Genomic DNA, 57,671 nt, shown 5'->3' on the forward strand with positions numbered 1-57,671 from the left:
TAATTCGGCCTCCTTGCCCGGTTTGGCACGGACCTCGGCAACAACCGAATAGGCCCCACTTGCAATTTTGGCATAGCCCTGGCCCGGGCCTTCCTGTGCGAGCGCGTCCGTTTGGAGAACGGGTCCCGCGAGCAGGCCCCCGAGCAGAATAGCCGAAGCTTGCAGCCGCAGCGTTGTGATCATGTCGTTTCTCCTTATCTTGCCAAGCGCGGGAAGATGGCCCGCTGGCCAAATCCGGGTGCCGGCTTGCAAAGTGATGCTGATGCCTTTTGCGCTTACTTCGCGCTCGCAAGTTGCAGGTGCGCCGCCAATGCATCGGCAAACCGCTTTTTCACGGGTCCAAGCGCCTTCACGAACTCCAGTTGTTCCCCCTCCGGGCCCTTGCAATAGATCAGTTCCCAGCCGTCTGATGGCGCAACGGTCACTTTGTTGGTGTTGGCGCTCTGGGGGGCCGCCTTTCGTTCGTCTTCTGTCGAAACACGTATGATGCGATTTGCCCGCACCTGCGTCATGCCACGCCGCGCGGACTCCGCCTCGAGATCGGCGATAAACTGATTGAAGTCGACTTCATCCCGGACATAGAAGCAGATGTGCATCATTCGCGGAAAAGCCGGGCTCATGTGCTCCACAGGTTCCGCGAACGCCTTGGGACCACCCATCGGTTGGTCCGCATCGCGATATTGCAGGAGCTCAATGACGACGTTGTCGAACTGGATGAACCGCACATCGAGGCGTTGGGCGCCGTCCCTGAGGTCAGGCACGCCGATCGTCCGCGGATTGACGCCGAGCTGATTGGCCAGGATTTCCTGGTCGGCGAGCAGTGTGTTCTGGACCGCGTCGCCTTGAAAGTCGCCGTGGCGGAAGACTTCCGTCCCACCGAGTACGGCCGTGTAGAACTCGAACGCGCGTTCCATGTCCTGCACGGTCAAGCCGAAATGCTGTACGCCCTGGAGCCGGCCACCGAGCGAATTTGAATCGCGGGTTGCGACGGGCGTTTCTTGCGCGGACACAGTTGCGTTGACCGAAAGGGCGCCGGTAATTCCGCCGATTGCAACGCCTCCGGCGGCGCGAAGGATGGCACGGCGCTTCGGGTCGTCTGGTTGGGTATCTGGCCTTTGCTCGCGAGACATCGTTGCCTCCTGTTGTTCGCGGGGTGACTGCCCGAATATTAGCGCTCCAGCACTTGCGAGGGGCGTTAAGATCTGGGAAATTTGGTGAACCGAGCAGTGATCCGGTCAGTACGATACCTGCAACCTGGTATCTTCCTGCGAAGCGGACCGCGGCCCCGGACCGGCGCCAACAAAGGCTCATAAGGGATATGGACATAACGGCGGGGCGGACCAGACGGATTGCAATCGTGCTGGGTGCAGGCGCGGGAATGTATTTCAGCATCGGGATCGTGCTGATCTATGGCTTCAGCGTTTTCATCGTGCCAATCACCGAGGATACTGGATGGGATCGGACCGTGGTGGCCGCCGTCGTCGCACCGATAGCCATCGTAAACGGTCTTATGTCGCCTGTAGTAGGGGCGTTGACGGATCGGTTCGGCCCGCGCCGGGTGCTTGGCATATCGTCCGTGTCGATGGCGATCGGCCTGATCGGGGTCGGCATTGCGTCGCAGAATTTGACCACATTCATCGTGGCCGTCGCCGTGGCAAGCCTTATGGGTGCCGCGCAGACCGGCGTGCCCTACACCTATGTGGTGGTCGGATGGTTCTCCGCGCGACGCGGTCTCGCACTGGGTGTCATGCTTTCCTTCGTGGGGCTTGGGATCGCAACGGTTCCTCCGTTCCTTGCATTCCTGATTTCCGAGTGGGGCTGGCGCTTTGCCTTCATGGCAGCCGGTCTGATATCGATGGCGGTCACGCTTCCCGTCGCGCTTTTCGTTATTCGTGATCCACCCGTGCTTCAGCGACCCGACCGCGCAGGGGGCGAGGGCCACACTGTTCGCCAGGCGGTGGAGACGGCAAGCTTCTGGTTGATGCTGGGCGCATTCTTTCTCAACTACTTCGCCGCTGCAGCCGGGTCTATTTCGCTCCCTGTCGTGCTGGCGGATCGCGGAGCGGATCCGGCAATGGCGGCCTTGGTCATGAGCCTTGTGGGGTTGTCCTTCATTGTCATGCGTCTCGGCTTCGGGGCACTGCTCGATCGATTTCCCCCGGTCCCGTTGACCAGCCTGGCTTTTCTGTCGCCCGTTGTCGGTCATTTCATTCTGCTGAATTCCGAAGGTCTGATCCCGGTCTATGTCAGCGCCGTCTTCTTCGGCCTCGCCACCGGAGCAGAGGGCGACGCGATCGGTTACCTGCTGTCGAAACGCTTCGGAATGCGAAGCTTCGGCAAGCTCTTCGGCATCAACTACATGGCTTTGACCATGGGCGCTGGACTTGGCCCGGCATCGCTGCACATCATGGCCGCCGAAGGTACGCGCTACGTCGAGGCCTTCTCAATCTTCGCGGGCATTGCCGCGATCGCTCCGATCCTTCTCATGTTGGATCGCCGTACGCGAGCGCTAACGCGCTAGGAATTCGGATGTGTATGCCCGTCGCGACGAGCCTGACGAGCAGCGCTTTTGCTCCCCTTGCCAGCATGCCCCAGGGTATCGAGGAGTCCGCGCGCCCTCACCAGATCGCGGGTGGTGAGCCCTTCGCCGAAGCGTCGATAAATCGGTGCCAGAAGTTCGCCAACCCTTTCGCTTTGTCCCGACTGAGCCCAATGCTCGGCGAGAGCCGTTGCGGCGCGCAACTCCCATGACAGTGCACCTTGGCGGTGCGCGAGGTCGAGCGACTGAAAATAAAGGGCTTCTGCGGCTTTTACCGTCCGGTTGGCGCTTTCCTTGCCCAACAAAACCGCCTTTATGCGCAGCAGTTCTGGCATGCACCAAATTTCGCCGGTCGATGCCGAAAGCGCGACTGCCTCGCCGATCGCGGTCTGCCCTGCATCAACGTCCCCATGATCCCCCAGACCCGCAGCGTAAACGCCGATATAGAAAGGGCAGCGCATGCGGAAACCTACCACAAGAAGCTCATCGAGCGCGCCTCTCAACATCGCCAGTCCAGACGGATCACCGCTTTGCAGCAGCCACTCTGCGCGCAGGCAGCGGCTCATGGCACTCCAAATCGACATCGCGTGCTCCGCGACATGGGCTTCGATGCCAACAAGCAGGCGCTCCGCGGCAGCAAGGTCTCCCGTCAACAGCGCAATGGGGCAGGTCGTGTGGACGATGGCATTGCAGAGCGCGAGGGCGTGCTGCGCGGCCCGTGCCTCTTCTAATTGACGCTGCGCCATGGCAACCGCCTTGTCGGGATGCCCCTGCAGCCAGGTGACGTTCGCAAGGGTGCCCCTTGCCGCAGATCGTGGGTCCAACTGGAAACGCGCAATGTCGGAGCGGGTCACGGGAGGGACATATCGGGAGATCATGCGTTCGAGGTGACGCCGTGCCTCGGCAAGCTCTCCCAAGTAGCGCAGAGCGGTTCCAGTCTGCCTATGGACATTGTTGCGTGCATCCAGATCGCCGCGGTCGGTTGCCAGCTTTCTTATCCGATCCGCCATCCCCAGGGCCGATTGGTGATCGCCCGTCCAGGTGAAATAGTCGCACAATCCCCACAGGCACCTGAGCATGTATTCGGTGTCGTTGAGCACTTTGGCGGAGCCGAGGGCTGTGGTCCAGGCGGTCTTGACTTCGGGTAGCGGGCCGCGGGTGTGAAGCAGCGCCGTGCCATAGGCAAGCTGCAGCTTCATGTCGTCGCTCGCACTACGGAAATCGGCAAAACAACGACTGAGAGCGAGTTCTACGCCGGTGCGGCACTCCTCCAAGAGCGATAGATGTTCCCAAAACGGGAGAGCCGCTACCGTGAGCGCTACGCCGACGGCAATGTTGCGGTTCCCGGAGAAAGCCCAGCCCAAAGCACTGCGGATATCGTCCATCTTTCGGCCGTACTCGGCGAGCCAGTGGGCCGTCGGCCGGATTTTCCATTCGGCCTCGGCGCGTTTGGCCAGTTCGAGGAGATGTTCGGCGTGGCGCTGGCGCAGGCTGTTGCTTTCGCCGCTTTCGGCAAGTTTCTGCAGCGCATATTTGCGGGTTGTGTCGAGCAATCTGTAGTGCGTCCCGAGCTCTCCTCTCTCCGTCGATATAAGCGACTTCGCAACGAGGTTCGCGACACCGTAAATGCATTCGGAGCGGGCACGACCCTTGTCGACTGCAACGGCGCAGGCCGATTCGAGACTGAAGGCGCCTGCAAAGACCGAGAGGCGTCGCAGCAGGACGCGCTCAGGCTCGGCGAGCAGGCCATAGCTCCAGTCCAGCGTTGCAGCCAAGGTGTGGTGGCGAGGATCGCCACACCGCCTATCGCTCAACACATGAGATTGATCGGCGAGAAGGTCGAGGAGTTCGCGTGTACTGAACGCATCCAGTCGCGGCGCGGCGAGTTCGATCGCGAGTGCCAGCCCATCGAGCCTGCGGCAGATCTCAGCAACGACTGGCGCGTTCCCGTCGCTGAGCTCGAACTCGCCGCGGCTTCCGGCCGCGCGCTCGACGAAGAGCTCGACCGCTGGGAACGCCAAAGCCTGGGCTGCGGAAAGTTCGGACACGTCGGGTGGTGTTTCGAGAGGCGGCAGGCGATAGACCTGTTCTCCGAGAACCCGCATGGGTTCACGGCTCGTGGCGAGAATCCGTACCCTTGCGGCGGCGGCTAGAAGCGTTTCTGCGCAGGAGGCCACCGCTTCGATGACGTGCTCACAATTGTCGAGCACAAGCATGAATTGCCGGTCGGTTGCGAAAGCGGCGACCGCAGCCTTGATATTCGCCGAGTGGACCCTCAACCCCATCGCCGTGGCGATCGACGTTGGTACGAGAGTTGCTTCGTTGAGGGTCGCCAGATCAACGAACCAGATGCCATGGTCATAGGCTGCACTCAGTTGATCAGCGATTGCGAGAGCGAGCCTCGTCTTGCCGACGCCGCCCGGGCCAACAATCGTCAACAGACGCGATACCTCAAGTGCGCACCGGATTGCATCAACAGCATCGCTTCTTCCCACCAAACGGGTCGTTGAAACAGGCAGATTATGCGTGCGCTCATCCTGAGACTTCGCCGTGAGGGAGGTGTCACTCTGACCCGCAATACGCACGGGAAAGACGAACCGATAACCCCTGCCGCTCACCGTCGCTATATACTGCGTGCCGTCTGGAGCATCGCCCAGCGCCCGGCGAAGAGCGGCAACGTTCACCTTGAGATTGCTTTCCTCGACGAAGGTATCCGGCCAGACGCGCGACACAAGCTCAGCCTTGCCCACCAGTTCGCCGGGACGCTCGATCAGCGCCGCCAAAATTTCCAGTGCGCGGCTACCGACACGAACGGCCGTCTGGTCCCGCGTCAGCGACTGCCGCTCTGGTACAAGGACATACGGGCCAAAGGAGTAGGAAAGCACGATCGAAGCTCCTGAATACGTGAACGATCGCTTCATAAGACCGCTCACAGCCCCAGGACAATAACCAATATCACATGTGAAATACATCGCAGATCGATCGACAAGAGCAGCCGACGTGCAGGCTGCGGGGTCCGCTCTGGGGCCTGTGACAGCAGTGCTGAATGTCTTCTTGAAGCACCGAAGGTACAAGTCCCCATGCCATCAGCCAGAGCTCAGAACCTGGGACCATTGCGCCTTCCCGGAAATTATTTCCGCTGCCGGTCCGAAGATTATGTTCCCACCTCCAATCAACGGCAGTTCTGCGCCTTCGTTGCAGTCCTAGAGATGTTTGGTTCTTTCTGGAAAGCCCGACATGTTAGGAGCTTAGGGAAGGCGCGATGCACCTTGCAGCATTCGCACCGGCGTGCCTGACCGCCATTAACGGAGGCGCGCCTGGATAGTGGGGACGCTAGCGAGCCGTCTGCGCGCGGAGGCGGGGCCCGATCCAGTCGAGGAAGCAACGCACCTTCAGCGGCAGGGGATCGGCTGGAACTGTCCGCAGCACATCACGCCGCGCTTCACGCAGGCTGAGCTAGAGCGTTGGCGAACTCAACCAAAACAACCATTGGGGATGGAATTGACATCATAAACAGCATCAAAACGAAAGACGGCGCGCAGATTTTCTACAAGGATTGGGGCACCGGACAGCCGATGGTGTCCGTCATGGGGGGCCGCTGAACGGCGACGATTGGGATAACCAGATGCGCCATCGGGACGCCCCTCGAGGCGTCCCCGGCGCGAATCCCTGGACAGAATTCCGAACCCGCAGGAGACAGCAATGTCGCAATGGCGGCTTTCGAAAGTCGCGGCACCGAAAGCCGCTGGTCCGCTTGCGGCCCCATCTCGGTCATTGATGGCATTAGTTCAGTTGCCGCAATGACGGGTAGATGATGCATATCCATGGCTCATTGGAAAACTCACTTCAAATGCCCGCCTTGAACGGTTTCGAACCGGCGTCCCCTCAAAGGATAAGGAACTATCGTCTCAAATGCGGCGCAAATTTCGGGTTCTTTAAGAACAAGTGGACAACCTGCAATTGATCAATTGGCTATCTTTCAGTTTAGTCCGCATCCTGCAGCCAGCCTGAAGCTTCTCTTGGCGCGGTAGTAATCACGTAGTGCGGAAATGGTATTCAGCCATGGAGCCACAGCTGCGGAAGAATTCCGGCGTCATGGCGAAAGACGATGATAGACGATCAGCGACAAAATCGCTATCTCGCCCGGTATTCTGCGATCTGCAGAATCCGCTGCAGACAGGCACGAGGAATTTCATCGTTGCCCGACTTGTCGGTTCTTGCGCCAGGGTCAATAGGTCCAGTTTAATGGCCTGTCTGACCAGCCGCACGGGTATCGGCATGCAGCTTTTGTCGGCACGGCGTGACGCATATGATGCTGTCCGCATGACCTTCAACCATTTTGACTATCGGGCTCTCGCGCACGCATGCGCCAGAGCGGAATACATGTTCAGGGCAAAGGGTAAATCGGCCCAGTTGGCAACCCGCAAATAGCGCCCAAAGTCTACAGTTTCGCTGCCAAGATAGGGCAGTGTGCAGCGAACGCTCTCAGCGTTTCACCGCGTACAAGCCCCTCGAACGCTCAATATGAATGACCATGGCACGTTCCGCCGCGTCCGGATCGCGAGCTTTTATGCAATCGAGAATGGCGGCATGCTCCTGCAGGGTTACATTTTCCTTCCCTGTCCAGATCAACATTTCAATGTGGTATTCGAACAGCCATTTCAGGAGCGATTCGCTTAAAGCCTCAAGGATTGGATTGCCGGAAATGGATGCAATCTTGCGGTGGAATGCGATGTCGTCATCAATGAAGAGTTCGGAATTGCCGTAGTGACTTTTCTGACTTGTAAGGATTGTCTCAAGTGCATCGATATCAGCGGTCGTGGCCCGTTCGGCCGCAATGCGAACCAGACCGCGCTCGTAAAAAAGCCGAGTACCTTTCAGGTGTTCAAGCGATTCCGGCGACGTAAGCATCAGCATGCGGGCAACAACATCGATCTGCTTGAACATCGTTCGCGGCGTCAGAGCGCTGACCTTGGCACGCTCTCCATGCGAAATCGAGATCAGCCCAATATTGTGTAAGCTTTGCATAGCTTCGCGGATCGCGGGCCTGCCGACGCCGAACCGTTCCATGAGATCCCGTTCAGAAGGCATCTCGTCGCCAGGACCAACTTCGCCGCTCGCGATGAGGTCGTGCAATCGATCGAAAACTTCATCGGAAAGCTTTCTTCTGACGATTCGATCATCGAGATTTTTCATGAATCAAAGGACTCCCGAAACCTTCATTTTCAACCATCAATCCAATGCCACACTGTCTTGTGTGTCGTTAAACATTATAGCGCAGGAGTGCCACCGCATAGGGTTTCAATTGAAGCTCAAACTGCCGTTTGCCAACAGACGATTCCTTTGTGATCCGGGCCCCAGGAAAACTATCCTCATCGATCATTATAATTGTCCGTGCGCCCTTTGGGGACCCTGGATCAAGTGTCACAGTAAGCAGGTCCGCGGTAATGTTGGAAAGGAGGACGCTTGGTCGTCCCGCACGCTCGCAGCACGCTAACGACAATATTTTCGCCTGATCCTCGGAGCAGCTTTCAATCACCGATTGCCCGGCCAGCTTACTCAGCTGTCTGACGAGGTGGAATGCAGGATATCTCTCGTCTGCACCGCCAAGAAGTCCGGCCGGGCCCAACAGGCTAGCAGGAACAAACGAGGAAATGTCGTGTTCGGCAACGCGGGCTGCATAACCAGCCATAAACGAAGCGGCAAATAGCCCACGCTGCCGCGGGTCCATCTTGGCCATTGTCTTGCGTGCATTTGAATTATCGAAGACCCGCGAACCATAAGGATTTTGGCGCATTGGAATGTATGACGGGCCCAGGCGATAGGTGCGATCGTTACCCATGATCTGCGCTGCGGAGCGAAAGATGAACGGCAACGCTTCAAGCGTCTGCATGACGCTGGTGTCGTCTGCTGCATGGACGATGGGATTTGTGCCGTGGGTGACAAAGTCAAGCAACGCCACCGGGGGCCGTTTGCGATTGAGTTCGGTGAAATAGCTCACCATACCCCCACCAATTGCGAGACCGGGAAGGGCCTCGCGGGCAGACCTGTAGATGTCGGACAGTGGTGGACATTCCGGCCAAGTACTTCCTGGTGGCGTCGACTGACGATCGACAGATGGGCACACAACCATCGCGTCCAGTCGAAGTCCGGATCGCTGGATTTTCGTCGCAAGCGCGCGAAATTCACCATTCAAATCGCCATCAGCAACGGCGACATATTCAAGCCTGACCGGGCATTTGCTCCGACTTTGCAACTTGGCATACCCGTTCAGTTCATCTTGGCCGTGGCCTGCCGTTGCGTCGAGATGACAAAGGAGAAAACCTGGCGCGATGTCTTCCAGTGCGGCATAGTGATCAAGCGTTTCCTGCAACGCATCGGGCATTATCAGCAGTCCCGTTTCTGCAAACTTGCGGCCCGTTGGCCTGTTGGAAACGCGCACCCGGACGAAATTCGCGCTGTTGGCACGGCTCGTCGACGATGGTGAAACTTTGAGCACGAGTTCAACCGTCTGAGTATTGGCAGTGGCAGCCGGCATGATGTACGGCCAAGGTAAGGCGAGCGGACGGGCGTAGGTTTTGTAAGAGGCGTCCGACCAGTTGCGCTGATCTTCCATCTCAAACTCATCGCCAACAAATCGACAGGTAGCCTCTATTCCCTCGCCCGGAGTGTGCGTCAACGAACGGATCGATTTGAACGGCTGCCAGGGTTCGATCAGATCAGGAAAGACTGCATCTTCTTTGGTGCCGTCACAATGCTCGACGGTGACGGATTTTCCGGCAACGCCAACAATCGGGTGTAGCACGCAAAACCCACAGCGATTGGTCTCGAAGTCGCACTCTGGCATCGCGGTTACCGAGAAATTCAGCGTCCCGTCGGCGTGACCTCGAATTGCCGCCGTGTAATTCAAACCTTCACCGCAGCGGGCCGCGTACCGCACCTCAAAATGCTCAGCCTGCCTATCAACGGTCAATCCGCTTATAGCCGGATCAAAGGTGCCCCAGCCACTGTCGCGAACGACATAGGCGATGGCACGCAGGATTTCGTGTCCCTTAAAACGGATGGCTCTCAAGTTCCCTTGTGCGAACTCAACCTCCAGGTCCCCTGCGTTTAATCGCTGCACGTCGGCCACTGGTGCATCTGTTCCAAACAGTCTGACTGAACGGGATGGGCCTGCTGTCGTCATGCCACAGCTTTCACGTCGACCGACGCAAGATTACCGGCGGCCGACTTATATGCGGCGGCCACCAGAGCCATGGTTTTCAAATTATCCTGCCCGGACGTTTCCGGAGCGAGTTGAGAAGCAAGGCACGCCACCCAGTGTTGTTGAATGTTGTAGACACTTTCCTGAATATTGTGCCATGGCCTGCTGGCCCAATCGTGCAGGACTGGAGCAACCGTTTGTTTCTCGGTAACGCCATTACTGTGTATTGTCAGTTCGTAGTTTGCCGACAACCTGATCGTACCGCGGCTGCCGTCGATTTCCAGCAATGTCTGCGGGAAAAGCTCTTCTTCCAACGACGTTGCATAGCTGCAGTCGCAAATGCTGTTCACACCGCTTTCGTGAACCATTAGCATGGTGGCGACATCCTCGCCCCTGATCCTGGGATTGATTCTCCTTGTCGCCGCTGACAAATGGCTGACGTCCCCAAACAGGAAGCGGGCAATATCGAGGATATGAATACCGAGGTCCTCGATAATGAACCGGTCTGATGTGGCAAGATATGGTTGGCCCGAGAATACGTCATAGGCCGAGCGGAAGGATACCCTACCCCAGAACACTTCGCCGATGCGGTCGCTATCAAGAAGCGCACGAACGGCGCGAAGCGGTGCTTGCCAGCGGAAATTCTCGTGCACCATCAAAGGCACACCGGCAAGCCGGCATGCATCGACCATGGCCCTGGCATCGATGAGGTTTTCGGCGAAGGGTTTCTGGCATATGACTGGAAGCCCAGCGCTTGCGGCCAATTCGACCAGAGGCCTGTGTGTTTTAACAGTCGTTGCTATATCGACGAAGTTGAGGGATTCCCGCGCGATCATTTGTGCCGCATCGGTATAGAGTCGCGAAACCCCAAACTTGTCCCCTGCTTCCTTCAGCCTGGCTTCGTCGCGATCACAAAGAGCTGTGATGGTAACGCCGTCAATTTCCTGCCAGGCATGCAGATGATTATGAGCAAAAAAGCCGCAACCAATCAGGCCCCCTTTCAACATTTTTAACCTCCAATCGCCGCTTGCTGCTGCAGGGCCAGCTTTTGTTGCAATCTTCGCTGGAACTGGTCAACAACAACGGCGGCAATAATCACCAGGCCCTTGATGACAATTTGCCAGAACGAGCTGACGCCCATCATTACAAGACCATCGGAGAGAATTCCGATGACGAATGCGCCGACGATTGTGCCGCCGATCCTGCCGCGACCGCCAGACATTGAGGTGCCGCCAAGGACAGCCGCAGCGATCGCGTTAAGTTCGAAGCTTTCGCCTGTTGCTGGGTGAGCCGCCACCAGTTCGGAGGAAATGATCAGGCCGACGATCGCTGCACAAAAGCCTGAGAACATATAGACGAACATCTTCACGCGATTGACGCGCACGCCTGACAAAGCCGCTGCCCGTTCGTTGCCGCCGACAGCATAGATGAAGCGCCCGAGCGGCGTACGCATGGCAATATAGGCCGCGGCGCATCCAATAATCACGAGCAGCCAGATTGATACAGGAATACCGAGGATCAGCCCCGATCCGAGAAAGGGAAATCCTGTCGTTCCAAGCTCGGCATTGCCTACAAGGTTTGGAAACGTACGCCCGTCGGACGACAGAAGCGCAAGGCCCCGTGCCACATAAAGGGTGCCAAGTGTTGCGATGAATGGTGCGACATTCAACCGGGTTATGAGAAATCCGTTGAGTGCTCCGATCAACACCCCTACGGCCAATGTGATCAGAACGACCTCGATAACATTGAAATAGACAGTATAACCGATCGGGCCAAGATTGAGCCCATTCATGATCAGTCCGCCTGCAACCATCCCACACAGACCAACGATCGATCCAACGGAAAGATCAATTCCCCCGGTGATGATGACGAATGTCATGCCGATCGCAAGGAATGCGTTGAGCGCCACGTGTTTCGACATGATCACCATGTTGGCAGTGCTCAGGAAATTCGGCGCGGCAAATGAGAAAAAAATCAGAACAAGAAACAGGGCGATGAAGGTGCGCATATGAAGGAGCGCCATCACAGCGGAACTTGAATTCAATCCGGGTGCCTGCTTGGCGATGGTAGCGCTCATGATCGAGCCTCCACTGTTTGATTGTTTACGTCGTGCCCGATGCTCGATGCTGCGACCACAGCCTCTTCCGTGGCTTCCTCGCGCTCAAAATCACCGGTGATCCGGCCTTTCGACATAACGATGATACGGTCCGACAACGCCATGACCTCTTCGAGATCGGAGGTGACGAACAGAATTCCGAGCCCATCGGCCGCAAGCTTGCGCATGGTGCGGAACACCTCCGCTTTGGCGCCAATGTCGATACCCCTGCTCGGTTCGTCCATGAGCAGCACTTTGGGATCGGTCATCAATGCCTTGCCGATGACCACCTTCTGCTGGTTTCCGCCCGACAGCGACGCCACCTCGTTTTCCGGATTCGCAATCTTGATGGCAAGACTGCGAATATAGCTTGCAACTGCGGAGCGTTCTTTCTTGCGGTCGATCTGCACGCCTCGCACGTAATTCCAAAGACTTGCCAAGGTCATATTATCGCTGACTGACATGATCTGGATCAGACCCTCGGCCTTGCGGTCCTCGGGTATGAGCGCAAGACCGCCATTCATCCGCTCAAGAACATCTGCTTTTGGCAATGCTTTATTGTCGACCGTAATCGTGCCGCCCGCATGCCTGTGACGGCCGATGATGCAGTCGAACAATTCTGTTCGCCCCGCGCCCATGAGGCCATAGATGCCGATGATTTCACCCGCCCGTAGCGAAAGCGAGACATGGTCGACGGTATAACCGCCACCTTGCCTGGGGAGGGTAACATCCTCAATACGCAGGATCTCTTTGCCGTATTTGTGCTCAGCCGTCTTGGCGTAGTCTTTGGAGGACGCCCCGATCATGCTGCGGACGATCCACGGAACATCGACATCCTTCATCGATCTTGAGCCGGTAATACTCCCGTCCCGGAGGACGGTGATGAAGTCGCCGATGCGGACCAGTTCCTCAAGGCGATGCGAAATGTAAACGATGGCGACCCCTTGGGCTTTCAGTTCGGCAATGACGCGGAACAGGATTTCGACCTCCGTGGCGCTTAATGCGGATGTCGGCTCGTCCATGATGAGGATCCTTGCGTCCTGGGACAAAGCCTTGGCGATCTCGACGATCTGTTGCTGGCCGATCCGCAGCTCTCCGACAGGCCGGTCAACCGGAATGTCGTGTTCCAGGCGGCGCATCAGCGCTCGGGACTTTTCTTCCTGCGCTTTGCGGTCGATATCCACACGAAAGCGGCATTGCTCTCGCGTGATGAAAATATTCTCTGCAACAGTCATATTCGGGAACAGGTTGAGTTCCTGGAAGACAATGCCAATGCCGTTTTCAATAGCGTCCTTGGTGCTGGTCAGGCGCACCGGTTCGCCGCCCAGCAGGATGGTTCCCTCCGTGGGTTGTTCAACGCCGGCGATAATCTTCATGAGGGTGGATTTGCCAGCACCATTTTCGCCGACAAGTACGTTCACAGCGCCCTTGCGAACGTCGAAATCCACAGACTTGAGCGCAACCGTTCCAGGGTAAACCTTGGTTGCGCCCCGGACGCTGAGTACGACATCCTGGTCAACAGAGCTCATTACTGACCACCTGTGACTGTAAGGTCAGACGGCGTGATCAGGATTTCTGCGCCCGTGGTCGGGGTAACGAAAGCGCCAGTCAGGCTCACCTGCTTTCCGATGAGATTTTCGCGGTCGAGTTTCGAAAGCTTGCTCTCGAAGACGTGGTTGTTCAGCGCACGTCCAACATTGGCGTATTCGATCTGGTTCTTGAAGGCGCTAAACGGGATGAAGGGGAGTACATCGCGCAAGGCGGTGCCGCGGATAACCGGACCAAGCTGCACCTTGGCGTCACTCTTGCCATCTGCGTTGGTGTCGAGCGTTATATAGGCAGCTCTCGATTTGGTATTGGCTTCAAGCACCTTGCCGTCGAGTTTGACGATGAAGCTATATGGATTTTGTGCGGGATTTTCGCTGTATCCATATTGGGGGCCAGCAGCTTTCGCATCGCGTGCCAAGGCTGATTGAACCTCGTCGAATGGACGAGTCTTTTCATGTATGAATGGCTCGATCTTGGACGACCATATGTCGGATACGACCTTGTCCGCATTGAAGTCGGACGAGTCGAAGAATATTTCGATCTGCCCGGATGCCTTGGCATTTGTCACTTCATTCTTCTTGAGCTTGCAGCCGGATAGGCCAAGCACCGCGCCGGCAATTGAGACGGCGACAAGCACATTCATTCTGATTGTCATCAATTTCACCCGCGAGCATCCAGTTTGAGAAAGACTGAAGGGCATGACGGGTTTACCCCGTCATGCCCTTTCTGCTCATTCCTTCAGTGCAAATGTTTCAAGATTTTTAGCATTGTCAGCGGTGATCAGAACGCAATCCATCAACTGCTTTTCTTCCTCACCTGTCGAGCCGGTCTTGATAAACTTGTCTGCTTGCTCGACAGCAATTTCGGCCTGACGATATGCTGGCTGCAGAACCGTACCCTTGATACCGCCCTCGAGAATGGAATCGCGCACGTCGTTACTACCGTCGAAGCCAACCAGGATGACATCGGTCCGGTTGGCCGCCTTAAGGGCTGCCCAAGCGCCCATGGCCATGGTGTCATTGCCGGAAATTACGCCCTTAATATCCGGGTTGGCCTGAAGGATCGATTGCATCTTGGCAAAGGCTTCCGTCTGGCTCCAGTTCGCCGACTGGCGCGAAACCATCTTCAACTCAGGATACTGATCGATGACGTCGTGATAGCCCTTGGAGCGAATGCCGGCATTGATATCAGCTTCACGCCCGACGAGTTCGACATAGGTGCCCTTTTCGCCCATCTGCTCGACGAAGAATTCAGCGCCGAGCGTCGCACCTTGATAATTATTGGAAACAATCTGCGAGACCGCAATTCCTGTCGCGTTGATCTCACGATCAATGAGGAAGGAAGGAATCTTGGCGTCCTTGGCTTTCTGGACTGCAGCGACAGAAGCGTCGGAACCCGCATTGTCGAGGACGATGGCCTTCGCGCCACGTGCGATCGCCGTATCCACCAGCTCGTTCTGCTTGTTGGCATCATCGTCATGAACGAGCACGATCGTCTCGTAACCCAATGCCTCAGCACGCGCCTTTGCACCTTCCGCTTCCGATTTGAAGAACGGATTATCGTGTGACGGCGTGATGATGGCCATCAGATCAGCCGCACTGGCAATGACAGGTGATGCCGCCAAGAGCGCAGTTGTCGCAGTCGCGAGCATTAGTTGCTTCAAGAATGTCATGGTTTCTCCTCCCGAGTGACATAATTAACGATTGTTATTTCCAGGTGGTCTCTTCTGTCCTCCAACAGAGCTGCGCGGTCGGCAGATCAGGTGATGCGCCGAATGCTTTCCGTGATCTCGTCGTGATTAAATACGTCCAGCCAGTCCGGCTGCATGATCCGGGGTTTGCCATTCTCGATGGCTTTGTTGCAGGCGTCCGAGAAGACACCTTCCACCTCGCCCATGATGACCGCACCAAGGATGTTCATATGGCCGAGCAGAAAATCACGGGCCGCGACCGGATCGACACCCCTGCGCACAACTTCATCCAGCGCGTCTTTCATGGCGACAAGCAAGGAAGCACAGACAGTTTCTGAAAGACCAGGTTCCAGCAGCGCCATCTGCTCGACTGTAACCCGGTGGGATCGAAGGATGGGCTTGTAGATCAGCTTGGCCACTTCCTCGCCTCGGGCGAAGTGCTCCTCAGGCCCTTGCATCAGCGCGCTGACAATCGACTGTGCGGCGGCCACACCACCGAAAAAATCACGCTTGGCAGATAGATCTGTCTCATCGTTGAAGATTGGCGGATGGCAGGGATGTGTGACGAAATACGTAATGTCGTCGCGCTTCGGCAGATGCCCGGCGAACGGCGCTGCGGCATCGAGAATGACAATCATCGCCCCCGCTTCAACCTTGTCGACGATCTGGTGGGACACCGCCCGGATTGCCGTATCGGGTACCGCGAGAATAACGATCTGAGCTCCCTTCATGCCCTCGTCCGGCGTTACGCAATCAACCCCGATTGTGTCCTTAAGTCGGGCTTTGGCGGCCTCGTTGACTTCGACATGAGCCACTTCAAATCGCGATCCTTTGAGGTTTTTCGCGAGCCGCGTGCCCATTTTTCCGCCGGCACCGAGAAGTGCAATTTTCATGAAGAACCCTCCCTTGGATTGTGTTGTGGAATTTGTCGAGAAGAAATCATGTTGTCAACTGGTATAATGAGTTGATCAGGTAATATTCTTCCTGTTATGTGTTTTGGCAATCGACGGGAGGAAAATGTGGACAGGATTTACGCTGAGTATGATCTCGAGACACCGGGCGATCTGACCGACACGGCGGCCATCATCGCTGGCGAACAATCTTCAGGCACGTTCATGAAGCTTGCAGGCGAGACTGAGGCCCTTAAGGAGGCATTTGGTGCTCGCATCGAATCTATTGTTGAGACTGGGCAGTTCGATAAGCCATCCCTCCCGTGCAAAATCGATGGAACGAAGTATACCCGCGGCAAAATTCGCCTTTCCTGGTCGCTGGCGAACATGGGCATATCACTGCCAAATGTCCTGGCGACCGTCGCCGGCAATCTCTTCGAATTGCGCGAGGTATCTGCACTTCGCCTTCTTGATGTCGAGTTCCCCCAAGAGTTCGCTCAAAAATATGCCGGCCCGCAGGCGGGGATCGCCGGGACGCGTTTGCTCACTGGCGTGTCCTCGGGACCATTGATCGGCACAATCATCAAGCCGAGCGTCGGCTTGAGTCCTGCGGATACGGCCAGCCTGGTCTTGGAACTTGCCGAGGGCGGAATTGACTTTCTGAAAGATGATGAACTGCAGGCCAATGGTCCACACTGTCCCATCGCCGACCGGGTCCAGGCTGTCATGACGGTTCTCAATCGTTTCGCGGACAGCACGGGCAAGAAGCCGATGTACGCTTTCAACATCACGGGCGAGATGGATGAGATGAAGCGAAATGCCGATCTCGTGCGGGACGCCGGCGGCACCTGCGTGATGGTTGGCATTCACAGTGTTGGCCTGCCTTGCGTGACAGAGTTACGACGCCATACAGACTTACCGATTCACGGGCATCGCAACGGCTGGGGCCTGTTTTCGCGCTCGCCCGATATTGGCATCAGTTTCATCGCTTGGCAGAAATTCTGGAGGATCGCTGGCGTTGATCACCTTCATGTCAACGGTCTGCGCAACAAATTCAGCGAAGATGGTGCATCGTCCATCGCATCGGCGCGTCAATGCCTCACTCCGCTTTTCCGCGGCGCCAAGGATTTCCGGGTGATGCCGGTATTTTCATCGGGGCAGTCGGCCGAGCAGGTCGAGGACACCTACAAAGCGCTTGATTCAACCGATCTGATCTATTGTGCCGGCGGCGGAATAATGGGCCACCCGCAAGGGTTGGCCGGGGGCATTAGCAGTTTGCGCGAAGCATGGCAGGCGGCTGTCGCGGGCGTTAGTCTTGAAGCCTATTCGGCGACACACCCTGCCCTGCGCGCCGCAGTTGAAACCTTTCGGCCGCGTTTCTCATGACTGTAAAGCCGCAGATCACCTTTTACGGCGACGACTTCACGGGCTCAACCGATGCAATGGAAGCTTTGAGCTCAAACGGCATTGAGACGGTTCTTTTCACGGAAATTCCGGATGAGACGCGGCTGAAGGTCTTCAACAATATGGCCGCGATCGGACTGGCGGGAACAAGCCGCAGTCAAACACTTGATTGGATGGACCGTGAGCTGCCGAGGATATTCGCGTGGCTCAGCTCACTGGAAGCGCCGATCTGTCACTACAAAGTGTGCTCGACGTTCGACAGCTCCCCGGAACAGGGTTCGATCGGCCGCGCCATCGACATCGGCCTTCAAACGTTCGAACAGGACGTCACCCCTTTGATTATCGGGGTGCCGCAACTTGGGCGCTATACGATGTTCGGGGAACTATACGCGCGGTTTCGCGACGAAGTTTTCAGGATAGACAGGCATCCAGTGATGAGCCGCCACCCCGCGACGCCGATGCATGAAGCCGATCTGCGCAGACACCTGGCAGAGCAGACACAGGCGCCGATAGGACTTGTCGATCTTCCATCGTTACTTGCAGGCAAAGGTGCCATGGCATTCCGCAATGCGCTGCATGAGTTCCACAAAGTCGTCATGATCGATGTCGCCGATCTGCTGAGCCAGCGTCTCGCGGGTGAACTCGTCAACATGCATCTTGGCGAAGCAGGACCACTCATATTCGGATCGTCCGGTGTCGAGTACGCCTATATTGAAACGTTGCGCGCCAGGGGCAAACTTCCGCAGCCAGCGCCACCAGTTCCATTGGCCGCCGAAGATAGGATTGCGGTGGTGTCTGGAAGCTGCTCACCAACCACGGAAACACAGATCAGATACGCCAGCCAAAACGGTTTCGAACCGGTCCAGGTCAATTTTGAGGCGCTGGCGACAGGGGTCGGGTCGGGGCAAGCTGAGACGGAAGTTACCGATCGCGCCACGACGGTCCTGAAATCCGGTAGGAGTCCCCTGCTCTTCACCTCACTTGGAACGCCGTCATCTCGACCAGCAGGCAGTTCGAACGAAAATGATCGGGTCGGTCGACGCCTTGGTGCCATATTGAACCGTCTTGCGAACGAAAACGATCTCAAAAGGGTGATCGTCGCAGGCGGCGACACGTCAAGTCACGCCTTGAAGGAACTCAGGATCGGGGCGTTGACTCTTCGCCACCCAATTCCTCAATCGCCAGGTTCCCCCGTCTGTATGGGGCACAGATTTGACGGATCAGCACCCTTGGAACTTGTTCTCAAGGGTGGCCAGATCGGCCAGGAGGATTTCCTCGTACGCATCCGCGACGGCGCGCTCTAAAGGGTTGCGTCGCAAACGTTGATGATAAGCGCGATGAGAATAGCAAACTTTTTGTCGGATTTCGGACCGGAATTCCCGACCTCAAGATTATCGCCGTGGAACGGACAACGCGCCGTGTCTTGGATAAGATGGATCATCTGGAACGGGCCGCAGTCAATCGGCAGTGATCTCGTTGATCCGTAAAGGTGCTCAGGCAAGACACGCCATGGCTCACCACATCAACCCGTTCAATCTCATAAACCGCCAGAAACCCTTCGTTTGAAAATGCCGATAAGAGCTGTTTTTTTGATGCATCCGATTGGTGCCGGAAATTCTACAATCGCTCTTTAAAGCATATCGGAATGGGTGATTTCATTGGCCGGCTGCCGGGAATCGACCTAGAGACCACTTTTTCGGCTACTCTCGTCACGCGTTTGGACGATGATCCCTTTGAATCCAGCCGCCGCGAGGTGTGGCGTATGTATTCTGGATCGGCGAAGCCGCAAGGGCTCTCGTTGACAGCCGCCTGCGGAGAGCGGAAAGCAATCTAACTCGTTACCTGAAGCGAACGCCCAGCAACTAAACGCCAGCCTGCATTAGGCCGTCAACTCATAAATCGAGGCTGACAAGACATGTCCGAGTTTCCGGTCTCGGTCGAAACGGGACGCTCCGTCACTACGCGGGATGTCGCCGATGCGCCCACAACGTACGTGACGGGCAGGTAGAACGTGGGCGCTGGCTGGAATGCATGCATACGCGCGACATTTTCTGTCGGCGTGAGATTGATGAGGTCATTGAAGAAGGGCGCTTTGGGTTTCTTCGACCCAGCCATCCGCTTCCATCTCTTTGAAAAGCTGTAGGGCGCTGTGTAGAAATTCCTCGGCTTTGTCTCCGTCAATCGCGCGTTCAAATCTACCGTAGGCAAGCAGGCTCTGGGCGAGCTCTGGCCTGGACTGGATTGCTTGAAGAATATCAATACTTCGACGAAACAGCTCGTCTGCCGATTGGCGATCGCCCTGGGCCTCGTAGGCTTGGCCGAGCGCGCGGTGGGCAGCGCCGATCTCAAGCCTTGCCGTTACGCGCTCCGCGAGATTCAACGCACGTTTCGCAGACTGCAACCCCGCTGCGGCGTCGCCCTCGGCGATGTGCAACTGGCTCAGGGCTATGTGCGGATAAATTTTGCAGTAGTCGTCATCCATGCGGCGCGCCGCCGTCTTCATCGCCGGCTCCAAAAGGGCCCTAGCATCGGAAATTCGGTTTAGCTTCAAACAGGCGATGGCCCCCCAACCCGAAGCCCACAAAACGACACTCCATCGTCCGTTTTCCCACGCTGTCGATAAGTTCAGCTCGACAACCCGGACTACGCGGTGCCAAAGCCCCTTATAAAACCAAGGCTCGGCTTCCATTGCCAACCACGAGCGCACCTGCAGGTCGTGGGTTGACGCTGCAATTCCTCGGGCCATTGCTGCGAACTCCAGCGACCGCTCCAGCCTGCCCGCGCGGGCATTGTAGCAGCGACCCGCGCCTGCAACGAAATCACCAAGCTGTTCTAGGTCCCCAACGTGCTTGCAGAGCTCGACGGCCTTTTCGATCTTACCGAGCGATTCTTCGAGCCGGCCGGTATTACCCAGGAAATAGGCGTAACGGCGCGCGACCTGGGCCTGAAGCTCCGCGTCTGCGACACTAGCACGCCGCTCTGCGGTCGCCAGCAAAGACTCCTCCCGCCAAGCCATTCCCTTGAACGACTCCAGGCGTGCCAAAGCCGGGACATTTCCCTCAGCGAGTTCAATTGCCTTGTTGATCCGGTGAAGCGCTTCAGCGCGCTCTCCTTCAGTCGCGTATCCCTCCCCGCCGCTTGCGATTTGGGCCAGGACGGTTTGGAGGTAGGCTTGCCGGTACTCCGCGGTGTCGGGAAGGTGTTCCAAGGCATAGATGGCGCGCCGGTAATGCTGCGCCGCCTCCCAATCAGCAGAGCGGCTTTCGGCTTTCGCCCCAGCGCGAAGCCGGCAGTTCAGGGCGTCTTGCCAGATATTCGCACATTCGTAGTGATGCGCTAGCAATGACGGCTCATCACTCGACGACTGCTCTAGCGCACCAGCAATGCGCCTGTGCAGTTCTCTTCTAGTATCGCGGAGCAGGCTGCTGTAGGCCGCATCCTGAAGAAGGGCGTGCTTGAAGACGTAACCCGGTCCCGAGGCGGTTTGGCGGGAGACCAGCAAGCCGGCACCCACCAACGTGTCCAGAGCATTCTGAAGCGCAGCTCCGTCCAGATCGCACACGCGCTCCAGGAGCTCGATCGTGAACTCGCGACCGATCGCTGCTGCGGTCTGAATCACCTGCTTTCCGGTGAGGAGCCGGTCGAGCCGGGCCATAAATAGGTCCTGAAGAGATGCGGGTACTTCGAGCTTCAACTCACCCGTGGCGCTTGCTTGGTTTTCTTGTGCCTCGATGAGGGTCCGAGCCATCTCCTCAAGAAAAAGCGGGACGCCATCGCTCCGATTCACGATCTCTTCGAGAATGTGAGCGGGCAGCAAGGCCGCATCTGTCACGGAATTTAGCATTTTCTCGCACTCACGCTTACTCATGCGATTCAACATCAGCGTCGTGACGTGAGGCTGATCCGACCACGCGACGCGGATCCCAGGGCGTGAGGTGACCAGCAGCAGGACCGGCAGGGTCTCCACCCTGTCGACGAGTCTGTTCAGAAATTCGAGCGTCGACGGGTCGCACCAGTGCAAGTCTTCGAAGACGAGAACCGCGGGCCCGTTTGCGCAGGATTCCTCCACAACGCCTGTAAGCACCTCAAAGGTTCGCTCCGCCTGTTGGACCGGATCGAGTCCCGACAGACCCTTTCCTCCATTCAACGGTATTGAGAGGAAGGTAGCCAGAATCGACAATTGCTCCTCGGCAGCGGATATCGGCAGTATCGCCGCAAGCCTTCTCAGCTTTTCGCCAGGATCGAGGTCGGGTCGAATGTCGGCTGCCTGCTCAAGTTGCATGGCCAGAGGGTGAAACGCTCGGTCCGTGTGAGAGGGCGAGCACTGGTATGTCAGGCGCGTATGGGGCCGGTCGAGCAGCCTGGCCCGCAAGGCCTCGCAAAGCCGAGACTTGCCGATGCCGGGCTCGCCCGAAATGAGGACGACCTGGCCTTCTCCAGCCTCTGCCTGCTGAAATCGTTTCGTAAGCAGTTCCACCTCATCGTCGCGCCCGATCAGCGGCGTACGAAGTCCGCCGTGCAGCGCCTCAAAGCGCGTCTCCTTGGGCTCATAGCCGGTCACGCACCAAGCGCGCACGGGCTCCGCAAATCCCTTCAAGGACTGCTCGCCAAGCTCGGTTGTCTTGAACAGATTGCCGAGCAGCTTCCGCGTGCTCGACGCGACCACCACAGTCCCGGGCTCCGCGACGCTTTGCAGGCGCGCCGCCAGATTCGGCGTTTCGCCGACCACAGCTTGCTCACGTGCCGTACCTGCGCCGCTCGTTTCACCGACCATTACAAGGCCGGTCGCGATGCCGACACGAGCTGCAAGGGGCCGTCCTATTGCGGTGTCCGACGTTGCGACTGCCGATGTCAGCTCGAGACCCGCCTGGACGGCGCGCTCCGCATCATCCTCATGGGCGCGCGGCCAGCCAAAATAGACCAGGACCCCATCGCCCATAAACTTGGCGATGTGCCCATTCCATCGCGCGACGGTTTTCGCGCAGCTTTCGTGATACACACGGATCACGTTGGCCACGTCCTCGGGGTCGAATTCCACCGAGAGAGGCGTCGAACCCACAAGGTCACAGAACATCACCGTGAGCTGGCGGCGTTCGGCTGACACTTCCTCCGGGGACCTAGCACGTGCGACGGGTTCCGCGACAACTTCCTCATGCCGCGCATTGTGGGTCCGTGAAAGGACGGCGATCGCATCGAGAAGCCTCCGGCGATCGCCGACCGTGGCAACGCCCATCTCCTTGAGGTCCTCCCCCGTTAAGCTTGGCAGCACATCGCGATCGATTTTGTTCCTGGCGAACGCTTCCGCGTACTCCCCAAAACCTTGGCCCTCCAGCCACTCGGCGATATCGCGCATGGCAGTTCCTCGACTGGCTACGGTCCGTTCTAAATGAGCGTCATTCCTGGGTTCGTCTGTAAAATCAGTTGAGACCAAACACTTCCGTCAAGAACTTCTTCACGGCGGCTTGTGCTGCCTCAGTCGCGGCTTTGTCGTAACGTTCAGTCGAGCCGAGTTCCATGCAAGCATCGTCGTAGGTGAATGGCTTATTCGTAGCGACGTTGACTATCTTCCCGGCTTCTTCACGGCGCTGACAATTGCGCGAGGTCTGTGCCATTAAATTGGGCACCGCATCAGGGACATCAAACCCGTGATGCGCGCCGGGATACTCGGTCATGACAGCGTCCTTTCCGGCAGCATTGAGGCGCGAAATGTAGTCACGGCAGGGCGCAGCCAAGGTCTGATCGTCGGCCGAGCCGTGGAATTCGCGGATTGGTGCGTCGGCAACGTCGAGTTCATCGATGAATTGAATGTTGCAGGCACCATAGAAGGCAACATGTGCGGCGATGCGCGTTTTGGTTGGCCCATGGGCGTTTTGGAAGCGTCGCAGGGAGGTGTAGAGCGCGATAGTGCCTCCGCGAGAGTAGCCCAATACTGCAATGCGCGACGGATCGATGTGCGGGTGAGCAGCGAGCACGTCGACCGCGCGATATGTGTCGTAGAACTGCGCGAGAAAGCTCAGCTGGGACTGATCTGTCATGAGGTTTTCTATGCCGCGTCCGCCGAAGCCGTCGAGACGGAACGTGGCAATTCCCATTCCGTTGAGAAAGGCGGCCCATCGGGCTCCTTGAGTGCTCTTATTACCAGACAAACCATGCAGCAGCACGACAGCTGGTAGCCGCTCATTCCAATTGGGAAATCTAAGCTCTCCCGTCAAAGTAACGGGAACGCCGTTTGCGGTGTCTCCCTTTAGAAACTGCTCTTCAGTAAGAGTGAGCGATGGAACGTTTAATTTCTCATCGGGTGGAAATTTCGACTTGGTTTCTCCGGCGTCTCCGTGCAAACCGAAAATCACCAAAATGACCAGATTAATGACAGCTGTATTAAAGCGTCCCATGGAAGAGCACCCCCTCAGGCTCGCAATAAATAGTCTACCACGTTTTGACGCTAGACCATAAGACCTCTCGTTCTGAGTGTAGGCAAGCGGTCGGCGTGATCAAATTTCTGCAAGAATGTGGCACTGAAAGCCGAAACAAGCGGAGTCGTCCCGCCGCTTTACAAGTTGTCATCATACCGGTTTTTCTTTAGTTGCTGAGGGTGCGGCAAACCGTTTGGGGAATGAAACGATGTCGATTGACTGGATTCCAAGGCTTCGAGGACACGCGGATCTTGTAAAACGGTTGGTGGAGGAAGTGCCTCAGGCTCTCGACCGACCTGGACTGAGTCTCGAGCACGCCAAACGTTTGCGCGCAGTCATTCAAAAAGGGCAGCGTGATTTTGACGAGGTTCTTGAGCTGATGAATGAACAGGATGTCGACGAGACATACCGCAATGCCGCAGACAACCTTGCAAAGATATGGTCCCATTTAGTTGATGCCGCTGCCGATAAAATTCAGATGCTGGAGGATGAGGTGTCTGCCGAAACGGATCATGGAGGTGAACTGACTGGAACTGGATGAGTAATCGTTCGGATTCCGCTCGATGCGCAGGCTTAGGGGTCGCGCCCGGCCGAATTTGAGAGCCGACCAAAACTATATGGGTGTTCACATGGGGACGAGTGCCCGCGCGAAGCCTGATGTTGAGGCATATCTCGGCGAAATGGGCATTGGCAGCGGTCTGGTTCCGATCATCTTCTCGACGAAGAAGTTGAGAGATCTGACCTCTGAAGAGATGCGTGACTTTAGCATTGTCACGGATTTCGGAAATTCAAATGATCTAACTTCTGCAGTGCGATCGCAGATGACTTGATTTCAGTGCCAACAACATTCCTCTAACAAGCAAAGGGTGCAGCAAATGATCGACATCTCTGTTTTTCCGCGTTCCACCACGCGCCGATCCCTCTCCTTGCTTGCGGGCATACTAATAATTGGCCTTCCGTGTTCATTGCATGCTCAAGAAAAATACCCTGCCAGTTGGCGCAAGACGATGACTAACGATCCAGTCAAGAATACTTACTTGCGCAAATTCTCCCGCAAGCTTGCGACTCCCGAGGCCGAAACTCTCCGCAACCTTAAACTGTCCAAACTGGCGGGAGGTGCTTGTGAAGGTTCCTCTATCAACAAGAAGAAGGGCACCAACTACCTGAAAACTTCAGGCTATTTCGCACTAAAAGGTAAGGTTTGGGATGACGCCGCGTTTCTTGCAGAAAGCGAGTTTAGAAACGTCGATTTTCGATCTCTGGCTCATTTGTGCGCCGGCATTGATTATCTCTTCGGTCCACACGGTGTACTGATGATTGATGTCGTCTCACCGGGGACCGGCGAACCAAGAGGTTCCTATGATCCAGCCAATCCCTACATTCGCATTGAGCCGTTGCCAAAACCCGCTGGATAAATGCATCCGAAGCCTTGGAATAAGGAAGGTATCCGGTTGAGACGAAGGTCGCGTCCTAGTGGCGGTTGCAATCACCCCCACTACGGCGTGGATACCGTCGATAGCGGACGTGAGGCGAATCCCTCAAAGAGTCCGCCAAGCGCCACTTCCGGACGTTAAAGAGGAGATGGCATGTGTGACTTCGTCAATGTCATGACGGGACGTCATGCCCCCTTTGATGTATCTTGATGTTGCGCCCATCACTTTCCAATGGCACGTTCCTGAGACTCTTCGCCGACTAGGCAATTGTAAGGTTGTGTGTATTGCACGGATGCGAGGGCCAGTTGGCGCTCCTGAACTTCGCTTAGCTTGAACCCCGCGATCTCGACAACGAGCTTGTTGCGAATTGCCTCGGCAAACTGACTGACGTCTGACACCTTCACTAAAAATGCCCCGTCTCCCCCGATGACACATGCCTCGTAGTACGCATCAAGGTCATGGATCGCTGCCGAATCCGGTCCGGTCTTCAACATGATCGGCAGACCATCGACGGTGATTCCATCAGCGATTGCTGCATTGCGGGCAACGGGCACCGGAGCCCCGGCATTGTTGGGCCCGTCGCCCGAAACATCGATTACGCGTCGGCTCGCCCGAAATCGATTGGTTCGGATAAGCTCTCGCGCGAACGCCAGCACGTTTGAGATCGATGTAAAGGATATCCGTCTTATCGGCTGCCGGCGCAGCTCCTCGGCAAATTGGGCGGCGGACTCCGGACCATCAATCAGAGTCCACGGCACCACCTGAACCGCCGAGCCACCCCACTCGACGAACGTCACTGCGGTCTTTCCCAGCGGTCCGCCGAGCACGGCTCTGACGACTTCCGGGCTTCGAAAGGCATTCACATAACCTTCTCTTTGAACCCTCTGTTCCTCGATATCCATCGAATAAGAGACATCAACGGCAATCACCAATTCCAGATCGACGGCCACGGGAAACTGCTGGGCAAAAGAACCTCCGCTTAAAACACAAAAGGAGGCAATAAGCGCCCATCGCCGTCTCATTACCTTATCCCCAGTCACCTCATTCAGCCATCTGGCAGCGGAGCCGTCAGTCTCAACGATCCTCGAGCACCCGAGTATATCGGCAATTAGTATTGCTGCCAGCCTCTGTTTCATCCTAATGGCAGTCGTTTAACAATGTCCGCTTTGCGCCTTCATGTTGGACCTTTGTGCGGGTCGCAGGAGATCCTGAAAGCGGACATTGCGCCGGACACGCAGTATCGTGAGTCCAATCGATCTACAGCGTCGGCTTCTACAGCGAAACATTCCTTGACCACGGCCGTCGGGCCTGGCGCACGCGGTTTGGTCGTCACGACATTGTAGGCGCGGTCGTTTTCGAGGTCGCGCCACATATTTCCAACATCGAATCGGGAAACCCGACGAAAGTGTCCTCGGAGACCTACAAAATTGAGCGTTTCTCGTTCTGTAGCCAGTGACCTGTAGTGGCCTTGTCAGTATCGGCAACATTCCGTTTGAAGTCACAACGTGGCCAGGTGCTGCAGCTCTCGAATTCGCCGAACTTCCCGGTGCGAAGTTTGAGGACTCCGATTTTACATTTCGGACACGGCTCCTGCAGCTCCCCGTCAACGGCTTCAATCTTCAAACCACCCTTCGCGACGAGTTCGGTGACGAAACGCGACGGGTTCGCCAAGCTCGTATAAATTCGAACCTGCCTTTTGGCGCGGGTCAACCCCACATAGAAAAGACGTCGTTCTTCAGCCATGGGATACGGGTCCGGCGCAGGCATCGGAATCTGCAGTAGCGGGTCGTCTTCAATCTGGCTTGGAAAGCCTCGGAAGCCTTCGACCACGTTCAACAGCATCACGTAGTCGGCCTCCAGGCCCTTGGATGAATGAATCGTCTTGAAAGAAATATCGAGCATATCACCGAACCTGCGTTGCCAAGTCCTCAACTGGCTCGGGGAGTCGCTGCGATAGCGTCCGAGCAGCAGGACTGTGATTCGATCTCCGCTGCTGGGCTTCAGCTTCCCTTCCTCGATATAACGGCGCATGAGATCGAACTGCTCTCTCAAATGCTCCTGAACATTGAACATGTCTTTGAAGGCGAATGCCAGGACTGACACATTCGAATAGGTGCTGGTGGTTTTGACTGTCTTTCTGATCTGGACAGGGTTCGCCTGGATAAACGTGCTGGAGATATCGCAGAGTGATTGCGGACACCGGAATGTCGTTCCCAATGTCAGCCGGGATGCATAGGGGAAGAGCCTCTCAAACTCAGTCATCACAGATATGTCGGCGCCCGCGAACCGATTGATACCCTGCCAATCGTCTCCGACGACACACAGGTGAACCTGGCCGTTCTTTGCGTCGGATAGTGCCTTCAAAAGACAGATTCGGGCGCGGGAGGAATCCTGGAACTCGTCAGCGAGAACCATTATGAAGGGGCTCTGATATGTCCCAGCTTCGATGTATTGTGCGGCCTGGATGAGCATATCTTCGAAGTCGATCCAGCCTCCCTCTCTCAGTCTCCGTTCCCATTCCTCGGAAATCTGGTAGAACAGCCTTACAAACAGCAAGATACGGGCGGCATGTCCGTGATTTAACTGGTTGGCGGTCGCCTCTTTCATTTGTGATTGCGTGAGACCGTTGCTCTTGACATGCTGCTGAAATATCCGAACCGTCCTAGCAAGTTCCTTATAGCTAATCGGCTGGAGTCCTTCGGCTTTGCGATCCGGATCGAAACGAATTGTTTGCCCGCGCTTCCTTAACTCGGTTTCCAGATTTGACAGGGCCGCACCGGTCGAAACCTGGTGCGACGTGGTCTCGAAGAGCGCGGTGCCCATTTCCGCATGTAACGACCTCTTCCACTTCGCTCCTTCGACATAATCGCCATCGAAGTGATCCGGAGCCTTCCCGTCCGCCCCGAAAGCGAAATGCTCATGGTAAAGTTGGATGTCGGGATAATAGAAGTCGGGCTGATATTGTCTATGCGTTTCGGTTGCGGTTCTGCGTTCATAGTCCCGTTCGTAGACGTACGGCACGTTATGATAAAATAGCCAGTCTGCTATCAGCCGCTCTTCCTTGCTTTTAACGATGTCGCCATTGGCGGTTCGGTAACCACGGCGACCATTTTCATAAGCATCAGGCTCCGACGGGGCACCCCGCGGACCGATATCGCGACCATAAACGAGACGGAAAATGTTCCAGTCAATGTGAAACTTTGGATCTCCGTCGGACAGGTCTTTGATGATCTTGCCGATCATCTCGACATCTTGACCCGACTGTTCGAGCCAGGGAGCCAGCGAGGGCTTCTTGCCGCTCGCTGTTGCGATCACGTGCAGGCCGAATCCGTGAAATGTATCTACTCCGATTTCATTGGCACCTTCGAAGTTCGTGAGACGTGCTTTGACTCGATCTCTAAGTTCCTGCACCGCATTCGTGTTAAATGCGAGAAGAAGAATCTGGCTTCCTTTGGCCAATTTCTGATGTAAGGCGTAGCCAGCCTTGGCGACCATTGTCGACGTCTTCCCTGACCCGGCAGCCGCCACTACCTGCACGCTGCGGTCCATGCAGATGCAGGCGTTGATCTGCTCTTCTGTAAGCGGATTTTTTTCAACGGAGTCGAATAGGGGTTTCAGCAGTTTCTTCTGCATGACCCGAAACACGTCGTTGTGGTTTTTGAAATCAGATTTCAATTCCTCAAGAGCCGGATTTCTATTCAACAGTTTATTGATGACAGAATCGGTCGATCTGCTCGGGGCCGGAAACTGCTCAAGAATTCTCTCAGCCGTTCCCGATGGTATCCACTTCATGCGATCGACGTGCGGCTCCCATTTTGCACGCCAATCACGAATACGCTGATGATAATCGTCTTTGCGAGGAGCCTGAGGCTCCGTCTGCTTGGTGATTCCAGGCGGGCCTTTTGGGTTGTCCTTGATCAGACCCAATTTGGTTAGGACCGAATGCGCAGCCACAATTGCCAAAGCCAAGAGAAATAACTCAATCATTGCAGCCCCAAAATGACCAACCCCTGTTGATTCAAATATCGCCGAGGAAGGGCAACATCAACCACAAAGGCAGCGCGAAACTGGTGAGTGAGAATAGTAGCGGTTGTTGCCAGCGGTGGCCTGGCGGACTTCGTTGTTGCGCTATCTGCAGGGTAGGCCCGGTAAGGTTTACGACATCGATCTCGTATGCGAGTTATCTCGGCGTCAAAATCCAGTCTCAGCGAAGCGCAATTCCAAGCTGCGCTTGGCATGGAGTGTGTTTAGGCCCTTTAATTGCGTGGGATAGTCAATCCCTTTTGTGACATCATCACCGGGTCATTTTGCCGGAGAAGTCTTCAAAGGAGCAACGACAGCAATTATGTCATCGTATGCAAAATTGGCTCTGACTCAGTTTTGATGCAGTTCTGGTGATGTTCGTTGTTGGTTTCCACGAAGGAATCAGCACCATGCGAGCTGCATTGCATCCCTCCAATCTCGTTCCACCTGGTTTCGTTGTTGAATACGCCAACCAAGACGGCAACCAAATGGCGATCGTCATTTCTCGAGCCAAGAACACCGCGACGTGTCCGGCCTGCGGGACGGTCTCCAGGCGAATACGCAGTCGTTATCAGCGTCAGGTTTCGGATCTGCCCCTTGCCGGCCAAAGTGTCAGGCTCTTGGTAGTGGCGCGTCGCTTTCGCTGTGACGCAGTGCTCTGTCACCGCCAAATATTCGCCGAGCGCTTTGGTGATGTTCTTTCCCCTTATGCACGCCGAACCGCACGCCTCGAGCAAATCGTCCACCATCTCGGACTGGCACTCGGCGGACGCCCCGCAGCGCGTTTCGCCCAGCGGCTGATGCTGCCAGTCAGCAATGACACCTTGTTGCGAGTGGTTCGAAGACGGGGCTGCCCGCCGATAAGCCCGCCCAAAGTGATCGGTATCGATGACTGGGCATGGCGGCGCAACCAACGCTACGGCACGATCATCTGTGATCTTGAGCGACGTCGGCCAGTCAGCCTGTTGCCAGATAGGGAGCCAGCCACCGCACAGGCCTGGCTTGCAAACCATCAGCAGATCGAGATCGTTGCTCGAGACCCAAGGATGAAGCCGCCGTCCACGCGGCAATCGTCTCACCTAGGTCAAATGCCCAGACCGAAGGGCAGATCACCAAACTCAAGCTCGTCAAACGACAGATGTACGGTCGCGGAAAGCTCGATTTGCTCCAAGCCAGATTGATCGGGGCTATCTGATCATGCAAAGCACCAAAACTGCGTCAGAGCCCAATTTTGACCCCCTTGGATTAGATCTGACCATCCGACTTGGCAGCGGATGGAGCGGGAGTTGAAGACAGTGGATACGATTGCGCGGGTTCGTCGAGCCTTCCATGTACAGGGCTGGTCGATGAAGAAGATCAGCCGCGAGCTGCATGTCTCGCGGAACACGGTGCGCAAGATTCTGCGCTCGGACCAGACGGATTTTTCCTATGAACGGGAACATCAGCCCTTGCCTCGGATCGGTCCCTGGCGGGAACAGGTCGATGAGTTTCTGCAGGCCAACGAAGGCAAGCAATCGCGCGAGCGTTTGACGCTGATCCGCATCTACGAGGAACTTCGCACCCTTGGATTTGAGGGCAGCTATGATTCAGTGCGCCGCTACGCGAAGGCGTGGTCGAAGACACGCGGTGCGGTGCCCAAGGCGTACGGTTTAAAAGGTAAATTGCAACCTACCATCTGGAGCGTCTCTGCGACCACTCAGTGCGTAGGCTTGCAACATGGGATACGACAAAATTGAAAAATGTAATACGAACGATGTAAAATACATCTTGCTAATTGACCTTTAAACCTTATTTAAGTATCACCATGATACATAACGAGTACCGAGATGGTGTTCGCTTGGGGGGAATAGTGACCACCACTCAGCCTTGGAATCCTGGACGTGCGACGGATGAAATCAGAGCAATTGCGAAAGATAGAAAATTAGTTCTGAGTTATAAACTTCATGCCGGTGAACGCCTAGCGGAACGCAACCTTATCATGTCGGATGTGTTGTACGCCCTGAGAAACGGGTTCGTATATCAACAGCCGATTCCCGCAACTCGGGCTGGTCATTTTCGGTACCGAGTTGAGTGCAGGACGCCAAATAGCGGCAGCAGGGCTATTGGCGTGGTTGTAATACCTGCGAAAACCGGATGCCTGATAAAGATTATTTCGGTCATGTGGATCGATGAATACGAGCGGATCGCCGGCTCAATAATTGGAGTAGAGGAAGATGAGTAACGAACACCATTACACGGAAAGCGGACTGACCAATGTCTACATCAGTGGCATTGCGGTTGAGCTGGATGATGATGGCGATGAAACCATCACGATTCCGGCAATTAATGAGCTTCATCACATAATTGCTCTTGGTATTGTCAGCCACTCCAAGGGGATTAGCGGAGATGAATTGCGCTTTCTCCGTACCGAAATGGGCTTGACCCAGTCTGAGCTTGCAAAGCTAGTGCATAGGGATAAGCAATCCATCGGTCGTTGGGAGCGTGGCGAAGTTGAACTCGACAGCTCTGCCGAGGCACTCATCAGAAGAATGGCTGTTGAGAAGTTGGACCTGCCGGTAGATGCCGGGATCGATGAATTGTCGCGTCGAAGCGTTCCTACAGTGGAAGAACAGACGATTAACATTAAGATGGTGAATAACAATCATTCTCACTACGAGTTGCTCGCTGCCTGAACCCACGCGGGGATAAGCACATTGTTTAACCCCGCTTCGGCGGGGTTTTCTTTTGCCCACGGCATGGTCTGTTCGCGCGGCGTATGAGCCATACTAAAGCTGGCATTACCGATGAACGCGCCTAGCCGATACGTAAGACGGTGCGGCGTGCTCGGAAGATTGACGCTCTACCCGAGCTCTGCCAGTTTGCGGTTGGGCATTAGGGGGACAGAATGAGCAACATTTTAGGGTCAACTGTAATAGCTGCTGCAATATTGCTGGCCGTTACGTTCTACGCTTGGACAAATCGGATCGATGTAGTGCCTACGTCGGGGTTTATGGTCAGCGTCCACGACAGATGGACTGGTGAGATTTACGCGTGCACTAGCTCACAGTGCATCCCCTACAAAACGCCTTATTGACGCCTATCCCCACCTCTGCAACTGTTCCGGCGGGGATAGGGGACATCATCATGCTAAAAATAATTGTGTGGGGCCTGGCGCTGGTCATTGTGCCACAGCAGGCATTCGCTTTCTGCTCGCGCGGCTTTGCTCTCGATCCGAACGACGCGCTGAATGTCGAGCTGAGATATCTCTTTTGCCTTCATAACGAGCAGAACGACGCTCTCAACAAACATGCTGAAATCATCAACAGCCAGGGAAGCCTGATTCAAAGGCTTGACTCAAAGATTGATGAATTGGAGTTGAAACTCGATTTGTTGGCTCGGGAATTGGTTACCTTGAGAACACAAACAGGCAATTAATGATCAGGCCGCGGCGATCGGGAGGGACACCATGGCGCTACGAACAATCAGCTTGAGTGAACTCGATAACTTCAAGATGGATGAGAACGGAGATCTGCACTGGAAAGACGGAAAGGTCTATGTCCATAAGCGGATCAGCCTGAGAGGTTACGAGTTGGCGCTAGCAACAATCGGCGCGACGGGTGCGCTCTTGGCAGGTGTTCATCCGTTTCTGCATTCCTTTGGTTGGGTGTAGTCACACGGCAGGGGACAGCGCATCGCGTTACCTTCGGCTCCGCAAGGACTGACCGAACTTACAGTCCGCCCCGCAACACGGGTGCTTATATCACGTTCTTGCGGACGACGTTCCCTGGTGACGTCAGTGTGAAATATGCCTTTTGGGTCTCCGGTCTACAACCTTCGCCGTGGCTTTCCCTTGCAGGTGAGGCCTGACGATTTAACGGGGTAATCTGGTGAATCCTCGCCAGGCCTCTGTTGGGATGGCCTCCAACGCAACGTAAACCTGCAAACAGGGCAAACGTTCCGACTTAGCCCAGTCAAAGGCCCCGACCGCCGATGGGGGGCGGCGGCCGGGATGCTGACTGGTAGCCACATGAGATGGGAGCGCCAGCCCTAAAATGCTGCGCTCGTATGGTTAAGAAATGATAAAAAACTAGGCCCTGCGCCGCGGCTTGCGCTTCCCCCAGCGCTCAACCTTTCCGGTTGGTGTCGGCCGCCGCTGCGTCTCGATGAAGATACCCGCCTCCCAAAATGCCACCCGCGCCACAGCAGCCGAGCATTCCCCCGCCAGGCACTTCAATAAAATTTCCTTGCAGACGTAGAGTTTCGGTCCCGCTGCTTCGTCGGGCCATTGCTCCAGTATGAACTTCGCGGCATCGTAGGCCGAGGTAATGCCGATGCTGGTGCCGCGCTGCAGCACTGAGACCATTGGGAATGACTTGTAATCTTCATACATAGCGGGGGAAACGGTAGCAGAAGGCTCAAGTTCCGGCATTAGTCCCTTCGGATTATGGCGTCGTTCCAATTGTTCCTGAATCCCATAAAAGCCAAGACACCAAACAGGAGATTCCACTCACCACCAGCATGAATGCATGGCCATAGACGAGCCGGTCTCGGTTGCCCATTCGAGCACATTTGTCGGTGGTATCCCCCTTATAGATTTCAACGCCGCTATCGACTGAATAGTCCCAGTCGTTGTCTCGATAGAATGCAAAATCCTTGTAAGCTTGCCAGACCGAATGCAGGAAGACGCCCGCAAACAGCAGAAATATGAACATCAAGGCCCCATTCCCTATAGCGCGTTAGCTGGAGGCAAAAGTATCTTAGCTTCGGAGAAATACAAGCCAGATCGATTAGCGTGCTTGTCAGAGATTTGTTCCAAAATAAAAATTAACGAATTCGACCAGGCGATCGTACGAGTATAGCAAGGAGACGGCCGTCAACAGACCAATACCGGTCCAGGCAAGGATTTTTGCGAGATAACCGCGTTTTGCCACGCCGAGTAATTTCTCAATCAGGAAATCAAAGAACATATCCATTCGGTTCTCGCCGTGTTGCTTAAGCTCACTGCAGAAGCCACAGCGCTTGTCGAAGCCGAACTTGCCCCTCTGCATGCGTGGTTGTGATGTTGTACGGGGTTACACATCGGACGCAAACATTTCTCCCTGATTGTGCCTGGCCGACAGATGACGGAGTTCAGTTTCGTGTCAGAATCCCTACAAGATAAATCAGACATGGAACAATTAAACTGATGAAGTTAATAGCCGAGCCTGTGAAAGTTCCCACGTTGTCTTTTCCGCGGAGGCTTCGATAAGACCAGTACAATGCCAGATGAAGGCCGAAGAATATGATTACTGGGCCGAGGCTCACACTCATGTACCCGCCTTCGATACCGCTACCGGGGGGCGCTACCAAATATTTATACGAAGATACAACCAGACTGGTTAGTAACATGAAAATCATCAGTAGAACGACCGATACTGCTTGTACCATGCTGGAGGCTCGAATCAATTTTGTGGTTGGAGTTGGGAAGATGATTCTGCCATGTAATCATCGATCCACACACGCATTTTCCCGCGTCCATGGATAGAAATATCCTTAAATCCGAAGCTGTTCAGACTGTACCACGATCCCGAGGAAAAAGAATCGGGGGCAGCCAGGTCTTGTGATCGATCAACTTCTTTCAGACCCAGTCAGTCGGCAGCCAACGAAAGCCCTTTTCCTCTTTCACTACGTGGCCAACTCCAGGGAACGGATAGTGATAGCCGCAGACCAGCAGCCTGTCGCTTGCGGCCCGCTCCAACAAGGCCCTGCGGGTCTTCGCGCCCTTCTCACGATCATGGTCCCACATGATCTGCCATTCCGGCTTGTCAAAGGCGATGTGGATATTGGCGATAGGATCACCCGTGATCAAAAGCTGTTCACGCCCGGAAGCCACCAGCAGTGAAATATGCCCCTGGGTGTGACCTGCCGTATCGAGAACCGTGATGCCCGTCATAACATCGGCCCCGCCCTTGATTGGCTGCACTCTGTCTCCGAGCGTTGAAAATACCTTCTGAACCACAGGCAGATTTGGCGTTGCCCATTCCGGAAGTTTCGATGCAGCGTCCGGCCCGTTCCAGAGATCAAGTTCGGTCTCCGAAAGGACTATGTTGGCATTCGGAAATTGCTTGGCCGGATCGGCCTCGAGCCCGCCGACGTGATCGGGATGGCAGTGCGTAAGGACAACCGTGTCGATCGAACTGGCTTCAATGCCTGCCCCTTCAAGGGACTTGACCAGACGTCCGGCACGCGGAGCCCAGTCTTTACCAGGACCAATACCCGTGTCGACTAGGATGCGTTTTTGCCCGGTATCGACAACCAGCGTGTTCAGCTGGAGTTTGAACTCATCCGGCGCAATGTAGTGCGCGTCGAAATACGCCTCCTTTTCATCCGCTTCGACATTGGTCGCGATGCTGTCTGTGGGAAGGGAAAACACTCCGTCGCAGACAGCAGTGACGTGGAATTCACCGAGCGCAAACTGGTAGTATCCGAGCGACGCCTTGGTCATTCCTGGATCCGCCGCCAATGCGGTATGTGGATTTTTAAACGCGGCAACGACAGGTCCCGCAATTGCCGCTTTCATGAAAGCGCGCCTATTCGTAACAAGCATAGTAACCTCCCTTTGGAAAAGTCCGCCTACTCCCCCTTTTCGTATTTTGATCGCGCAAGTTTACGCCTCATCTTTGCGCACAACTAGGGAACAATTATCAATCTAGGCCATGTGCAATCTCTACAAGGCCACCACCACCTTTGGAGCGATGCGGCAACTGTTCTTGCCCTTGGGCAATCGAACGATCGGCGGAAACGCAAGGAGTTTTCGGGTTGAGCGTTTCGCCATTTATTTAACCACCAGAAATGCTGAGGACAGTGGATTAGCTAATCTTCTTAGAAGCATGCCCATATCGCTCTCACCATGAGGACGCAGCCAACTAAAACAGCATACGCCGTTATTGGTTCCTCTTGGTTCGCTCATGGAAATCCATGGGGACTAAAATTAGTCTTTTCGGATGATCTGGCCATTACGCATTTCGAAGGCAGTTCCAACTGGAAGGCCAATCATTGAAATATTATTACATTGTAATAATTGGTCCATGGGCGCACCTTACTGGGTATATTGGTCAGCAGGACCGGAGCCGTTGGTTTGGATCGATGCTCGCCACGATGCGCGTTCAGATTATGGACGCATTCGTTGAATTGGAATCCATTATGGATGTCGTTGTAAGAACTTATTCAGGTAAGGGCTCGAAAGAACTGTTTGCATTGCTGGAGGAACGCAAGGCAGACATTGAAGTGCTTTTGCGCTCAACAACAGGATTTGTGAGCTACACTCTGGCCCGTAGTAGTGAAAGTGATGGCGGGCTGTCCATGACCGTATGCCAAGACCAGGCAGGCATCGATGAGAGTGTCAGCATGGCAAAGGAGTGGATTGCAAAGAACGCAGCCCACATTAGCGTGGATGCGCCAAAGGTATCTATGGGAAAGATAATTATTCACGCCACAAAGTAGTAGTCTCTAGTGTTTTTGCCCGGTCGAGCAATTAGCCAGGCCGGGTTTTCTTTGCGAGTCTCCAGCATCGTTCTTGTGCTCGCTGCAGTACCATTCCTGGCCGTATCGCTTCTCAAACCCGAACGCCCCCCACGACTTGCAGCCTTCATGCATGCAGTAGTGCTCGAACAGCCCGGCCGGAGCCTTCTCCATGTGTTCAGGGTAAGAAATTTGCGGTGGCAGCCGAATTGGTTCGTCACTCATCGAGGCTGAGCATTGCCCTGAGTTCGGCAATCTTGCGTTTAATGGCACTGATGGTTTGAGGATCGATCGGCTCTTGATTGCCCGTCGTTCCGATGGAAAACTCTCCATGGCCTTCGTAGATGCCCAGATCTTCTTCCAGTTGCGAAAGCTGGTCGCGCAATTCGTCGTCTGTCAGGGATATAATCCAATGCGTGCTGTAACTCCTCGCGATGGGCGACTGACGAGACCCGCTCCGAATAAAGCCTGGTTACGCCAGCCGCCGTCAAATCGCGATGCTGTGCCTCCAGTCCCGCAATCTGCTCAGTGGTTGACGTTCGCGCATAACCAACTATGGCGCCCATATTTGCCTCCCATGTGCCATGATGTCTAAGACACATTGAGACGGTGCGTCCCAAAAAACAAAGGTTATCTCAGTGGGACAGAACTTGCGCGAATTTTGGTGTGTCAATGAAGCGAGGTCTTATGGGAAAACAGATAAACGTGGCTGTGCCGACGTGGTCGCTTTTGGCGTGAACGTCAGCTAATCGCCCATAGGAGACTTTCTTTTATGCAGTTTGATCGCAGCTTTTACGCCGTTGGCCGACGTTCGCAGAACGAGGGCAATCTTCGCACATTGTGCTTGTGAGGAATTCCGAAGGTCATCAAGCGGGACTCGATGTCCTCTTCCTGACAATGACCGTCTCAAATCGTCAGCGTGCTGCCGCTTGCCGGTTGACCGTAATAGGTTCACCTTTGCAGGGTAAAGCAGGAGTCCGTCCAATGCAGCAAGAGATGCATCCCAGACTGACATTGTCCCAATGGCCCACCCCGATCGAGCACCTCGAGAGGTTATCCGCTGCCCTGGGCGGCCCTCGCATCTTCATGAAGCGGGACGATTTCGGCAGCGTTGCGATGGGCGGCAACAAGCTGCGAAAGCTCGAGTATCTCCTGGCCGATGCGCAGGCGAAGGGATGCAACGTCATTGTCACATCAGGCGCTTTGCAGTCCAACAGCGCGCGGCTGACCGCAGCCGCTGCGGCTAAGCTCGGCCTGGAATGCCATCTCGTCCTGATCGACGAGGTCCCTGACCGGCTGGAAGCATATTACGGCTCGGCGAACCGGCTGATCGAGAACCTCGTTGACGCCAAAGTTCACCTAGTCCAGCGGAACGCCAATCTGGCGGAAGCGGTTACCGACTGCGCCACGCAGCTGCAGGAGATGAGAAAATCGCCCTACGTCATACCATTGGGTTGTTCCAACCCGATCGGGTGCCTGGGTTACGTGACCTGTGCCTTCGAGATCTCCGAGCAGGAGCGTGCGATGGAAAAGAACTTCACGCACATCTTTGTGGTTTCCGGGTCTGCAGGCACACATGCGGGGCTGCTCGCTGGCCTTCACCTCACGAAATCGAAGGCTAAACTAGTCGGAGCGACGATATCCCGCTCGGCCGAGAAGCAGCGCCCTATCGTTGAGGCCCTAGTGGCTGGCGTATCTGCGCTGGTGGGCGCTGATGCTGCTGCCGTCAGTTCGGCGATCGTCCTCGAGGACGGCATGTATCTTCCTGGTTATGGGTTACCCAACGAGTTCTCTCGGCAAGCCATCATGACATGCGCGAAGTATGAGGGCATCCTACTCGATCCGGTCTATACATCGAAGGCGATGGCCGTTCTTTTCCAGCAGATCGAATCCGGCCTGCTCAAACCTTCGCACGACGTGCTTTTCATCCACACCGGCGGCACGCCCGGGCTGTTCGCATACCCTGAGATTTTCAGCGGAAGTAAGTCGTAGGACGAGCTCCAAAATGCGTCTACAACGCGAACTTTCCTTTGATCTGCGTCTGCGCGAGTGGACCGAGCGTCTTACTGCATCCACTCGCTGCGGTTCGCCGTGCGCGGAGAAATCGAACGGCTGGGGTCAGAAGCGTTCGTAGGCGCCGGCAGCGACCAATGTGGCGCACGGCGCCACCAGACTGTGTTAATGTCCGCTTTCGGCACGGTAGAGCGGGCTTCAACGACCGATATTGAGCGCGAAGCGGACATCAGAGGCGATTCGCATTGAGCTCCCCTAGTCCGCCACCGTCACGCCCGGCTTGCGGCGGCCAGCACCGCCTTGACCTGCGGTCCGATCTTGTCCCCTACTCCATTACCGAGGGCCATGACGCCCTTGGCCGGCCGCGCGATCAGGTCGATGTCCAAGATCTCCCCATCAGCGTTGAAGCGGATGAGATGCGCGCCCTTCATCTGGATGTCGCCGACATGCGCGGCGAATTCGAGCATGGCGCTGTCGCCGCCCGCCATCTGGCGTTCATACCTGAAGTCCTCGAAAACCCCCGCCGCGGTTCGGACCAGAAGGCACACCAGGTCATGTCCCGGATAGGGGTGCCACTCCACCGGCGAATGGTAGATCGCCTCGGCGTCAATGATCGAGTCCAGCTCGCCAAAGTCACCGCTTGCGACCATGGCGAGCCACCTCGCCAGAGTTGCCCGCGCCGCCGAACCGAGCGGTGTCGTCGTTTCAGTGGGCATGGCAGTTCATCCTTCCGCTGAGGACAAGATAGGGATTCCTCTTTCGCGCCCATAGGACGAACGGCACCGACGCATTCCGACACCGAGGACGAATTATTCCTGGCGGACGCGCGGGGGCTTCCGCGCACCGCTGAACGTGGCGGCCGTGAGCAGTGTCCTTCTCAAGACGCGACCGCAACGCTCGAATGGCAGCTCAGGGTCGAGACGCGACGTTTTTGGCATTCCTGGCAAACGTCCGGAAGTGGCGCAAAGCCGACATCAATGGATGACCGCTGTTGGCCCTACACGGACTCTCATTTGGTGATACGTAGGCGGCAGCTTTGCGCTCGTTAGCGGTCATTGCCCGACGCTTTCGGCGATGAACTCAATGCCATGTTTCGCACATATTGCTCTAAAATCGAGCGATCCGGCACGATCCGCATTGCCCGTGTCCACTTGTGCGGCCGCAACTTCGGCCACAAATGCCTCAAACACACCGGCGGGGGAGCTTATGATCAATTGGCGGCCGATGCCCCCGCTGATCTTCCTGATCCCGTGCACGACGCCTTTCGGCATAAAGGCCATGCCACCCGGTCCTAACCGCACGATCTGATCGCCAATTTGGAACTCATATTCTCCCTCCATGACGATGTGCGTCTCTTGATATGTGGGATGCCGATGAAGAGAAGCTCCGGTTCCGCCCGGCGCGTCGACGGTCTCACAGATGCTGTAGCCCGCATCCTCGCTGGCTTTAAATGTGAGGGTAATGCGTCCCATTTGGTAGGTGCGTCCCTCGCCACGGTTCAGGTAAGCTGGATCATCGGTAGACATTTCGCTTGGCCTCCCAATGGCTATTATTTGTGGAAGCATATCATAGCTAGGCGATTGGGGCGACGGCAGCGTCAAGTGGAAGTTTCCTTACTCGGCGGCGGCGCGCCCTCCCGCCCGCGCATCACCACCAAGATTGGCGAGCGCGAACCCGGCGAATCAATGTCCGCTCGGGGCCATCACGGGATATGCCCGGCGCTGTCGTCGAGCGGCAGCAATGGGCGAGAAGCCGAGCTGAATGCGCAATGGGTCCAATCAAGTCGAAGAGTCTGAAGTTCCGCTTTCTGGTAATCTGCGCCGCGAAGCTGCCGGTCTCCTGTCGGCCCCATCTCGGTCATTCAATGGTGAGGGCTCGGTCATCGTTACGGCCATAATGACGAATAGATTGGCACATGCATTATTCGGCTCACCTACTAATTCCGGAATTATGTAGCAAAGACCACCAATCTGACTCTATGTAATTGAAAATTAGTATATTGTCGCGATCCTTTTAGGATAAATTACCGCTACGATTTACTCCAACGCCATCCGGCGACAGGCAACTCTCGGCTCAGCGCGCGCTATTGGCGAATGGGCGAGCTGCTGGACGCTTCTCATAAAAATGGCATTGACCTTCAGAGATTAGTCTTGACGCCCCAGAGGTCCGGACTCCATGCAATTTAGCCGCATGATCGATGTTAGAATTTGGGGTCTATACATTTTTAAGCGCTGAGTTGAAGTTTTATTATTTGGTACATGGTATTACAAAAACTATGTTCCGCCGCAGATATCCCCTTTCAGTAGCATTATTCCTGTTCACCGCTGTCGCGTTCCTGCTTCAGGCCATACCCTTCATTGGTGTATTCTTCTGGATGCTGCAGGCTTTGTTCTGGGGCATCATTACGATCAACTTGGCGTTTCTCCTAATCCCGTTCGACTGCGCGATGGGCAGGCTTCCAAAGTGGTGTTTGATAATCCCCGTTCTCTGGTTTGGCGGATACTTTTTTGCTCACGTGGCCAGCCAACACCAAGCGCGCGCCTTTTTGGAAGATGCGTTGGCCGCCAATTCACAAGCCAGGATGGCTCCTCTGACCGAAGACGAGGATGTAGTCATTCATTCTGAGCCACCATATGCCCTTACTGCTGACAATCTTATGGAAAACTTCGATATCTCGCACGCCTTTGAACCAGTCGACCCGCGCAGAAGCTACATGATTTGCGGTAAGTGGCGATCAATTCGCATCCAAGACGCTGGATGCCCCGAGTTGAAGCCGATCGAAGAGATGGGGCGCGTTGTCAAGACGGCCAAGAACGGGTGCATAACGGTCGCAGCACCCTTCAAGGAATTGAATGGGGCGACGGGCTATCGGGACGAAATCAAGGGGGTGTGCAGGATCAGGGGCAACGACAATCCCGGTGATCGCAAGGTAACCGTGCGTGTTCGCAAAGGCCCACCAGAAAGCAACCTTCTCGGCGGCGAAATTCAAACGGTAAGAATTGAGAGAGCTGGCGGGGAGACCGTCACGTTCACAACGGGAAAAATCAATCCTCTCCCGTTGCTCCCACGACCTATCGTCGGATGTTTCTTCGGTTGCATGGCGACGTTTTACAGGCCGGATGAGTTATCGATTGAAAACCGGGATGCAGCGGACACGGTGGCGGCTGTTTTGGGTCTCCGCAAGGCCACGGTCAGCCAACGATATCCTCAGTCTCTCCGGTAACACGTGCACAAAATTCGCAGTAGGGCCCAAGCGGACAAACTTTCGTTCAGAGCATCATAGCTTGACCAGTTGCTTGCCGAAGTTCTCTCCCTTCAACATCCGAACGAAAGCGTGGGGCACGGTCTCAACCCCTTCCGCAACATCTTCCCGTGTCTGAAGCAGTCCCTGTTTGTACCATGACTGCAGATCGGCAATCCCGATTTCGTATTCTCCCTCGTGGTCGTCGAGCAAGAACCCTTCAATCCGCGCACGGGTAATCAGCGTCCTTCTGAGATGCCTGACACCGATATCGGGCTGGTCAAATCGGTCGGCCAAGGCAATAGTCCCGACGACCACCACCCTGCCAAAGGTGTTGAGGTTTAGCATGGCTGCATCGTGAATCGGCCCGGCGGTATTGTCGATAAAGACATCGACGCCTTCGGGGCATGCGGTGGCGACATCTGCCACGAGATCAGCCGAGCTTCGATGATTGACGCCGGTCCGATATCCAAGCTCCCTGCACCATTCCAGCTTCTCGTCTGAGCCCGCAACAGCGACTGGGTCGAACCCTTTGATCCGCGCGATTTGTCCCGCAATCTGCCCCACAGCTCCTGAGGCGGCCGAGATCAACACCGTTTCCCCCACCTTCGGAGTCGCGGTTTTGAGGAGGGCAAAGTAGGCGGTGAGACCGGGCATGCCGAGATAGCTCAGCGCGGACTGAATCGGAGCGTCCGTAATTGTCACTGATTTGGCTGACGCGGCCGGGATAACGCTAAACGGCTGCCAACCAAAATGATCGCTCATCACGACGTCGCCTGGCTTGAACTCTGGAGACTCAGATGTAATTACCTCGCCAATTCCGCCGCCGCACATCAGATCGCCAATTTTAAAACCAGTAGCATAATTCTTCGCGGGGCTGATCCGACCGCGCATATAGGGGTCGACGGAGAGCCACAAAGTTTTCACCAGCAACTCACCATCCGCAGGCTGGGGAATTGGGCGGTCCTCCAAGGCCCAGTTCTCGACGGAAGGCATTGCGGAAGGGTAGCTCCGAAGTATCCAGCTAGGATTCGTGGGCATGTCCATCTCCTCAATTTGAGCGTTCGCCGTATTGATGCATGAATCCGATTTCCGTGTTAATGGTCGCTCGATGAGAGACATTATTTTGAATTTCGGAAGAATGGCGAATGGATATGATCGAGGCCATGAAGGTGGCCGTGGCAGTCGCCAGGCATAACAGCTTCTCTTCTGCGAGCCGGGATTTGCGCCTTTCCGCTGCCTCGGTAAGCCGCATTGTGGCAGACCTTGAGGCCGATCTCGGCGTACGTCTCTTCAACCGCACCACCAGGCAGATCAATCTGACAGATGCCGGGATGGAGTTCGTTCAAAAGAGCACCTGCCTCCTGGAGGAGCTTGATCTGATGCGGAGTGCGGTACGCGAACGCCACGACACCCCCGCGGCCAGCTCCACGTCTCCTGCGTAACGGCCTTTGGCAATGAGTGCCTGGCACCAGCGGTTCCTGAGTTCCTGCGAAGGTTCCCGCAGCTCGATGTCTCTATCGACCTTGGCAATCGGCTGGTCGATCTCATAGGAGAGCACTTCGATGTCGCCATCCGGGTAGGACCGTTGAACGATTCATCCCTGATCGCACAGAGGATTTTCACGCAGAGGATCGTGTTCGTCGCTACGCCCCAGTTTTGCGAGCGATATGGGACACCCAAGACCTTAGATGAGATCAGAGCTTGCCCATCCGTTACTCAGGTCAGCGGGAATTGGGGGCGCGTACATAGGTTTTCGCATGGAGGAAAGGTCATTGACTTCGAAGTGCCGCAGCATCTGACAATGAACTCAGCGCGAGCGGTGAGAAACGCCTGCCTTACGGGAGGGGGCTATTCCCTCTTGGGCGATTTCATGGTCGCCCAGGATATAGCGGAGAATCGCCTCGTGCGGCTGCTGCCGGACTATGAACCCATCGAGCAACCGATCTTTGCGTTCTACGCTCAGCGACGGCATACCCCACGTAAAGTCAGGGTGTTTATTGACTATTTGGCGGAGGTGTTCAGCGGCAAGAATACCACGTGAGACCTCATGACATCTTCTGTCGGGGACAGAATCGCCCCCAGCCGGCTACTTTTCTCCGCCGCTTACTGTTTACCGATAATTACCAAAACTGAGAAATGTCTTGCAGGCATTCGCCATTAAACCACTGTTTATACAGGTCCACGCGATCGTCGCACTCTCAGATTTGAAACGCTTAGTCAAAAAATCAACAACCTGTTTCTGGCTTAGCGTTTCAAATTGAAATCGTTAGAAGCCACACCGGAAATCTGCCCCGCGTACCGTTTTAAGTAACCGGACCAAATTCCCGGGCAAGATAGTTCAAATGGATGCCGCGACGATATCCACGTACTTGGGGTTGTTTGCGGGAGGGGGCGGAATCCTACGCTAAGCTCTCTTTTCAAACCTGCCGAACAATGGAACCTATCGGTATGTCGGCCCCAAGGGGGAACTTAGGGATTACGGACAACGGGTCCTCGGTTTGGTGTAGGATGCGACACCCGTAAACTACTCACCATGCTTGCTTAACAGAATTTCACCTTTTCAGGACCGCCCCAATGAACATCTCATCCTCTTTTCTCGGTTTTCCCGCTAATCTTGGCGACGACCGAATGCCACCGTATGGTGATATTTGGTGTTGGTCACGGCAGCACCTATCCGGGCAAGGACAGTAGCGGCTACACCCTGTCAGCTGACGCGATTCGCGCTGCAAGCCAAGACGATGCCACACTCGTAGAGCACTGGGATTTTGATCTTGGAGGGCCGCTTTTTAACGGCGAGCCGGGATGCTGTATTGATGCTGGCGACATCCAGACCACCATGCATGACAATGAAGGCAATCGAGCCCGTATCGAGGCGAAGACGCGTGAAGCCTTGGCATTGCAGGCCGTACCGATCCTGCTCGGCGGCGATTGTTCTCTGACATTTCCCTTTCTCGCCAGCTTTAGAGACGACGGCCCTGTCTGGGTTTTGCAGATTGATGCCCATATCGACTGGCGCGACGAGGTCCACGGCGAACGCTACGGCTACTCCAGCCCTATGCGTCGGGCGAGTGAGATGCCGCATGTCGCGGGCATCGTGCAAGTCGGCCTGCGCAGTGTTGGCAGCGCACGTCTGGCGGATGTTGACGCGGCACGACGCTATGGCAGCCACTTTGTAACGGCTCGTGAGATTCACACACGTGGCGTCGATGCTGCTCTTCCGGCGCGTCCGCTTTGACGATTACCTCGCGCGTGACCCGATCGCGCTTAACACCGCGGCCGCCCTTGCTGCTATTTTTCCCGGCTGTAGGCTTGCTCGCGTTCTCCATCCCGATGGCCGAAACGGCGGTCGTGGCGGCAAATTCTTCAGCCGGGCGATTTCGTCTCGAAGCAATTGGTTATCGAGGCGCAGACTATCGTTTTCCAGCTTCAGTCGTTCATTGTCATCACGCAGGCTCTGGTTCGCGGCGCGCAGCGCTCCGACGTCCGCTTCAAGCTCATCCATCTTGCCGACCAAACCCGCAACCAGCCGGCGCATGGCACCGAGCGACAAGGTCTCAACAGAATCAACGGATGGCAGGTTCATGCCACCTTGAATCAGAATTCGCTGCGCTTGAAAATCTATCTGCCCGGGAATTTGGTCCGGTTACCCGTTTTAAGATTTTGCCGACGCGAACGTTGAGGACTTTAACACACTGTTTACGTTAATACTTTTCGTCACACTGAAATTAAATAACAATTAGCTTCCTCTTATCAGACTAAAAATGTGTAACTCGCTATGCAAGGCATACCTGCTCGAAGTTGCATTCGATCTGTAGTGCCCCGTCGATCATCCAGATGCGCGTTTTCCCAGCTTTCCGGCGTTTCGTCTACTTTAGAGATGCTCGCTCACCTATTATCGGCATTTTCAACTGACCGTTTATCCATAACTTCCGATATTGTACAAAGGCGTTTTTCGTTGCTAGAATCCTCGGATGAAAGCTCTCCAAAAGCCCCGCCTAATCGGTTATGCCCGCGTCTCCACTGAAGATCAGGTACATGATGCCCAGCTCATCGAACTGAAAACCGCGGGTTGTCACGAGATCTTGGAGGAACACGGATCCGGCGCGTCCCGGGCCCGGCCTGTGCTGGCAAGATTACTGCGCGAGATCAATGCCGGCGATGTCTTGGTCGTGGTGCGGCTCGATCGTCTGGCACGGTCTGTCAGCCATCTGCTTGCCGTCATCGAGCAGTTGGAAGCGCAAGGCGCCCATTTTCGCTCGCTTCGCGATCCGATCGATACCTCCACGCCACAAGGTATGTTTTCTTTGCAGGTTCTGGGCGCTGTTGCGCAATTGGAGCGCTCACTGATTTCCGAGCGTACGAAGGCCGGTATCAAGGCGGCCAAAGCGCGAGGCAGACTTCCGGGCAATCCTGGCCTACGCAAGCAGCTCCCCGATGCTCTTGCCAAGGCGGCAAAGGCGCGTGACAAGAGTCATCTTTCGGATCTGACCGCAACCATGCCGTCCTGGCTGCCGGTGGTGCAGCGCATGCGGCCGGACCATCCGTGGGAAGACGTAGCACGCAGTCTCAACCATCAGACGGGACAGAATTGGAGCGTTGATCGCCTGCGCCGCTCAGTCAGACGGCTGGTTCGCGAAGGCTTGGCCGATCCTAGGCTGATACGCCCCTCGCCTCGCCGCACGCCGGAAGACCGATTGATGTCGCTGATCACCGGCATCGCCAAGGCCAACCCGGACCTGGCCTTGCGCGACATTGCCAGCCAGCTCGAAGCGATGCATGAACGCACGCCCCGCGGCTCTTCCACTTGGGCAGCCTCGTCGGTCAAGAATCTGCTCGACCGAGCCAAAAAGCTCGGGTTGGTATCACAATAGCCGTCGCAACCCTCGCGATCCGATAAATGCAGGGCCGCTGCATCAGATCGGACCGAAGGTGAATTCTCGGCTCGCCTCGTGGGTCAGTAACGGTGGACATGCGTCAAATACCGGGGGTGATCAGCGTTAGCGATGGAAAATAAGTTCGATATCGACCGACATCGCGGGTGAGCAGGGTCAGTTGGCTAACGGCCGCTTGAGCGCCAATGAAGAAGTCGGGCAGAACGCCGGTGCGCGATCCTCCCGATCTACGGTATTGCATGAAGACTTTTCCGGCCAGGAACAGGGCAGCACGCGGTATTGGAACAATTTCAAGGCCAGCTTCACCGACAAACGCCTCAAGTTCCTCAATGCGGCCGTAACGAACCGCAAGCTCGGCATAGACCACATCATTGATCAGTAGTGGACCGCGCAAGGATGCCGCCTCAAGCTGCGCGATCGACCAATCGGCCCAATTCGGGTCGTCGGTGACGAGATCGAGTAGAACATTCGTGTCGACCAGAATCACGTTTCACCGCGCGTCAGCGCCATGATCGCGTCAGTATCAAGTCCGTCGCCGGCATGGCCACGCAGGTTGCCAAAGCGGCTTGGGGGCTGCTTTCTGTCGGCACGCGTAATAACGACGCTGCCATCGCTTGCCCGGTGAAAATCAACCTTGCTGCCTGGCACTATTCCCAGAAAGTCGCGCACCGGCTTGGGGATAGTCACTTGCCCCTTCGTCGTAACGGTTGTAGTCATATCACCCTCGGTAATGATTTCTATCCACAAGGTATTACCTGTGAAGGAGGGTTTCAACCCCCGTCTATTGGACGCGACAATCCTGCCCTCACCCGAGACGTAACTCCGAGCACCCCAATCCATTGTGGTACATGTCGCACCTATCTTGGCACCTGGGCCGAAACTTAAAGCGGAATTCATTGCCAAAGGCGGGGAAAACAAATGCGTTATCACGTGTGAAACAATATGGCCCGAACGGCGTTTGAGAGCATGGATGAGATCGTTTGGCAAAAAACCAGCCTTGGCGCGCAAGAGCCGTCGCATGAGCTCACAGCGACTGCCCCGAATGGGATTGACGTCGGCCGGATCTATCGCATCGATGGAGGCCCGCTTAAAGGCCGCTGGCGCTGGATTTTTCTGCTTGGCCATTCACAATTCCGCCAAGGCATAATGAGCGGTGACCAGGCATCGAAGCAACGGGCCGCTGACCAGGTGCGGAAGACATACGAATCCTATCTCGAAACACCGGGCAGCGATGGCGGCGGCCAAAGCCGGATACCGCTCAAACGGTACTCAACCCAAAACCCGGCAGTTTGATATATAATACGCTTTTCGATCCATTCTCAGGTGATATTCCATTGCCGAGCAGAAGGCGGAACGATGTGCATCGAACTGTGTCCAAAACAGCGGAGATGATGGATGAGACAACAGCACCTCGTCCTCCTTGCGCTCGTCATGTGTTTTGCGCTGCTCGCGGCACTCGCCTTTTGTTCGACCGAAGACCCGCCGCCCGGCCGAGCGCCTGTTCAGCCGCTGCAACAGCAAGGAACTGGCGGCTGACCGGCCCATTCGACTCGTCATGAAGTCGCGATCACCAGCTGCGGATGGACGCCATTAGCCTTCAACGCCGCCATCAGCATCGGCCCGACGGAAAACTCCCCTACCCTCGCCTTTTCGGTCAAAGCTCGCAGGTAACCGCCGGCAGAATTGATGTTTTGAGCTCGCTGCAGGATGCAGGCGATAACGATGGCGGTGTTCTCCTGGCCAAAGACATCGAGCGCATCCTCATAGGCCGAGGGGGAAATGCCGAGATAGCCCCTTACCTGCGCCGCCGTGGTCATCAGATCGCGCCAGTTGCTGATCCCACTGGCCGCATAGTCGGCGATTTCCGGACAGGCCTTCATCACCAGTCCAAGCGGATAGGCTTTTGTTACATCTTCAGCCTTGGGTTTTACCAGCTCGAGTTTCGGCCCTTGGTTTTTTCGAAAGCGAGGTTCAAGATCAGGATGAGAGTCGGGTTTTGAATTCTGTTGCTGCGGTTCATATTGAGACTCATTGGCGCTCGGATTCTCAGCATTTACATGTTTTTCCAACAGCATAGCCACTTCGTCGTGCAGCGCCGCCAGATCGCATAGGATTGGCTCCAGGGCGGCAAGCACTGTCTGGCGCGGGATTGCCTCCACAATCGCCCGAAAACGCTTCCAGAGTGTTCCCCAGTCGCCAGGAACGTCTTCCGCGACGGCAACCTCAATGAGCTTCCCAATATCGCGCCTGTGCAGCGTAATGCGCTCCCGAACGAGCTTGAGGGCCATAGACGCCGCGCGCACGCTCTCAGCGGCCTGCTGCAGCTCTTCTGCGCGTACCAGCAGCGGGGCCAGGGAGAAGCCGAACGCGTCAGTGATCTCCCCTCCCCTGCCCTTCCTCGAATAGCGTTTGCCGTTTGGGCTGTCCTTGCGGGTGATCAGCTCGCATTCGAGCAGCGCCGCGAGGTGGCGGCGCAACGTGGCATTAGCCATGCCGTGGGCGCGCATCGAAAGCTGGGCATTGGAAGGAAAGACCACCAGCCCGTTGTCCGCCGACAGTTCATTGTCGGGCAGGAACGACAGCAAGGCATTGAGCACGGCCAGGGACCGGTCGCCAATACCAATGATTTCTTTGCCTTCGCACAGCCAGCGATAGACCTGCCACTTGTCGGCCGTTTTCCCTGCTTCGATTTCCTGCGCTTGTGTCTGCGCTTTCAAATGCGCAAGTGACATTGATCGCCGCCCAAAGGGCGTCGTTATGAGATTTCCAATCATCTCCATTCACCTTTTAAAAAGGCAAAAGAAGCCAACTCGCCAAAACGACGATCAAGACTCTTGACAGTGATTCGTGGAAATGCGATTCTCTAGCTGTTCAGACTTATGAGAAGGGCTTCCGCGACTACGTCGTTTGGGGGCCTTTTTCTTTTGCGCGTTCAGTCTCCTGTAGTTTCCCTTTTTGACCTTCTGTATGCCTCGTAGAGACCGTCCAATTGGCCAGTGATAAACTCTGCGAACTCAAGGCCGTAATCCGCTTTAATGCTGATTGAGGCCTTCTTTTGGGTGCCATTCAGCGAAACACTGCCTGATTTATCAACCGGAATCCAAGCCTGGGTACGGGAGGCTTCACTAGCCTTCTCTGGCTTCCCGTTGAGAGCATCGACCGCTCGTTGAAAACGTTGATCGCTGGAAAGTGTTCTGGAGTTGTCCGCGGACAACAGCGCCACCAGGTCCTTACCTTTAGCCCTCGGGAGCAAGTCAGCGAACTCCATCCATCGCCGCCTTCCAACCTCCGGTGCGTTCCCGATCGCTTCTATCAACTCGATCGGTATCTGACGTACAACGGAGATCATTTTCGACAGGGCGGCTTTATCAATGCCAAGCGCGGCCATAATTGTGTCTCTGGAAAACGTACGATCTTCGAGGCGAACAGCAAACAGCGCGCGTTCAATGTATGACAGATTCGTTCGGGCATTGTTTTCCTGGCCCTGACTAACCACGAGTTGATCATCGGAAAGTTCGCGGATAACTGCACGAACCTTGATGCCAAGTTCCTTGACGGCTGCTAACCTACGGTGACCGTACGCTACCTGATATCGGCCTTTAGCTTCTGCGTGCGGACGGACGAGAATTGGTACCTGCTGTCCATGGTCCTTGATCTGGCCGACGAGTTCGGCAAGTTCCACTGGGTCAATACCAAGTCGGTCACTGATGAACGATCCATCGACTAAGGTCGGATCAAGTTCGACAATCATCTGGCCTTCTGCCAGCTGTTTTTCGATATCCTGAGCACGCTCGAATTTTTGAGTGATATTACCAAGCGTCTTCGTAATGCCACCGATGGGAGCACTGCGAACTGCAGGAGCAATGAACCCAGCGATAGGCCTCGCTGAAGTCATCGCCGTTGCTTTATCGAAAGCCGCATCGCCGTCGGCAGAAACTTCAATCAAATTCTTGCGAGCCATTATTTCCTCCCCCAAGTCGACTTCAGGAGGCCTTCGATTTCTGAATTTACCGCGTTCAAAGATTCCATCGCACGATCGTAAGTGCCCCGAGTGAACTGGCTTCGTTCAACCTCGTAGAGTGTTTGTTTCGTTACGCCGGCATCGGAGATGGCAGTAGACTTCAGCATATGATTGTGCAGCATCCGGTTACCGAAGATGGCGCGCATAAAGCCGGTCATTTGACTTTGCGGACCGTCGTTCGGTTCGTACCTCGTGACGAGATAGCGCATCCAGTCGTAGCTGGTGCGGCCGCCTGCCCTTTCGACCACAGCCATCATCTCGCTCGTCATCGCGAGAAACTGCGACATGGACATCACGTCGAGCATCTGTGGATGCACGGTGATCAAAACGGACGTCGCTGCGCATAATGCGGACATCGTCAAAAAGCCAAGCTGAGGTGGGCAGTCAATAATAACCACATCGTAGAGACTCTCGATGTCCGTCAGAACCTCCCCGATGCGAGCGAAGAACATGGACTCTGCCGATCCGGACGTGATGGCTCTCGGTGTCTCGTGTTCGAATTCCATCAACTCGAGATTGCCCGGTACAATATGCAGGTTCTGAGTGTATGTAGCCCGAACGATTTCCGCGATTGGTCGCGGCCCTTCGTAACGGATCGCACCGTAAAGCGTCTCGCCCTCGCCTACATCTAGCTCCGGTTGATGACCGAAGAGTGCCGACAACGAAGCTTGTGGATCGAGATCGATGGCCAGAACCCTATGGCCACGAAGAGCGAGATATTGGGCTAGGTGAGCGGAGGTCGTTGTCTTCGCCGATCCGCCCTTGAAATTCATGACCGCAATAACTTGAAGTTTTTCTCCGGGGCGCCGGTTCGGAATGTACTTTGGGGAACCGTTTTTCTCATCGAGAGATCGGCGAATGTTATCCATATCGTCTGGGGTGTACAACCGCCTGCCATTTGCTAGCGGCTCGGGTCCGAATCCTTCCGAAGCTACCTGTCTCAGGTAACCCTCACCAATGCCGATATAGTAAGCGGCTTCCGCTGGTGCGAATTGGCGGATCGTCTTTTGAGATGTTGGCGGGAAAATCTTCTGCTGATGCAGTTGAAGCTGCCGTGACAATTCTATCGAATCCGCTGATAGCATCGACGGCAGGTGTTCCTGCTCATTGTTCTGGCTGGGTCTTTGTAACATCGGCTGGTCCTCGAACTGCGCAATTGATGCAGGATTCATTCAAACTGCGCAGTTACAATATGCTCCGATTCGTAAACGATTTACAAACACTTAACTATAACGTCGTTTTGGCCGATTGAATGCGGTAATGGGGGAGCAGAATACGAGACCAAAGCAATGCTTAAAAGTTGTCCGCGGACAACTTTTAAGCGACGCGCCAACGACAGCGCAACGTACGGTCCATCAGCCGTCTTGCCCGTCATGTTTTTGGCTATGCTTGTCGTTAGACGGCACGTATCCCTGGTCGTGTATCGATAGGGGAGTCCAGCCCCTGGTCATCGACCAGCCTGAACACCTTCGCCGCCTTGCTGACTGTTTCCCTACCAACCGGGTAATGAAATTGGCGGCAACTGCCGCGACGGCTGGAAGCTCGCATTCGCAACCTCAAGCGCAGATCCAGCAATAGGTATGCTTGTAATTTCAATTCGGTTCTTTGCCGCCTCAATGTCTATCATCGCTCCGGCAGAGCACGAATGCATGCATCTGATGGAAGCGGTGAGAGCCACGCTGATATGGCGATCGGTACTTTAAATGTGCTGATCGAGGATCGTAAGACAGGTAAGTTGTCGGCGGACAATCTGCAGGCTTAGGCCAGTGAATTCCAAAGCCCTTCGGCATGCCTGGTTCAACCTGGATTGTCGTCGGCGATCTTGCGATAGTGTCACGCCGCGCGGATGCCTTAAGAGACCTTGCAATTGGTGCGCCGCAACATTATCCTTTATCTATCGAATCGGTTCACCTCCTCCCGAGCCGCTTCGATCCGACGGACAGCACACCTCCTCCCGAGCTGTTGGTCGCTATCGAAGCCCGGCGCACCTCCTCCCGCGCCGGGCTTTTTTCGCGGGCGTCGAGCCATGACCCGCAGGGGCGGGGCCTTTCCAGGTTTTCCACCTATCGCTCGCCGCCCCTCAGGCCACTCTATTGCAAAAATGGTATGCTTAGTGTGCTTAGGGTGCAGCTCTAAGCGGCAGGACAGGTTGCCGGCAGGAAATAGTCGCGTTCAAGCGAATAGCCTTGCCGCGCGGTTATGCTTACGACCAGCGCCGTTTTATTAGGCCGACGTTTGCTGGAGGGATTTGTGGCGCGACTGCTCCATCGCTTCCAGCAAAGGAATTCCTTGGTTTGCAGCCTCGGCGAGATAGCCGAAGCGCAGCCCGTGAGCGGAAAACTGCGATGGGTCGAGACCGGCTTGGGCAATGCGTGATTTTAAAATCAGGTTGACCGATTGCGGCGTCAGCGCCCGGCGATCAACGTTGCCCCATTGAGCGATGCGCCGAAAGACCGGTCCGGTCTCGATTCTGCTTTCGTCAATCCATCTCCGCAATGCCATGACCGGACGCCCGATCAGAATGACACGCTCGTCGTCATCGGACGTCGTGGTCTTGGTTCGGCCAAGGCGCGAATGCGCAGGCAGGGCAGGAGAGGGGAGGCGGGATCATTAGGGTCGCCACTTCCGACCGCCGTCGACCGTCGGATGCAAAGGCCATCAGCCGTAGTGCGCGGTCACGCAGATCGACAAGCTTGTCGCCGGCGCAGGCATCCAATAGCTTCGCCAGAATTTCGCTGGTGACTGCCTTTTTGCTCTTTCTCTGCCGCGGCCGATGGTTTGCGCGCTCCGGCAGTCGGAGCGCGCTCTTCAGGGATGGGCGGGAAAAGGCCCGACCAACCCACGCCAGCGCGTCAGGATTGACCAACTGGTCAGCCGGCGGCGAACGGTGCTTGGCGCATACGGCCCGGCGCTTCGCAGCGTCCCATTGGCCTGCAGCGCAACCGCTATCTCTTCCAGCATGCCGTGTTCCGGATTGTTTTCGCGTCCGGCGGGATCCCACTGATGGTGGGCAAAGAATTTCAAAAGCAGTCTTTCCGACACCGGCCAGGGGGAGGGGAGTGCCCGTGACAGCCAGACACCAGGTTTCAAGGTAAGCAAGGTCCGAGGCGAGCGCCCGCATGGTATTGTCGCCCATGCCGTTGTGTGCAAGATGCTTGAGCGTTGCCACATCGTCGTCGGTGAGAAGCGCGGCGAGCTGCTCGCGGCGGTCGATCGGCAGGTTGGCGGAAAGCACGTCCAATTCTGCGGCGCGTTTCAGAACGGCCTGACCTGTCACAGATTGGTTATGGCTCGTTCAAGATAGCAAGAAATTCGTATCAGATGGCTAACTATTCATACTTGTTAGTTATCGATATGGTTAACGATGGATAGCAGAAGCTGTCTTTTTTTTAACTTCCGCTCCGCATGTTCCACATAGTGATATCAATAAGTTATTAGCTATCCTCAATGCGGCTGCAGACTCGAATGCGTGGTACACGGGGCAAAAGAGTAGCATAATCGATTATAGCTTGACGAGAACGCGCCAACGGCGGTCACCGGGGTGACGGAGCCACAGTCGAGCTTTTTCAAGCTCAAGCTTCGAGCTTAACGCCTGCAGGAGCAATATTAATTGTTCACGGCAATCAGGGTGGACTTCTCATCGGAGCGAGGGAGATCGTCGATACGGGAATGTTGCTTCGGTTCTGTTCTGGTTTGAATATCACTGCGGCGGCAGTCTCGCAGCCCGGTTTTGGCGCTTCAGACGGTCCTGCCGATTTCTGCGGTCCGAGGACTCAGCAGGCGATCATAGCCGCTCTGTCCTTTTTGCGGGAACAACCGTCTGTCGATCCTGAGTGTATCGTTCTCTATGGCCACAGCCGGGGGGCCGTTGCATCGGCAATGGTCGCCGCTCATGTTTCTGATCTGCGCGCAATCATTCTATCTAGCGGCGTCTACGATCTCAAAGCGACTTTCGAAAACAGTTCGCAAGGCCTGCGATGGGCAATCCAGAAGGAGGCAGGCCTATCGAGCGAAGCCTTTCTGGTGCGCTCGGTCATACATCACGTGCATAAAATCCGGTCGGAAACGATCCTGTTGCATGGAAGGCATGACGACCGCGCTCCCGTCGCCCAAGCCGAGATATTCTCCGAAGCTCTATCCGACGCCGGACTTCCAGTTGTGCTCCACGTGTTTGAATGCGGACATCGAATTTCGGGGGAACACTCGCGGACTGCCCTTCGCCCCTTCCTGCAAAGGATATTCGATCCCGTCGTAACACGTCACTGAGCAAGTATGTCCGCTTCGACCCCCGACAGCAGACGTCGAATGAACGGCGTGTTGTCGGGGGCGAACGGGTGCGCGGGATCCATACAGACAAGGACAAGTTGAGTGCGGACGTCGATCGTCGCATTGGGCAGTTACTCGCCGCTTCTCCTCAAGCCGCTCGGTATCAGGCTCCCCGTTCACCCGCCGCTCAAAGGTTATTCTCTGACCATCCCGATCACGGACGCATCCCGCGCTCCGGAATCGACGGTGATGGACGAAACCTACAAAATGGCCATCACTCGGCTTGGCGACCGGATCCGCATGGGTGGCATGGCGTAACCATCCTCCAGCCCTCCATCATACTACCGGTCCCGCTCCCCCTCCTTGGATCGCGGCGGGCGCACTTTGATGGTTCGAACGTTTTCTCTCGAGTGTTGAAGCTCCTGTTCCGGCGGGAAAGGTTTGGTCGCGTGCTCTTCGTCTCTGCCAGCATGATCTCTCGCCTGCAGCGCCAGTTGCGTGCGGCCGATATCCACCACCTTGTGCGTCGATGTTCTAGGTTGCGCTTCGCGTTCGCCAACACGGTCCTTGCCGCCCGCGCTCTTGGTGCTCATCGCAGCCGGCTGCGTGTCACGATCTTTTATCCGGACATCGATGCGGGAGGCTAGCTGCAGGTCGACCAGTTTGGTGATGACCTTGGCCGCCTTGTTGAACGTTTCCTTATCGATCGGGTTGGTGAGCTTGGCTGCGACATCGACGACGGCCTTGGCCACGCGCTCTTTGGCAATGTCGGCTTGGGATTGTGAGATGGGAGTTGTCCTGAGCATATGTACTTCACCTCTTACTAAAGCGGGGTTGCGACCGTCACGGATGGCTGTCTCGAGGCGGTCGTATTCGCGTGTGAGCCCGGCAAGCAAATCCTGGCTCAACTCGCGGGCTGTACTCGACACCGACCGGTCTTTGCTCAAGCGATCGAGCATACCAATGACGCGGTTCAGATTTTTCCTGGTGTCCCGAAAGCGCGCTCTTGCCGCCGCAAGCTTGGGAGTAGTCGGCTTGTCATGGATCTTCGCGCGGACTTTGTCCGCCAGGGTTGCCGGGGAGGCCGCGCCCATGCGGTGGAACAGTTCCCATTCCCAGCGTTTGATCTGTGGGGGTCCGGCACGATCGTTGCGTTTTTGCGGTTCCAGTTGGATACCACGCTCGCGAGCTTTTTCGGCGAAGCGCATCCGCCATTCGGTGAAATCACGAATGCTGGGATCAAGGCGTTTGCCGCGCGAATCACGCAAGGCCACGATTACGTGGAGGTGAGGGTGCTTTGATTTGTCATCGCGATTGTGGACGGCATAGGTATAGCGGTGTGTGCCGAATTGTGCGCTCAGGAAGGCTGCCCCTGCCTTGACGAACCGGTCGCGGTCAACATTGGCGGGTCCGGATATGAGCAGGTGCATGAAATCGCGACTCTGGTTTGTGTGCATCAAAGACGCAATGGTTGCGCTCTCCCGGGTGATCGCCTTGCGGTCGCGTGTGGTGACGCTACGCCGGTCAGGACCGCGCTCATACTGGCCGGCGCTGTCTTTCCGGTCCTTGATGCGGGTTTTTGTCGAGATCGTCACCTCGACGCCACCGCGCGTCATTGCGTGCAGCGTGGCGCTCAGGCCCTTCCGTCCGGATGCGGTCTTGGCCTGACACCGAGATACCGGCGTAACGCCTTCGCCGAGCAGAAAGCCATCGATGCGGCGATCGATCTGGTGGATCAAATCGAGTGTCGGATTTAGTCGGCTAACCTTACTCTTGTCAACGCGACTCTGCTTTTCGTGCGCCATAATGAGAGCGAGCGTTAGCCGCGTCTGGTCGTTAACATCAGGACTGGTGCTGAAAGCGTATGAGCGCTCTGTATCGCCCTGATCGTAGAACCCCTCAGAGGCGGCGCGTTCAAGTGCGCGGTTGACCGTCTCACGGTCAGCATTTTTTAGCCCGTAGCTAAGAATAAGAACATCCTTCGAGCCTTCTCGCCCTTCGAACTCACGGCTCCAGTCCTCAATGGCTTTCTCGATGTCGGCGATTTCGCGGCCGTTGTGGTCGGTCGCTTTTTCTTCCTTGGCTTGATAGGTGAGGACATTGCGAGCGGAATTGGCGCCGGCACCGTAACTCAAGACCTTAAGCACCACGGCGTTGTTGCCCTGCGCACGACTTACGGCAGTTGCGACACCGAAGCCGTGCGCTGCGTGCTGTGACAGCATTGCAGGAGCGGGAAGGGAGCGCTTGCCGCCACTCGATCCACCGCCGCTGCCGCGACCACGGCGTTTGTCCTCGATGTTCTCGAAATAGGTCGGCAGTGCCCGGTTGGCCGCCTCAATACGGGAAAGAAGTTTGGATGGGTTCTTCGTCATGGCGCTGAACAAGCGTAGCAATGAAAGGCGAGGCACGAGGCGTGGCAGCGCTGCGCAGGGTATCGATCGTTTGCGACTGTTCGCTCAATTCCGATATGATCTTGCGAACCCCGGAACGCTTTCCCGGATCCACCATTTCCTCAAG

General features: G+C 55.9%; 48 protein-coding genes and 8 pseudogenes (2 of these 56 only partly in view). 23 read left to right on the plus strand and 33 right to left on the minus strand.

Going from position 1 to position 57,671, the window contains the following annotated elements; translation table 11 throughout:
• Together BLM14_RS22090 and BLM14_RS22095 are read right to left on the minus strand one after the other, a co-directional pair.
• Positions 1–183 carry the 5' portion of a putative quinol monooxygenase gene (locus BLM14_RS22090; protein WP_100002000.1) on the minus strand. It extends 246 nt beyond the left edge of the window, so only the first 183 of its 429 coding nucleotides appear in the window; its start codon is at positions 181–183; the stop codon falls past the left edge of the window.
• 92 nt (positions 184–275) lie between these two features.
• On the minus strand, positions 276–1,130 hold the full coding sequence (locus BLM14_RS22095; protein WP_100002001.1) for a VOC family protein: 855 nt from the start codon (positions 1,128–1,130) through the stop codon (positions 276–278).
• Positions 1,131–1,378: 248 nt separating this feature from the next.
• On the opposite strand from BLM14_RS22095, the gene BLM14_RS22100 reads away from it, so the two are divergent.
• Positions 1,379–2,521, plus strand: a complete 1,143-nt coding sequence (locus tag BLM14_RS22100; protein ID WP_100002002.1) for an MFS transporter — start codon at positions 1,379–1,381, stop codon at positions 2,519–2,521.
• On the opposite strand, the gene BLM14_RS22105 is transcribed toward BLM14_RS22100, so the two are convergent.
• Positions 2,518–5,424, minus strand: a complete 2,907-nt coding sequence (locus BLM14_RS22105; RefSeq protein ID WP_100002198.1) for an ATP-binding protein — start codon at positions 5,422–5,424, stop codon at positions 2,518–2,520. The two genes, BLM14_RS22100 and BLM14_RS22105, sit on opposite strands and share 4 nt — an antisense overlap.
• Positions 5,425–6,027: 603 nt before the next feature.
• Here BLM14_RS22105 and BLM14_RS32545 point away from each other — a divergent pair.
• Positions 6,028–6,167 (plus strand): annotated as a pseudogene (locus tag BLM14_RS32545) (alpha/beta fold hydrolase); the annotation flags it as partial.
• Positions 6,168–7,024: 857 nt separating this feature from the next.
• Here the strand turns inward: BLM14_RS32545 and BLM14_RS22120 are convergent.
• The 8 genes from BLM14_RS22120 to BLM14_RS22155 form a co-directional block, all read right to left on the minus strand.
• On the minus strand, positions 7,025–7,735 hold the full coding sequence (locus tag BLM14_RS22120) for a transcriptional regulator NanR (RefSeq protein WP_100002004.1): 711 nt from the start codon (positions 7,733–7,735) through the stop codon (positions 7,025–7,027).
• 67 nt (positions 7,736–7,802) lie between these two features.
• Positions 7,803–9,671 (minus strand): D-apionate lactonase, encoded by a 1,869-nt coding sequence (gene apnL, locus BLM14_RS22125; RefSeq protein WP_237143584.1) that lies wholly within the window; start codon positions 9,669–9,671, stop codon positions 7,803–7,805.
• Positions 9,672–9,721: 50 nt separating this feature from the next.
• On the minus strand, positions 9,722–10,750 hold the full coding sequence (locus BLM14_RS22130) for a Gfo/Idh/MocA family protein (protein WP_100002006.1): 1,029 nt from the start codon (positions 10,748–10,750) through the stop codon (positions 9,722–9,724).
• A 2-nt stretch (positions 10,751–10,752) separates the two neighbouring features.
• Positions 10,753–11,766: an ABC transporter permease gene (locus tag BLM14_RS22135; RefSeq protein WP_418314265.1), complete on the minus strand. Its 1,014-nt coding sequence runs from the start codon at positions 11,764–11,766 to the stop codon at positions 10,753–10,755.
• A 50-nt stretch (positions 11,767–11,816) separates the two neighbouring features.
• Positions 11,817–13,367 carry a sugar ABC transporter ATP-binding protein gene (locus BLM14_RS22140; RefSeq protein ID WP_100002008.1) on the minus strand — a complete coding sequence of 517 codons (1,551 nt, stop codon included), beginning with the start codon at positions 13,365–13,367 and terminating at the stop codon, positions 11,817–11,819.
• Positions 13,367–14,041 carry a DUF2291 family protein gene (locus tag BLM14_RS22145; RefSeq protein WP_157929577.1) on the minus strand — a complete coding sequence of 225 codons (675 nt, stop codon included), beginning with the start codon at positions 14,039–14,041 and terminating at the stop codon, positions 13,367–13,369. The genes BLM14_RS22140 and BLM14_RS22145 overlap by 1 nt, the downstream gene beginning before the upstream one ends.
• A gap of 75 nt (positions 14,042–14,116) precedes the next feature.
• The gene (locus BLM14_RS22150) at positions 14,117–15,037 is read right to left on the minus strand and encodes a D-ribose ABC transporter substrate-binding protein (protein WP_418314267.1); all 921 of its coding nucleotides are present in this window, start codon (positions 15,035–15,037) and stop codon (positions 14,117–14,119) included.
• Positions 15,038–15,144: 107 nt separating this feature from the next.
• Positions 15,145–15,969: a phosphogluconate dehydrogenase C-terminal domain-containing protein gene (locus BLM14_RS22155; RefSeq protein ID WP_100002011.1), complete on the minus strand. Its 825-nt coding sequence runs from the start codon at positions 15,967–15,969 to the stop codon at positions 15,145–15,147.
• A gap of 126 nt (positions 15,970–16,095) precedes the next feature.
• On the opposite strand from BLM14_RS22155, the gene BLM14_RS22160 reads away from it, so the two are divergent.
• Positions 16,096–17,352 carry a ribulose-bisphosphate carboxylase large subunit family protein gene (locus BLM14_RS22160; protein ID WP_237143585.1) on the plus strand — a complete coding sequence of 419 codons (1,257 nt, stop codon included), beginning with the start codon at positions 16,096–16,098 and terminating at the stop codon, positions 17,350–17,352.
• Complete coding sequence (locus BLM14_RS22165) at positions 17,349–18,674, plus strand: four-carbon acid sugar kinase family protein (RefSeq protein ID WP_100002013.1); 1,326 nt, start codon at positions 17,349–17,351, stop codon at positions 18,672–18,674. Before BLM14_RS22160 ends, BLM14_RS22165 begins: the two co-directional genes overlap by 4 nt.
• Before the next feature lie 770 nt (positions 18,675–19,444).
• Here BLM14_RS22165 and BLM14_RS22175 read toward each other — a convergent pair.
• Entirely contained in the window at positions 19,445–22,723 is a 3,279-nt protein-coding gene (locus tag BLM14_RS22175; RefSeq protein ID WP_100002015.1) for an ATP-binding protein, read from the minus strand.
• Between the two features lie 64 nt (positions 22,724–22,787).
• The gene (locus tag BLM14_RS22180; RefSeq protein ID WP_100002016.1) at positions 22,788–23,762 is read right to left on the minus strand and encodes a dienelactone hydrolase family protein; all 975 of its coding nucleotides are present in this window, start codon (positions 23,760–23,762) and stop codon (positions 22,788–22,790) included.
• A 229-nt stretch (positions 23,763–23,991) separates the two neighbouring features.
• Here BLM14_RS22180 and BLM14_RS22185 point away from each other — a divergent pair, with 229 nt between their 5' ends.
• Positions 23,992–24,324 carry a hypothetical protein gene (locus BLM14_RS22185; protein WP_100002017.1) on the plus strand — a complete coding sequence of 111 codons (333 nt, stop codon included), beginning with the start codon at positions 23,992–23,994 and terminating at the stop codon, positions 24,322–24,324.
• 334 nt (positions 24,325–24,658) lie between these two features.
• Positions 24,659–25,198 carry a hypothetical protein gene (locus BLM14_RS22195; RefSeq protein WP_237143586.1) on the plus strand — a complete coding sequence of 180 codons (540 nt, stop codon included), beginning with the start codon at positions 24,659–24,661 and terminating at the stop codon, positions 25,196–25,198.
• 239 nt (positions 25,199–25,437) lie between these two features.
• Here the strand turns inward: BLM14_RS22195 and BLM14_RS22200 are convergent, their stop codons facing one another.
• Both BLM14_RS22200 and BLM14_RS22210 read right to left on the minus strand, forming a co-directional pair.
• Positions 25,438–26,166 (minus strand): DUF1194 domain-containing protein, encoded by a 729-nt coding sequence (locus BLM14_RS22200; RefSeq protein ID WP_237143587.1) that lies wholly within the window; start codon positions 26,164–26,166, stop codon positions 25,438–25,440.
• A 469-nt stretch (positions 26,167–26,635) separates the two neighbouring features.
• Entirely contained in the window at positions 26,636–29,203 is a 2,568-nt protein-coding gene (locus BLM14_RS22210) for a UvrD-helicase domain-containing protein (RefSeq protein WP_100002020.1), read from the minus strand.
• A gap of 446 nt (positions 29,204–29,649) precedes the next feature.
• Here BLM14_RS22210 and BLM14_RS22215 point away from each other — a divergent pair.
• The 6 genes and pseudogenes from BLM14_RS22215 to BLM14_RS22240 form a co-directional block, all read left to right on the plus strand.
• Positions 29,650–30,279 (plus strand): annotated as a pseudogene (locus tag BLM14_RS22215) (ISL3 family transposase); the annotation flags it as partial.
• Between the two features lie 246 nt (positions 30,280–30,525).
• A pseudogene (locus tag BLM14_RS22220) lies at positions 30,526–30,873 on the plus strand (helix-turn-helix domain-containing protein); the annotation flags it as partial.
• A gap of 215 nt (positions 30,874–31,088) precedes the next feature.
• Positions 31,089–31,460, plus strand: a complete 372-nt coding sequence (locus BLM14_RS22225; protein WP_100002201.1) for a DUF4258 domain-containing protein — start codon at positions 31,089–31,091, stop codon at positions 31,458–31,460.
• Positions 31,453–31,911 (plus strand): helix-turn-helix domain-containing protein, encoded by a 459-nt coding sequence (locus BLM14_RS22230; protein ID WP_100002021.1) that lies wholly within the window; start codon positions 31,453–31,455, stop codon positions 31,909–31,911. Before BLM14_RS22225 ends, BLM14_RS22230 begins: the two co-directional genes overlap by 8 nt.
• A gap of 451 nt (positions 31,912–32,362) precedes the next feature.
• Positions 32,363–32,653, plus strand: a complete 291-nt coding sequence (locus tag BLM14_RS22235) for a hypothetical protein (protein WP_100002022.1) — start codon at positions 32,363–32,365, stop codon at positions 32,651–32,653.
• A 31-nt stretch (positions 32,654–32,684) separates the two neighbouring features.
• A complete protein-coding gene (locus BLM14_RS22240; protein WP_100002023.1) occupies positions 32,685–32,888 on the plus strand; it encodes a hypothetical protein in 204 nt (67 codons plus the stop codon).
• Between the two features lie 417 nt (positions 32,889–33,305).
• On the opposite strand, the gene BLM14_RS22245 is transcribed toward BLM14_RS22240, so the two are convergent.
• From BLM14_RS22245 to BLM14_RS22255, 4 genes are all read right to left on the minus strand, one after another.
• Positions 33,306–33,647, minus strand: a complete 342-nt coding sequence (locus tag BLM14_RS22245; protein ID WP_100002024.1) for a DUF982 domain-containing protein — start codon at positions 33,645–33,647, stop codon at positions 33,306–33,308.
• 13 nt (positions 33,648–33,660) lie between these two features.
• Positions 33,661–33,930 (minus strand): hypothetical protein, encoded by a 270-nt coding sequence (locus BLM14_RS22250; RefSeq protein WP_100002025.1) that lies wholly within the window; start codon positions 33,928–33,930, stop codon positions 33,661–33,663.
• An 87-nt stretch (positions 33,931–34,017) separates the two neighbouring features.
• Positions 34,018–34,191 (minus strand): hypothetical protein, encoded by a 174-nt coding sequence (locus BLM14_RS31215; protein ID WP_157929578.1) that lies wholly within the window; start codon positions 34,189–34,191, stop codon positions 34,018–34,020.
• Positions 34,192–34,835: 644 nt separating this feature from the next.
• Positions 34,836–35,777, minus strand: coding sequence for an MBL fold metallo-hydrolase (locus BLM14_RS22255; RefSeq protein WP_157929579.1), 942 nt, complete (start codon positions 35,775–35,777; stop codon positions 34,836–34,838).
• Positions 35,778–36,253: 476 nt separating this feature from the next.
• Here BLM14_RS22255 and BLM14_RS22260 point away from each other — a divergent pair, with 476 nt between their 5' ends.
• Positions 36,254–36,700, plus strand: coding sequence for a hypothetical protein (locus BLM14_RS22260; RefSeq protein WP_244912469.1), 447 nt, complete (start codon positions 36,254–36,256; stop codon positions 36,698–36,700).
• 235 nt (positions 36,701–36,935) lie between these two features.
• Here BLM14_RS22260 and BLM14_RS32020 read toward each other — a convergent pair whose 3' ends face one another.
• A complete protein-coding gene (locus BLM14_RS32020) occupies positions 36,936–37,103 on the minus strand; it encodes a hypothetical protein (protein ID WP_237143634.1) in 168 nt (55 codons plus the stop codon).
• 73 nt (positions 37,104–37,176) lie between these two features.
• Positions 37,177–37,320, minus strand: a pseudogene (locus BLM14_RS32550) (recombinase family protein); the annotation flags it as partial.
• A 382-nt stretch (positions 37,321–37,702) separates the two neighbouring features.
• Here BLM14_RS32550 and BLM14_RS22275 point away from each other — a divergent pair.
• Positions 37,703–38,710, plus strand: a complete 1,008-nt coding sequence (locus BLM14_RS22275; RefSeq protein WP_100002029.1) for a D-cysteine desulfhydrase family protein — start codon at positions 37,703–37,705, stop codon at positions 38,708–38,710.
• 290 nt (positions 38,711–39,000) lie between these two features.
• On the opposite strand, the gene BLM14_RS22280 is transcribed toward BLM14_RS22275, so the two are convergent.
• Positions 39,001–39,447: a nuclear transport factor 2 family protein gene (locus BLM14_RS22280; RefSeq protein WP_100002030.1), complete on the minus strand. Its 447-nt coding sequence runs from the start codon at positions 39,445–39,447 to the stop codon at positions 39,001–39,003.
• A 336-nt stretch (positions 39,448–39,783) separates the two neighbouring features.
• Positions 39,784–40,257: a cupin domain-containing protein gene (locus BLM14_RS22285; RefSeq protein ID WP_157929580.1), complete on the minus strand. Its 474-nt coding sequence runs from the start codon at positions 40,255–40,257 to the stop codon at positions 39,784–39,786.
• A gap of 671 nt (positions 40,258–40,928) precedes the next feature.
• Here BLM14_RS22285 and BLM14_RS22290 point away from each other — a divergent pair.
• Complete coding sequence (locus tag BLM14_RS22290; RefSeq protein ID WP_100002032.1) at positions 40,929–41,954, plus strand: hypothetical protein; 1,026 nt, start codon at positions 40,929–40,931, stop codon at positions 41,952–41,954.
• Positions 41,955–42,008: 54 nt separating this feature from the next.
• On the opposite strand, the gene BLM14_RS22295 is transcribed toward BLM14_RS22290, so the two are convergent.
• A complete protein-coding gene (locus BLM14_RS22295; protein WP_237143588.1) occupies positions 42,009–42,968 on the minus strand; it encodes an NADP-dependent oxidoreductase in 960 nt (319 codons plus the stop codon).
• Positions 42,969–43,120: 152 nt separating this feature from the next.
• Here BLM14_RS22295 and BLM14_RS22300 point away from each other — a divergent pair, with 152 nt between their 5' ends.
• From BLM14_RS22300 to BLM14_RS22315, 3 genes and pseudogenes are all read left to right on the plus strand, one after another.
• A complete protein-coding gene (locus BLM14_RS22300) occupies positions 43,121–43,417 on the plus strand; it encodes a LysR family transcriptional regulator (RefSeq protein ID WP_100002034.1) in 297 nt (98 codons plus the stop codon).
• A gap of 20 nt (positions 43,418–43,437) precedes the next feature.
• Positions 43,438–44,016, plus strand: coding sequence for a substrate binding domain-containing protein (locus tag BLM14_RS22305; RefSeq protein ID WP_237143630.1), 579 nt, complete (start codon positions 43,438–43,440; stop codon positions 44,014–44,016).
• Between the two features lie 533 nt (positions 44,017–44,549).
• Positions 44,550–45,192 (plus strand): annotated as a pseudogene (locus BLM14_RS22315) (arginase family protein); the annotation flags it as partial.
• Between the two features lie 21 nt (positions 45,193–45,213).
• Here BLM14_RS22315 and BLM14_RS31220 read toward each other — a convergent pair.
• Positions 45,214–45,558: a hypothetical protein gene (locus BLM14_RS31220; RefSeq protein ID WP_133123862.1), complete on the minus strand. Its 345-nt coding sequence runs from the start codon at positions 45,556–45,558 to the stop codon at positions 45,214–45,216.
• A gap of 388 nt (positions 45,559–45,946) precedes the next feature.
• Between BLM14_RS31220 and BLM14_RS22325 the strand changes: the two genes are divergently transcribed.
• A complete protein-coding gene (locus BLM14_RS22325; protein ID WP_100002037.1) occupies positions 45,947–46,846 on the plus strand; it encodes a recombinase family protein in 900 nt (299 codons plus the stop codon).
• Between the two features lie 103 nt (positions 46,847–46,949).
• Here BLM14_RS22325 and BLM14_RS22330 read toward each other — a convergent pair whose 3' ends face one another.
• Entirely contained in the window at positions 46,950–47,354 is a 405-nt protein-coding gene (locus BLM14_RS22330; RefSeq protein ID WP_100002038.1) for a type II toxin-antitoxin system VapC family toxin, read from the minus strand.
• The gene (locus tag BLM14_RS22335; RefSeq protein ID WP_100002039.1) at positions 47,351–47,584 is read right to left on the minus strand and encodes an AbrB/MazE/SpoVT family DNA-binding domain-containing protein; all 234 of its coding nucleotides are present in this window, start codon (positions 47,582–47,584) and stop codon (positions 47,351–47,353) included. The genes BLM14_RS22330 and BLM14_RS22335 overlap by 4 nt, the downstream gene beginning before the upstream one ends.
• 249 nt (positions 47,585–47,833) lie before the next feature.
• On the opposite strand from BLM14_RS22335, the gene BLM14_RS22340 reads away from it, so the two are divergent.
• Together BLM14_RS22340 and BLM14_RS31225 are read left to right on the plus strand one after the other, a co-directional pair.
• Positions 47,834–48,160, plus strand: coding sequence for a hypothetical protein (locus tag BLM14_RS22340; RefSeq protein ID WP_133123863.1), 327 nt, complete (start codon positions 47,834–47,836; stop codon positions 48,158–48,160).
• Between the two features lie 102 nt (positions 48,161–48,262).
• The gene (locus tag BLM14_RS31225; protein WP_157929581.1) at positions 48,263–48,403 is read left to right on the plus strand and encodes a hypothetical protein; all 141 of its coding nucleotides are present in this window, start codon (positions 48,263–48,265) and stop codon (positions 48,401–48,403) included.
• Positions 48,404–48,420: 17 nt separating this feature from the next.
• On the opposite strand, the gene repC is transcribed toward BLM14_RS31225, so the two are convergent.
• From repC to BLM14_RS22360, 4 genes and pseudogenes are all read right to left on the minus strand, one after another.
• Positions 48,421–49,641, minus strand: a complete 1,221-nt coding sequence (gene repC / locus BLM14_RS22345; RefSeq protein ID WP_100002203.1) for a plasmid replication protein RepC — start codon at positions 49,639–49,641, stop codon at positions 48,421–48,423.
• A gap of 158 nt (positions 49,642–49,799) precedes the next feature.
• Positions 49,800–50,828, minus strand: a complete 1,029-nt coding sequence (repB, locus tag BLM14_RS22350; protein WP_100002041.1) for a plasmid partitioning protein RepB — start codon at positions 50,826–50,828, stop codon at positions 49,800–49,802.
• Positions 50,828–52,021, minus strand: coding sequence for a plasmid partitioning protein RepA (repA, locus tag BLM14_RS22355; RefSeq protein ID WP_100002204.1), 1,194 nt, complete (start codon positions 52,019–52,021; stop codon positions 50,828–50,830). The genes repB and repA overlap by 1 nt, the downstream gene beginning before the upstream one ends.
• Before the next feature lie 1,090 nt (positions 52,022–53,111).
• Positions 53,112–54,165: pseudogene (locus BLM14_RS22360) on the minus strand (site-specific integrase).
• A gap of 260 nt (positions 54,166–54,425) precedes the next feature.
• On the opposite strand from BLM14_RS22360, the pseudogene BLM14_RS22365 reads away from it, so the two are divergent.
• Positions 54,426–55,154: pseudogene (locus tag BLM14_RS22365) on the plus strand (alpha/beta hydrolase family protein); the annotation flags it as partial.
• 65 nt (positions 55,155–55,219) lie between these two features.
• Positions 55,220–55,469 (plus strand): annotated as a pseudogene (locus BLM14_RS22370) (FAD-dependent oxidoreductase); the annotation flags it as partial.
• A 26-nt stretch (positions 55,470–55,495) separates the two neighbouring features.
• Here BLM14_RS22370 and BLM14_RS22375 read toward each other — a convergent pair.
• Both BLM14_RS22375 and BLM14_RS22380 read right to left on the minus strand, forming a co-directional pair.
• The gene (locus tag BLM14_RS22375) at positions 55,496–57,526 is read right to left on the minus strand and encodes a relaxase/mobilization nuclease domain-containing protein (protein WP_100002043.1); all 2,031 of its coding nucleotides are present in this window, start codon (positions 57,524–57,526) and stop codon (positions 55,496–55,498) included.
• Positions 57,489–57,671, minus strand: the end of a protein-coding gene (locus BLM14_RS22380; RefSeq protein WP_100002044.1) for a hypothetical protein. 216 nt of this gene lie beyond the right edge of the window; 183 of the gene's 399 nt are visible here — the last part of the coding sequence; its start codon lies off the right edge, out of view; the stop codon is at positions 57,489–57,491. The genes BLM14_RS22375 and BLM14_RS22380 overlap by 38 nt, the downstream gene beginning before the upstream one ends.

This window comes from Phyllobacterium zundukense (genome assembly GCF_002764115.1).
GTDB classification, from domain to species: domain Bacteria; phylum Pseudomonadota; class Alphaproteobacteria; order Rhizobiales; family Rhizobiaceae; genus Phyllobacterium; species Phyllobacterium zundukense.

Bases quoted from the DNA above. Each gene is read 5' to 3' on its own strand.
- BLM14_RS22095 (WP_100002001.1), bottom strand. From the start codon at position 1,130: ATGTCTCGCGAGCAAAGGCCAGATACCCAACCAGACGACCCGAAGCGC.
- BLM14_RS22100 (WP_100002002.1), top strand. From the start codon at position 1,379: ATGTATTTCAGCATCGGGATCGTGCTGATCTATGGCTTCAGCGTTTTC.
- BLM14_RS22120 (WP_100002004.1), bottom strand. From the start codon at position 7,735: ATGAAAAATCTCGATGATCGAATCGTCAGAAGAAAGCTTTCCGATGAA.
- BLM14_RS22130 (WP_100002006.1), bottom strand. From the start codon at position 10,750: ATGTTGAAAGGGGGCCTGATTGGTTGCGGCTTTTTTGCTCATAATCAT.
- BLM14_RS22135 (WP_418314265.1), bottom strand. From the start codon at position 11,766: ATGGCGCTCCTTCATATGCGCACCTTCATCGCCCTGTTTCTTGTTCTG.
- BLM14_RS22140 (WP_100002008.1), bottom strand. From the start codon at position 13,367: ATGAGCTCTGTTGACCAGGATGTCGTACTCAGCGTCCGGGGCGCAACC.
- BLM14_RS22145 (WP_157929577.1), bottom strand. From the start codon at position 14,041: ATGACAATCAGAATGAATGTGCTTGTCGCCGTCTCAATTGCCGGCGCG.
- BLM14_RS22150 (WP_418314267.1), bottom strand. From the start codon at position 15,037: ATGCTCGCGACTGCGACAACTGCGCTCTTGGCGGCATCACCTGTCATT.
- BLM14_RS22155 (WP_100002011.1), bottom strand. From the start codon at position 15,969: ATGAAAATTGCACTTCTCGGTGCCGGCGGAAAAATGGGCACGCGGCTC.
- BLM14_RS22165 (WP_100002013.1), top strand. From the start codon at position 17,349: ATGACTGTAAAGCCGCAGATCACCTTTTACGGCGACGACTTCACGGGC.
- BLM14_RS22175 (WP_100002015.1), bottom strand. From the start codon at position 22,723: ATGCGCGATATCGCCGAGTGGCTGGAGGGCCAAGGTTTTGGGGAGTAC.
- BLM14_RS22180 (WP_100002016.1), bottom strand. From the start codon at position 23,762: ATGGGACGCTTTAATACAGCTGTCATTAATCTGGTCATTTTGGTGATT.
- BLM14_RS22185 (WP_100002017.1), top strand. From the start codon at position 23,992: ATGTCGATTGACTGGATTCCAAGGCTTCGAGGACACGCGGATCTTGTA.
- BLM14_RS22195 (WP_237143586.1), top strand. From the start codon at position 24,659: ATGATCGACATCTCTGTTTTTCCGCGTTCCACCACGCGCCGATCCCTC.
- BLM14_RS22210 (WP_100002020.1), bottom strand. From the start codon at position 29,203: ATGATTGAGTTATTTCTCTTGGCTTTGGCAATTGTGGCTGCGCATTCG.
- BLM14_RS22230 (WP_100002021.1), top strand. From the start codon at position 31,453: ATGAGTAACGAACACCATTACACGGAAAGCGGACTGACCAATGTCTAC.
- BLM14_RS22235 (WP_100002022.1), top strand. From the start codon at position 32,363: ATGCTAAAAATAATTGTGTGGGGCCTGGCGCTGGTCATTGTGCCACAG.
- BLM14_RS22240 (WP_100002023.1), top strand. From the start codon at position 32,685: ATGGCGCTACGAACAATCAGCTTGAGTGAACTCGATAACTTCAAGATG.
- BLM14_RS22245 (WP_100002024.1), bottom strand. From the start codon at position 33,647: ATGCCGGAACTTGAGCCTTCTGCTACCGTTTCCCCCGCTATGTATGAA.
- BLM14_RS22250 (WP_100002025.1), bottom strand. From the start codon at position 33,930: ATGTTCATATTTCTGCTGTTTGCGGGCGTCTTCCTGCATTCGGTCTGG.
- BLM14_RS31215 (WP_157929578.1), bottom strand. From the start codon at position 34,191: ATGGATATGTTCTTTGATTTCCTGATTGAGAAATTACTCGGCGTGGCA.
- BLM14_RS22255 (WP_157929579.1), bottom strand. From the start codon at position 35,777: ATGAAAGCGGCAATTGCGGGACCTGTCGTTGCCGCGTTTAAAAATCCA.
- BLM14_RS22275 (WP_100002029.1), top strand. From the start codon at position 37,703: ATGCAGCAAGAGATGCATCCCAGACTGACATTGTCCCAATGGCCCACC.
- BLM14_RS22280 (WP_100002030.1), bottom strand. From the start codon at position 39,447: ATGCCCACTGAAACGACGACACCGCTCGGTTCGGCGGCGCGGGCAACT.
- BLM14_RS22285 (WP_157929580.1), bottom strand. From the start codon at position 40,257: ATGTCTACCGATGATCCAGCTTACCTGAACCGTGGCGAGGGACGCACC.
- BLM14_RS22290 (WP_100002032.1), top strand. From the start codon at position 40,929: ATGTTAGAATTTGGGGTCTATACATTTTTAAGCGCTGAGTTGAAGTTT.
- BLM14_RS22295 (WP_237143588.1), bottom strand. From the start codon at position 42,968: ATGCCTTCCGTCGAGAACTGGGCCTTGGAGGACCGCCCAATTCCCCAG.
- BLM14_RS22300 (WP_100002034.1), top strand. From the start codon at position 43,121: ATGGATATGATCGAGGCCATGAAGGTGGCCGTGGCAGTCGCCAGGCAT.
- BLM14_RS31220 (WP_133123862.1), bottom strand. From the start codon at position 45,558: ATGAACCTGCCATCCGTTGATTCTGTTGAGACCTTGTCGCTCGGTGCC.
- BLM14_RS22325 (WP_100002037.1), top strand. From the start codon at position 45,947: ATGAAAGCTCTCCAAAAGCCCCGCCTAATCGGTTATGCCCGCGTCTCC.
- BLM14_RS22335 (WP_100002039.1), bottom strand. From the start codon at position 47,584: ATGACTACAACCGTTACGACGAAGGGGCAAGTGACTATCCCCAAGCCG.
- BLM14_RS22340 (WP_133123863.1), top strand. From the start codon at position 47,834: ATGGATGAGATCGTTTGGCAAAAAACCAGCCTTGGCGCGCAAGAGCCG.
- BLM14_RS31225 (WP_157929581.1), top strand. From the start codon at position 48,263: ATGAGACAACAGCACCTCGTCCTCCTTGCGCTCGTCATGTGTTTTGCG.
- repC (WP_100002203.1), bottom strand. From the start codon at position 49,641: ATGATTGGAAATCTCATAACGACGCCCTTTGGGCGGCGATCAATGTCA.
- repB (WP_100002041.1), bottom strand. From the start codon at position 50,828: ATGGCTCGCAAGAATTTGATTGAAGTTTCTGCCGACGGCGATGCGGCT.
- repA (WP_100002204.1), bottom strand. From the start codon at position 52,021: ATGTTACAAAGACCCAGCCAGAACAATGAGCAGGAACACCTGCCGTCG.
- BLM14_RS22375 (WP_100002043.1), bottom strand. From the start codon at position 57,526: ATGACGAAGAACCCATCCAAACTTCTTTCCCGTATTGAGGCGGCCAAC.